The organism is Bradyrhizobium manausense, from assembly GCF_001440035.1.
Lineage (GTDB): Bacteria > Pseudomonadota > Alphaproteobacteria > Rhizobiales > Xanthobacteraceae > Bradyrhizobium > Bradyrhizobium manausense.
Genome location: NZ_LJYG01000085.1, coordinates 142,779 through 197,023 on the forward strand (window position 1 = coordinate 142,779; position 54,245 = coordinate 197,023).

The following is a 54,245-nucleotide window of genomic DNA, read 5'->3' on the forward strand; positions in this document are numbered from 1 at the left end:
GGCGCGCCGCCGCCGGTCATTTTCTCGAGACCCGCCAGGATGCCGTCCATCTTACCCGTGTTGCGCGCAAGGCCATCTGAGAACGTCTTGAAATTGGCGATGGTGTCCTTGAGTGGGCCGGAATTGTCCTCAAGCACGGAATCGACACGTCGCAGCGCCTCGCGCGCCGCCTGCGTCATGCTCTGGCCCGCGCCGGCCTCGGCGATCAAAGTCAGGGGTTCGCCGGGCTTCGCGGCGATCATGCCGCCCTCCAGCGTCACCACCGGCACGCCCGTCAGCCCCTGGAAATCGAGCCCGACCTTGGTGTCGGCGCGCACCGGCGTTGCCGAAGCGACCGAGATCGTCGCGTTGACGAAGCGCGGATTGTCGGGTGCAAGGCCAAGCTGGGTTACCTCACCGACGCGGATGCCGTTGAACAGGACGCCGGCGCCGACCAGAAGACCAGGCACCGGCCCCTGGAATTGCACATGATAGGTCGTGCGCGGCCCGATGCCACCGCTGTTGTTCAGCCAATAGACGAACCCGAATACCGCGAGGATCGCAGCCAGCACGAAGGTGCCGATCAGCACGTAGGGAGCGCGGGTTTCCATGTATCATCTCATCTGTGGTTGCAGCATCTGCGAGCGCTTGCCGTGGAAATAGGCCCGCACCCAGGGATGCTCGGATTGCAGCAGGTCGCGCATCGGCCCGATAGCCACGATCTTGCCGTCGGCAAGCGCGGCGACGCGGTCGCAGACCGTGGTAAGGCTCGCGAGATCATGGGTGACCATGAAGACAGTGAGCCCGAGGGTCTTTTGCAACGTCCGGATCAGCGCATCGAAATCGCCCGCGGCGATCGGGTCGAGGCCGGACGTCGGCTCGTCGAGGAAGAGGATCGGTGGATCGAGCGCGAGCGCGCGCGCCAGCGCCACGCGTTTGGTCATCCCGCCCGACAGTTCGGATGGATATTTGTCGCCATCCTGCGCGCGTAGCCCAACCATCTCGAGCTTGGCGATCGCGATCTCGTCCATCAGCTCCTGTGACAACACGAGATTTTCGCGAAGCGGAAATTGTACATTCTGCCTGACGGTCAGCGAAGAGAACAGCGCGCCCTGCTGGAACAGAATGCCCCATGTCGCTGCGCGGCTGCGATCATGGGGGGCACCAATCGTCTGCCCCATGACTTCGATGGTGCCGCTGCGACGCGGGATAAGACCGATGATGGTACGCATCAGCACCGACTTGCCGCCGCCAGATGCGCCCACCAGTCCAAGAATCTCGCCGCAGCGGACATCGAGCGATAGATGGTCGAGCACGGTCTGACGGCCGAAACCAACGACGAGGTCACGGACCCGGATCGCGAACTCTGCTTGCGGCTCGGGCATCGTCACATTCCGATCGACGCGAAGAAGATCGCGAACAGGCCGTCCAGCACGATCACCAGGAAGATCGACTTGACCACCGACGTGGTCGTCTGCCGTCCCAGCGACTCCGCGCTGCCCTTGACCCCCAATCCCTCGCTGCAGGCGACGATCCCGATGACCAGGGCCATGAACGGCGCTTTCAGGATCCCGACCTCGAAATGGGTGACGGAAATGGCTTCATGCAGCCGCGCGATGTAGATCGCAGGCCCCATGTCGCCGTAGAATTGCGCAACCAGACCGCCGCCATAGAGCGCGGCCATCGATCCAATGAAGGCGAGAATGGGCAGCGCGATGACGAGGGCAGCCACGCGCGGCAAGATCAGGACGTCGACGGGATCTAGCCCCATGGTGGAGAGCGCGTCGATCTCTTCGCGCATTTTCATCGAGCCAAGCTCGGCCGTATAGGCGCTTCCCGAACGTCCAGCGACCATGATGGCGACGATCAGCACGCCAAGCTCGCGTAAGACGAGGATGCCGACCATGTCGACGGTGTAGGACTCCGCACCGAACCTGCGGAAATGAAAGAATCCCTGCTGGGCAATGATGGCGCCGATCAGGAAGGTGATCAGTATGACGATTGGAATCGCCTGCAACCCGATCCGGTTGAGCTGATAGACCAGCGACGTCAGCCGCAGCGAGTGGGGCCGCCGCAAGACGCCGGCCACCGCCATGAACAGGGCGCCCAGCATTTGCAGAAAGATCGCAATATCTTCACGCGCACCGATCGTGGCCTTGCCGAGGTCGTTCAGCCTGAGCAGGACCGGGTTGGAGGCGCCCGCCGGCGGCGGCGTGTGACGATTGACCTGCCGCACCTCCTCCAGCAGGCCACTGAAATGATCGGCCACGCCCATGATCTCGGCTGGCCTGCCGGATGAGGCGGCTTTGCGCGACAACTTCTCCAGGATCCAGGCCCCGAGCGTATCGAGCGCGCTGATTCCCGACATGTCCAGCGACACGGCTCTTGATCGATCGACCTCTGCGTCGACCGAGCGGGACAAAGTCTCGAGCGTCGTCACATTCGCCGCGATCCAGGGCCCTTCCGGGCGCAATTTCAGCACATCGCCAGACGACGTCGCCAGCAACAGCGGTTCTGGGTTCACGCTTCCACCTCATCGGGACGATTTGGTCCCATTGAGCTGCTATTTCTAGGCCAGCATGTGGCGGCGGGTTTGACCTGTCTCAAGACTGCGACCACGCGCGCCGCTTGACGCAAATCAAGCACGGGCGCACCGGCGCGACTTAGGTTTTGCTCCATTCAATGGAGGCATCAAATCCATGTTCGACAGCGACAGGGTGAGCGAAGAACTGCGGACGTTGAAGGTGGACGTTCCCCGGCTGCTGAGCACGGCTGGCGAGGGGATGTTCGAGCGTTCGAAGGACCGTGCCGAGATTCTCGCCGATCAGATCAAGGCAGCGCTGGCCGAACTCGGCGAAACCGCGAGCGAAGAGCAAGAGCAGCTCCATGACCTCATCACGGGGCGTCCGGTCGCCTCGCTCGCGTCCGCCTTTGCGCTCGGCGTGGTGGTCGGCTTCATGCTGCGGAGGCACTAGGTGAATAGCGAGAATGTGATCAAGCATCTGCGCGCCTTGTGGCGCACCGACAGGATCATCGCGGATATCCGGCTGCGCCACCTGCTGGTCGGACTTGGCCTGCGGGCCTTCGCCGCGCTGATCGCCGCATTCGGTCTCTTGATGCTGGAGCTGTCCGCCTATTTCGCCCTGGTCCAGATCTGGAGCGCGATCACCGCGGCGGCGGTTCTCGGAGCGATCAATTTCGCCATCGCGGCGGTTCTGTTCATCGCCGCCGGGCGCCCGCCATCCGGCCGCGACATCGAGCTCGCCAATGAAATCCACGGCACATCGATCGAGGCGCTTCAGGTCGAAGCCCGAGCGTTTCAGGCCGAATTGACCGGCGCAGTCCATCATCCGCTGAGCACAATCGTGCCGGTGCTGGTGCCGCTCATTGCGATCATCGTCAGGAACATGCGGAAGACCACCAGAGAGAGCGCACCGGACGTAAGTTCCGAAGCGCGTTCGTAGCGAGCCGCCTCAGAGCTTCAGCCGGACGTCGCAGAGGTCAGGCTCGGTCGGATCCGGCTTGATCTCGAAGCCGAGTTGCCGGCACATCTCGAGCATCACGACGTTCTCCTTGAGCACGTCGCCCGAGATGGTCTTGAGGCCTTCCGATCTGGCATAGTCGATGATCATCTGCATCAGGGCCCAACCGAGGCCCCTGCCCTTGAGGTCGGAGCGCAGCAGGATCGCGTATTCGCCTCTCTCGTAGATCGAGTCCGAGTGCAACCGCACCACTCCGACCATCTCATTACTGTCGTCGAACGCAATGAACGCCATGGCCCGCGCATAGTCGAGCTGGGTCAGGCGCGCGATGAACTCGTGGGTGAACTCCTTCATCGGCGCGAAGAAGCGGAGGCGAAGATCGTGCGGGGTGACGTGACGCAGGAATTCGTGGATGGTCGGCTCGTCCTCGGGGCGCAGGGGACGCACCGAGATGCGCCAGCCATCCTTGAGCGTAAGGCGACGCTCCCATTGCGACGGATAGGCACGGACGGCGAAATTTGCAGGCCCGGAGCCCGCGAATTTCCGCTGCGGCCGCCCCACGGCCACGCGGGCGTCGACCGCCGTTACGCCGGTTTCGTCGGCGAGCAGCGGGTTGATATCGAGCTCACGGATCTCGGGAATGTCCGCCGCCATCTGCGCCAGCTTGACCAAGACCAAAGGGACGGCGTCCTGCTTGACGGCCGGCACGTCCCGGTAGGCACGTAGCAACCGTGACACGCGCGTACGCTCGATCAGATCACGGGCAAGCTGTAAATCGAGCGGCGGCAGCGCCAGAGCCTTGTCATTGATGATCTCAACCGCCGTCCCGCCGCGGCCGAACACGACAACGGTGCCGAACGTCGGATCATCAGCGAGACCCATGATCAGCTCTCGCGCCTTGGCCTTGACCACCATTGCCTGCACAATGATGCCATCGATGCGGGCTTCGGGCCGCAACCTCTTCGCCCGCGCGAGAATCTCGGCGGCAGCCGCGCGTACCGCGGCCGGCGTCGTCAGATTGAGCACGACACCGCCGACGTCGGACTTGTGCACGATGTCGCGCGACAGGATCTTGAGCACGACGGTGGCGCCCCGTGCGAATATCTCATCCGCGCAGGCGACCGCCTGCTCGACATCTTCGGCCGCGTAGGTCGGCACCATGGCGATATCATAACACCCAAGCAGATGCTTGATCTCGACAGGCTCCAGCCATTTGCGCCCGTCGGCGATGACCGCCGTGACGATCTGCTTCGCGGCCGCAACGTCGGGCACGAAAGTGTCGGGCATCGCCGGGGGAACCTGGCTCAGCTCGTCGACCACTTCGCGATGTCGGACCATGTGCATGAAGCCGCGCACGGCATCATCTTCAGTCGGATAGTTCGGAATGCCGGCGGCGGATAGCGTCGCGATGATCTCCTGATCAGCCCCGACCCAGGCCGCAAGCACAGGCTTGGCCCAACTGCGGTGCTTCTCGCGATATTTGCCGATGAGATCGGTCACAGTCGTCGCGATCTGGGCGGCCGATGCGATCGCAGTCTGCACATTGAGCACCAGGACCGCATCATTGCCGGGATCGTCGAGCAGCACCTCCAGCGCAGCAGCGTAACGCGGCGCGTCGGCGTCACCGACGATGTCGACGGGATTTGCGCCGGACCAGGTCGGCGGCAGCACCGCGTCGAGCCTCTGGCGCGCCTCCGGTGTCATGGGCGCGGGAATTCCGCCAAGGTCCGCGAGCCGATCGACCGCGAGGACGCCGATGCCACCACCATTGGTCAGAATCGCAAGGCGCTTTCCCGCCGGCGACCCGACCCGGCCCAGGGTCTCGGCACAATCGAACAACTCGCGCAGATCGGATACCCGAAGGACGCCGGCGCGGCGGAAGGCCGCATCATAGACCGCGTCGGCGCCAGCGAGCGCGCCTGTATGCGTGGCAGCCGCCTTCGCCCCCTGCGCCATGCGGCCAGACTTCACGACGACGACCGGCTTCACACGCGCCGCGGCGCGCGCCGCCGACATGAATTTCCGCGCGTCCTTGATGGCCTCGATGTAGAGCAGGATCGCCCGCGTCTTGTGGTCCATCGCGAAATAGTCGAGCAGATCCGCGATGTCGACGTCGATCTGATCGCCGATCGTAACGATGCCCGAGAAGCCCACGCCACGCTGCGCGGCCCAGTCCACCATGCCGGCTGCGATTGCGCCCGATTGGGAGATCAGCGCGAGGTTGCCTGCCGCCGGCATGTGCGCCGCGAAGGTCGCATTGAGGCTTGTGCCAGGCATCATGATGCCGAGGCAGTTGGGTCCGATCAGCCGCATGCCATATTTGCGGGCGGCGACGATGGTGGCGTCCTCGAGCGAACCCGGTCCCTGGCCGAGCCCCGCTGAAACGATCAGGGCCCCGGCCGCGCCAAGACGGCCGGCCTGATCGATGATGTCGGGAATCTCGCGTGCCGGCGCGGTGACGACGATGAGCTCAGGCACGAAGGACAGTTGCGCCAGGCTGGCTACGGCAGTCATGCCGTCGATCTCCGCATGGCGCGGGTTCACCAAGCCGAACAGCCCCTTGAACCCCGCCTTGCGAATGTTCTCCAGGATCGCACGTCCGACAGAGACCGGGCGGGAGCTTGCGCCGACCAGCGCGACCGACCGGGGCGACAACAGGTTTTTCAGGCGGTAAGTCGACATGATCACAATCGTCCGATCGGGCAAAGGGTCCGACAGAAGCTAGCCCGATAGGATATGAGTTGAAACGCACCTAGTGCGACATCATCACCCAGCATGGTGGCTGGCCGATGACGGTCTTGGTCACGCCACCCCAGACAGTCTCGTTCAGGCGCGAATGGTGATAGGCACCCATGACGATGGCGTCGACGGCATGAGATTGTGCCCAGCTCCCGAGCACCTTGCCGGTCGAACTCCCGTCGCCCTTCACCGTCGCGAAGGACGCATAAATCCCATGTTCCCTGAGATGGTGGACGAGACTATCGCCGGATTGCGCAATCGCTTCGTCCTGATCGTCTGCCACGGTGACAACGTGTACCACGGTTGCCGCTTGCAGGATCGGCAATGCGTCGCCGACAGCGCGTGCGGCGCGCGCCGAGTGGTCCCAGGCAATCATGACATTCTCGAATTCGGGCCGTAACGTCGCCGCGGGGTCTTCCGGACACAGCAGCAGCGGCCGCCCGGATTGGAACAGGAACGTTTCAATGAGATTTTCGGTTCGGCTGTCGTGCGGCCTCACGGGGATCAAAGCGAGATCGCTGAAGCGCGCATGTTCGGCCAAGGTCGATGCGATCTGGTCCGGCGGCACCCTGCCCGATCGGCTTTGAGCTCGAATGCCGACACGTGAGGCCGCGTTGGTGAAGGCGTTCAAGAGTTGCTGCAACTCGCCCGCCTTGCCCACATGATCGAGTTCGGCGGACTCCGGGTTATCGGGGAGCACCACCTTCGGCCGCACGAAGGCGTCTTCCTCGAGCGCGAGCCCGGTGATCCTGGCGCCGAGATCGGCGGCAAGGGCGACGCACTTCTCGATCGCGGCCAACGTGGGGGCGCGCGGCTCGCCAAAAAGCGGCAGAAAGACGTCTTTGATGGGCATCGGGATTCTCCTTGGCAACCAAAATAGGCTGGTTTTCGTTAGGCCTCTTGATTCTGGTCAAGGCGGGAACTCCGCCCGGTCGGGCAGCGGCAGACGTTGACCGAGGTCAAGGACGGGCCACTCCGTCATTCTATGGATATTCAATCGGAGCGGTTCGCCCCGGAGAGACTTATGCGTGCAATGGTGTTGCCGGCCCCAAGGGCGCGACTCCGAATGGAGGAGCGGCCTGACCCCGTCCCCGGTAATGGCCAGATCCGGGTGACGATCAGCGCTTGCGGGGTGTGCCGGACCGACCTGCACGTCGTCGACGCCGAGTTGCCTGGTATTCGTTATCCGATTGTGCCTGGGCATGAGATCATTGGCCGGGTCGACCTCGTCGGCCCCAATGTTACAACACATGCGCCTGGTGATCGGGTCGGCATTCCCTGGCTCGGCTCTACGTGCGGAATCTGTCGATTCTGCCGGGACGGCATGGAAAACCTCTGCGACACTCCGCTGTTCACCGGCTACACGCGCGACGGCGGCTACGCAACGCACACCATCGCCGACGCGCGCTACGCGTTTCCACTGGACGAAGGCAGCAATGATGTGGAGATCGCCCCTCTGCTGTGCGCTGGGCTGATCGGCTGGCGCTCGCTGGTGCTGGCTGGTCCTGCGGAGAAGCTCGGTCTCTATGGTTTTGGCGCGGCCGGCCATATCATCGCGCAAGTCGCGGTCTGGCAGAGACGATCTGTCTATGCATTCACGCGGCGCGGCGATGATGCCGCACAAACCCTCGCGCGACGTCTTGGTGCGGTCTGGGCGGGGGCGTCTGACGAGATGCCCGCCGAACCGCTCGACGCCGCGATCATTTACGCACCAGCCGGCGAACTCGTTCCCGCCGCGTTGCGCGCCGTTCGAAAAGGCGGACGCGTCGTGTGCGCCGGCATCCACATGACCGACATCCCGAGCTTCCCGTATGGTTTGCTCTGGGAGGAACGGCAGTTGGTCTCGGTTGCCAATCTGACCCGGCAAGATGGCCTGGATTTTCTCAGGATCGCACCGCAGGCCGGCGTGCGCACCGAGACGACGGCATTTCCGCTGGATCAAGCCAACGACGTCCTCAGCATGCTACGGAACGGCCAGATTCTGGGTGCGGCCGTCCTGACGCCCTGACGGTGCTTCGAATGCCTGCCTCGACGAAAGATCAAACAGCCATCCAGGAACGGATCTTCCAAGTGCTGGCTGGGCATCCAGGGGTGACGCGGATCGATACGCACGGCGCCTCGGTCTTTCTCGACGGCGATCGCGCGTTAAAGATCAAACGAGCCGTGCGATTTCCCTTCCTCGACTATTCGACGCTCGAGAAGCGCAAGGCGGCCTGCGAGGAGGAAATCCGGATCAACCGGCCATTGGCGCCGCAGATCTATCACGGGGTCATCGCGATCACCGAGGAGCCCGACGGTTCGGTGGCGGTCGACGGCCGTGGACGACCGATCGAGTATGCGGTCGACATGTCGCGCTTCGACGAAAACCGGACGCTGGACCATCTGGCCAAGGCCGGTCCGCTGGATGCAGACCTCTCCATGGCCGTCGCCGCGGCGATCGCAGCTTCGCACACCGCGACATCGCCCGCCAACCGGGAAGAGTGGGTCTCTTCCATCCCCGCGCTGATCGAGGGCAACAGCGACGGCCTGCGAAGCGACAACCATTTCGACGCGGCAGCGATCGAACAACTCGGCAAAGCTTCGCGCGAGGCATTTGTGCGCGTACGTCCCCTGCTCGAGGAACGCCATCGTCAGGGCTTCGTACGGCGCTGCCATGGCGATCTGCATCTCGCCAATATCGTGCTGATCGACCAGCGGCCCGTGCTGTTCGACGCCATCGAATTCGACGCGCGGATGGCAACAGTCGACGTGCTCTACGACCTGGCATTCACGCTGATGGACCTGCTCCGTCACGACCAGCCCGTTGCCGCCAACGCCGTCTTGAACGGGTATCTTGCCGCGACACCGCCCGGAAATCTGGACGCGCTTGCCGCCTTGCCGTTGTTCATGTCGATCCGGGCTGCAATCCGCGCCCAGGTAGCCGTGGCGCGGTTGAAGCTCCCGCATGCCAGCGAGCCCGATATCCTCGATGATGCTCGCCGCTATTTCGACCTTGCGCGTAAGCTGATCCAGCCTGCCGCTCCCCGCCTGATCGCGGTGGGCGGACTGTCTGGCACCGGCAAGTCAGTTCTAGCGCGCGCACTCGCGCCGACCATCGCGCCGCAGCCGGGGGCCGTCGTGTTGCGGAGCGACGTCATTCGCAAGCAGATGTTCGGGGTCGCCGAGACGGAGCGGCTGCCGCCATCTGCCTATACGCCCGAGCTTGCCGAACGGGTCTACGCAACACTGGCCGGGCACACCCGCCGCATAATGGCACAGGGCCATTCCGTGGTCGTCGACGGCGTATTTGCCCGCGACTTCGAAAGAGACGCTTTCGCCAAGCTAGCCCGGGATTGCCACGTGCCTTTCACCGGCCTTTTCCTGGTCGCCGACCTGGCGACACGGCAGGCCCGAATCGGTGGTCGCAGCAGTGATGCATCGGATGCCACGCAACAGGTTGCCGCGTTGCAAGAGCATTATAATATCGGCCACATCGGTTGGGCGACCATCGACGCGTCCGGAACGCAAGCGCAGACGCTCCAGAGCTGCCGGGACGCGATCGCTAAGGATAGCAAGGCAATCTGATTGGCGCGGGCTAGGATGGCGCGACCCACCAGGAGTTCGAAGGCGACCGCCGGTGCGAAGCCGGCGGCAAGCAATACGCTGCCCGGCCGCCTGAGCCCCGGCATGGCCTGCGACACAGCCTTCCGGATCATCGCGCGCCGTCACCTCGCAGCCGTCCTTGCCCAGCACGACGGCACCTGCCGTGGCGATCCGGACGCACTGCACGAGATCCGAATCGCGCTGACCCATTTGCGGACTGCAATTCGCTTCTTTTCGCCTATGGTCGACGATGCGTTGCGCCCCGAAGTCTGGGCCGAGTTGAAGTGGCTGAATAGTCAGCTCGGCATGGTGCGTGACCTCGACGTCGCCATTGAACGCATCACGTCCGAGGCCGGCGGCGAGCTCGCCGTCATCGCCGAACTCCAGCACTGGGAGGAGAAGCGCGCCGAAAGCCATCGTCTGCTGGCCCGTGCGCTGCAGTCGGCACGGTATCGTCGGCTGGTCGAACAGACCTCGAACTGGATCGAGAGCGGCCCCTGGTCGACGCGCCGTAGCAAAGTGGCCATCCGACTACGCCGCTGCCCGCTCGCCGACCACGCGACGGCACAGCTGACCGAATGGGAAAGGACGCTGCTCAGGAAGGCCAAAAGGCTGCACAAGCTTGATGTCGAGAAGCGGCACAAGCTGCGGATTCTCAACAAGCGGCTGACCTATTCGATCGAGTCGCTCGAGGATCTGTTCGCAGGCACGTCACAGACGAAGCAGAAGTCGATCCTCAAGCAATTGCGCAAGGCGCAAAAGTCCCTCGGACAGCTGAACGACGATGCGCGCGGCCAGACACTGGCCGCGTCGTTGAACGAGGCCGTTCCCGAAGCCGGCATCCGCTTTCTCGACCGCGACCGGGAGAAGAAACTGTTGCAGACTGCTTCGACCGCGTATCGCAAATTGAACAAGGCCAAGCCCTTCCGCTCCTCCGATCTGACGCCGGACGCGGAGCCTGAGGACTAGGTGCGGATGTAGTCGCCGGGAGCATCGGGCAGGCCGCTGAGATCGCCATATCCGATCCGCGGCGGATCACAGAGCGCGCCGGATCTCGCGACGAGCCAGCGGGTCCACTCCGGCCACCACGATCCCTCGACATGGGGCGCCAGCTTCAGCCATTCATCCGGGCCGACATAGGGCTCGTCTGCAGCCTTGGTCATCACCTGATAGCTGTGCCCGGGCTCGTCGGGCGGCGCGACGACGCCTGCGTTGTGGCCGCCACTAGTCAATAGAAAGGTCAGATCAGCATCGACCTGATAGTGGAGCTTGTGCACAGATCGCCACGGCGCCACGTGATCAGTGATCGTACCGACCGCGAACATCGGCGTATGAATGTCGGAGAGCGAGATGTTCCGGCCTTCCACAAGGTAACGTCCTTCGGCGAGATCATTGTCAAGGAACAGCTTGCGCAGATATTCCGAATGCATGCGATAGGGTAATCGCGTTGCGTCCGCATTCCAAGCCATCAGATCGCTCGGCGGCGCCGCGTCGCCCATCAGGTAGTCGCGCGACAGCCGCGACCAGATCAGGTCGTTGGAACGGAGCAGCGCGAACGCGGCGGCCATCTGTGCCGTATCCAGATAGCCTCGCTGCGACATCACGTCTTCAAGGAAGGCGACTTGGCTCTCATTGATGAAGAGCGTCAGCTCGCCGGCTTCGGTGAAGTCGGTCTGCGCCGCCAGAAGCGTGATGGTGCCCAGGCGATCATCGCCGTCGCGCGCCATTGCAGCGGCAGCAATGGACAGCAAAGTGCCGCCAAGACAATAACCGAGCGCATGGGCTTTCTGCCCGGGCAGGATTCGGCCAATCGCATCCAGCGCGGCCATCACTCCCAGCTTGCGGTAGTCGTCAAACGCAACATTCCGATCTCTGGCGTCCGGATTGCGCCAGGAGATTGCAAACACGGTAAAGCCCTGTTCGGTGAGAAATTTGACCAGCGAATTCTGCGGCGACAGATCGAGGATGTAGTATTTCATGATCCAGGCCGGCACGATCATGATCGGCTCAGGCCGCACTTTTGCCGTCGTCGGTTGATACTGGATCAATTCGATCAGCGCATTGCGGTAGACGACCTTGCCAGGCGACGCCGCAACCGTCTGCCCGACGACGAACTGGTGATTTGTAGCGGGCTTTGCTTCCAAGAGCATCCGCATGAGATCGCCGCACCAATTCTGCCAGCCAAAGACAAAATTCTCTCCGCCGCTTTGAAACGCCTTCTCCAACACCTCTGGGTTTGTTGCGGCGAAATTCGACGGCGCAAGCATGTCCAGCACCTGGCGCATCGAGAATTCGACGATGGCTTCGTTCGCATGCGAGACGCCTCGCACACCCGTCGTGGCATCGTGCCACCAGCGCTCGCCGAGCAAAAACGCCTGCGCAAGAAGATTGAAGGGCGGCGCTTCCCATTGCGGCTCCCCGAAACGACGGTCCCGCTTCTCTGGCCCGATCACCGACCAGGGTGCTAGCCCCGCTGCCGTCGCGTGCGTAGCTGCTTCCAGCAACCGGCTGCTATCACGAATGACATTGTTGGCGATCTCCATCCGTCGCTGCGGCGCCCACGCGAGATGAGAACTCCAATCGAGCCAGGCCAGCATCAAGGCGGTCGGCGAAAGCCCGCCCGTGAACCGCGCCAGCATCGCATGGAACATGCGGTCTAGAGGATAGCATTCCGATGCCGGCTCGGTGGTCGACGTCTCTCCGGTTGAATTGCTGCTTGTCGCAGACGAGGCGGCGCCAACCACCGGCTCGACCGATGACGCTGGCAACACCGGCTCTGCCGTCCGAGGAAGGATCTGTACGATGCTCATGGCCAAGGATTCTCGTGCGCTTCTACTCATTGCGCGGCAGGATATGGCCCCCCGCCCGGGAAACGTTGAGCTGCATCAATTGCAGAGATTGATCACAATCGCTCAACCAGGACGTACCGAGCTCACGTCTTGACATGCGTCAAACCATACCGCCGGGCACGATCTAGATTTCAGCTATCAAAATTTGACAAGCTAGCGGAGCATTCCATGCGCGCCCACCAGATCATGACCCGGTCGGTTATCTCGGTCACACCCGATACCAGCATCGTCGAAGCGGCCAACATCATGTTGAAGCGTCATGTCAGCGGCCTTACCGTAGTCGACGACGGTGGCAAGCTGGTCGGCGTGGTCTCGGAGGGCGACTTCATCCGCCGAAGCGAGATCGGTACCGGGCGCAAACGCGGACGCTGGTTGCAGTTCATCCTCGGGCCCGGCAAGTCGGCCAGTGACTTCGTCCACGAGCACGGCCGCAAGGTTTCCGAAGTGATGACCGCATCGCCCGTAACCATCACCGAGGATACTGCGCTCGCCGAGATCGTCGAGCTGATGGAACAGAACAACGTGAAGCGCCTGCCGGTGATCCGCGGCGACAAGGTCGTCGGTATCGTGTCGCGCGCCAACCTGCTGCAGGCAGTGGCTGGCCTCGCCCGCGAGGTGCCGGATCCGACTGCCGACGACGATCACATCCGCGGTCGCATCATCGATGCCATGGAGAAGAACGACTGGTGCCCGTTCGGGCTGAACGTCATCGTGCGCGATGGTATCGTTCACTTGAGCGGCGTCATCACCGAGGAGCGGGCGCGACAGGCAGCGGTCGTCGCCGCCGAGAACGTCGAGGGCGTCAAAAAGGTGCACGACCATCTCTGCTGGGTCGACACCATGTCAGGCGTGTATCTGAACTCGCCCGAGGATGACGATCTCGCCAAAGCAAGCTGAGTCGGGAACTTGCGCGCGAGATACTCAGCGGGGAATGACGGCGGTGGCCTCGATCTCGACGCGCGCCGCCTTCTCGACCAGACGCACGACCTGGACCAGCGCCATCGCTGGATAGTGCGCACCGAAGATTGCGCGATAGATCTTGCCGAGCTCCTTCAGATTTGTCAGGTATTCCTCCATGTCGACGACGTACCAGGTCAAGCGCACCAGATGCTCGGGCCGCGCACCGGCCTCGGCCAAAATCTCGGCAATGTTGGTCAGGGTCTGGCGCACCTGCGCTAGAAACCCGGCGGCGAGACGCTCCTGGGCATCCCAACCGATTACACCACCCGTGACCACAATGCGTCCCTCGACGGCCATGCCGTTGGCATAACCCTTCGGCATCGGCCAGCCGGAGGGATGGAGCACCTGCGCCCTGGGGCTGGCATCATCCTCGGCAGCAGTTGGTAGCACTGCAAGCTGCGGGCCTTTCGGCGTTGTCACGGACAATTCTTGATCCTTTATCTCATTCTGCCGCGACGCCCGAGGACGTAGCAGCCGCCTGCGCCAGTTGTCGCAAGGCGAAGCGCTTCAATTTGCCGGTCTCGGTCTTCGGCAGCTGTGTCACGAACTCGATCGCGCGCGGGTACTTGTACGGCGCGATCTCGCGTTTGACATGTTCCTGCAACTCGGCCGCGAGCTTTGCATCCGGCGTCACGCCGGGGGCGGCTATGACATAGGCCTTCACGATCATTCCGCGCGCCTCGTCCGGCGCACCGACGACCCCGCACTCGGCAACCGCAGGATGCGTGAGCAAGGCCGCTTCCACATCCGTGCCCGCGATATTATAACCGGCTGACACGATCATGTCGTCAGAGCGCGACTGGTACCAGAAGTAGCCGTCGGTATCCATCAAATAGGTGTCACCGGTGATGTTCCACCCGTTCTGGACGTATTTGCGTTGTCGCTCGTCGGCGAGATAACGGCAGCCGGTCGGCCCGCGCACGGCGAGCTTCCCTATCGTGCCTGGCGGCAACTCGTTGCCATCGTCATCGACGATCTTTGCCTCATAGCCGGGAACGGGCTTGCCGGTGGCGCCGGGACGAATCTCGTCCTCGGTCGCGCTGATGAAGATGTGAAGCAGCTCAGTCGAGCCGATGCCGTCCATCAGCTTGATGCCGGTCGCTTTCAGCCAGGCGTCGAATGTCGGCTTGGGCAACGTCTCGCCGGCGGAGACGCACTTTCGCAGTGAAGAGATGTCGCGGCCTGCAAGCTTGCCGATCATGGCGCGGTAAGCCGTCGGCGCCGTGAAGCAGACCGTGATCTTGTACTTTTCGATCGCCGAAAGGATGTCATCGGGCGTCGTCTTCTCCAGCACAACAAACGACGCGCCGATATGCATCGGGAACAGTACGCCACCGAAACCGAAGGTGAACGCAAGCGGCGCTGAGCCGACGAAGCGATCCCTCTGCTCGGCCCGCAAGATGTTGCGTGCATAGCCGTCACACACCGCCAGCATGTCGCGGTGGAAATGCATGGTGCCCTTAGGATCGCCGGTCGTGCCCGACGTAAAGGCTATCAGACAGATATCATCGGCTGCAGTATCAACCGCCGTGAACTCAGCGCTGGCATCCGCGATCAGCGCCTCTAGCGAGTCCGGGGCGCCATTACCCCAATAGACCACATGCTTGAGACCTGGTGCGACCAGCTTCGCCTTCTCCATCTCATCGGCAAGCTTTCCGTCACAGAGCGCGAGCGCGATCTCCGCCTTCTGAATCGGATAGGATAGCTCCTTGGCGCGCAGCAACGGCATTGTCGCCACGCAGATGCCGCCAGCCTTGATCACTGCGAGATAGGTCGCGACCATCATCGGACTGTTGGCGGAGCGCAGCAGCACGCGCCCGCCGGTGACGAGTCCGAGTTTGCCGACCAGCACATTGGCGATGCGGTTCACGAGCGTCTGCAACTCGCGATAGGTGTAGCTGACGGCGGGACTGATGACACAGGGCGCATCCCCGTGCCCCTGCTCGACCCAGCGATCGAGGAAATAGCTGACGCAGTTCAATCGCGCCGGATAGTGCAGCTCCGGACGCGTGAAGATGAACTCCGGCCAGAGCTCAGACGGCGGCAGATGCTGCCGCGCAAACCTATCGACATGGGCGGTTGTGGCGTCGCCGTCATGCGAGCCCGAGACTTGAACCTTGGCAGCGTTGGCCATCGCACGCTCCTTTGCGCATGGAAAGCACCCGGCAGTACCATCTGGAAAACATTTTATGCTTAAAACAATTTTGCGCAATAGCGGATTTTGGACATCCCTCCATTTTCGTGCGGCAATGCGAAATGGGCGGACGCGCCGGCCGGTGGACTTAAGGCTTGCGACGCACAGCAGATTTCTGCGCCGACGCCTTGGTCTTGGCCAGCAGCCGCATCAGCTCGCGCACATCCTTGGGCGTCAGGTCGGCAAAGAGATCGGCGATCCAGGTCTCGTGTTCCGAGGCCATCCTGCGAAACTCGGCACGACCAAGCTTGGTGAGGCGGATCACCTGGACGCGGCGGTCAGTCTCCGAGGTGCGGCGGTCGAGATGGCCGGATTCCACGAGGCGTTCGACCAGGCCAGTGACATTGCCATTGGACACCATCATGCGCTTTGAGACGTCCGACAGCGTCATGCCGTCGGGCGCCTTGTCGAGCTGCGCCATCAGATCGAAACGCGGAAGAGTGACGTCGAACCGCTGCCGCAGCCGGCCGCGGACCTCGCCCTCGATCAGGGTCGTGCAGGTGAGCAGACGCAACCACAGCCGGAGCTCTTCGGCATGGTCCTCCGGAGTCTCGACGGCCTTGGTCTCGGAATCGAGCATTTTGATGCAATCACCCACGGCCGGCATTGGCGCCGGCCCGGATTCCCCAACGTTTTGAGCTTCAAATAAATCGACGCCGGCCGCAAGCCCAAAGCTGCAACAATCGATCGCACACGAATTTCTTTAGGCTTCAAATAATTGGCGCGCCGTTTGCATGCGCCGCTGCCCGCACGATGGCGGCGCCTGAGCTTGGCTTGCCGCGAGCGCCGTCGTCGGCATAAGCTTGGCTCGGAGTACGCAGCTTGCAGCTGCAGGCGCAATCGTTACGGGGGATCAATCATGAAGTCGCAACTGAACTTGGCCGCAGCCGCTTTTCTTCTCGGCACTGCGATGAGCCCGGCGCTCGCGCAGGAGAAGATCAAGCTAGGCGTGATCGTGACCCTCTCCGGACCCGCCGCAGCCCTTGGTCAACAAGTTCGCGACGGCTTTGCGCTGGCGGTGAAGGATCTCGGCAGCAAGATGGGGGGCCGCGACGTCGAAGTGGTCGTGGTCGACGACGAACTCAAACCCGATGCGGCTGTGACCAAGGTGAAGGGCCTGCTTGAGCGCGACAAGGTCGACTTCGTGGTCGGACCGATCTTCTCTAACATCCTCCAGGCGATCCACCGACCGGTCACGGAATCCAAGACCTATCTGATCAGCCCCAATGCGGGTCCGTCGACCTTTGCAGGCAAAGACTGCAACCCGTTCTTCTATGTGACGTCCTATCAGAATGACCAGGTTCACGAGATCCTCGGCAAGGTCGCGCAGGATCGCGGCTACAAGCGGATGTATCTGATGGTGCCGAACTATCAGGCGGGCAAGGATTCGGTCGCCGGCTTCAAGCTCGACTACAAGGGCGAGATCGTCGAAGAATCCTACATGCCGCTCAACACGCTGGACTTCCAACCGGAGCTGTCCAAAATTGCGTCGCAGAAGCCTGATGCGCTCTTCACGTTCATGCCGGGCGGCCTCGGCGTCAACCTCGTCAAGCAGTACAAGCAGGCCGGACTCGCCGACAGCATCCCCGTGCTTTCGGCCTTCACAGTGGATGAATCCACCCTGCCGGCGCAGCAGGATGCGGCCGTCGGCATGTTCGGCGGCGCGAACTGGGCGCCCAATCTCGACAATCCCCAGAACAAAAAGTTCGTGGCCGCCTACGAGGCCGCCTATAACAGCGTGCCTGGTACCTATGCCATGCAGGGGTATGACGCTGCAATGCTGATCGACAGCGCGGTCAAGGGAGCAAAGGGCGACCTCTCCAACAAGGATGCCGTTGGGGCTGCCCTGAAGAAGGCAGACTTCACGTCGCTGCGCGGTTCGTTCAAGTTCAACACCAATGGCTATCCGATCCAGGATTTTTACCTGACCAAGGTGGCCAAGCGTCCGGACGGCAAGTTCCAGACCGAGATCGTCCAGAAGGTTTTCGAGAATTACGGGGACCGTTACGCCAAGGATTGCAAGCCGGCGAACTAATCGCCGCACGTCACGTCAAGGGAGGAATACGATGAAGAGCGAAATCACCGGCATCACGCGGGCTAACGAGGGTATCCAGGGCATTTCCTGGAACATCCTGGGCCAGACCTATGTGCCGAAGAGCAACAGCGAGAACAGCTTCTCCTGGCACGCGACGTTGCCACCGGGCACATTCGTGCCGCCGCACATCCATCCCGACCAGGACGAATATCTCTACATGCTGGAGGGCAAGCTCGACTTCGTGCTTGGCAATTCAGAGGCGCAAGCAACGCCCGGTGACCTGATCCGTCTCGGTATGGGCGTGCCGCACGGCATCTTCAACAAGTCGGACCAAACCGCAAAAGTACTGTTCTGGGTGTCGCCGACCAAAAAGCTGTTCGACCTGTTCTGGGGCCTTCACAACATGAAGGAGCAGAAGCCGGAGGACGTTGTCGCGATGGCCGCCGAGTACAACATCCATTTTCTGCCACCACCTCCCGGCGCCGGCTAGCAGCAACTTCAGGCACGCACCGCCGCGAGTCCCGGGACCGCGGCGAAGCCCGCCTTGGTGGCATAGCCACGCACGATCGCCTCGCGCTGGGAATAGCTCAGGACGTTGTCGATATTGTCAAAGCCGTCGGGCGCGAGCTGCTCGACGGCGTCGATGACGCCCTCGGGGCCGCCACGGCGATTGGAGCGAACAATGTCTGCCGTCATCGGCAGGCGTTTCTTCTCGTATTCCATCAACGCCTGGCGCGGATGCTCGGCGCGGATAAGCGCGTCGGCGAGGCAGCGCGCATCGAGGATCGCCTGCGAGGCGCCGTTGGAGCCGACCGGATACATGGGATGCGCAGCATCGCCGAGCAGTGTGACGCGCCCGGACGACCAATATGGCAATGGATCGCGGTCGCAGGTCGGGTATTCGTAGAATTCGGGCGTCGCCGAGATCAGGCTCTTCACGTCGATGTAGGGCACCGAGAAGCGCGCGACATGCGGCATCAGCTCCTCACGCCGGCCCGGCCTTGACCAGTCTTCCTTGCGTGGCGGCGGCGCATTGCCCTCACCCACTTTCACCAGTACCGCCCAATTGGTGAGGCGGCTCGCCGGGCTCGATCCCTCCGCGATCGGATAGACGACCACCTTGGCATTGAGGCCACCGGCTACAATCATCGATTTTCCGGTGAGGAACAGCGGCCAATCGCGCGCACCGCGCCAGAGCATCAGGCCGTTCCAGCAGGGCGGCCCTTCCTTTGGGAACAGCGTGTCGCGGACGCGCGAATGAATGCCGTCGGCGCCAATGAGGATATCGCCACGAGCGGTGCGGATGTGCGAGCCCGCACGATCGAAGAAGTAAGCCGTCACGCCGCCTTCGTCCTGCGTGAACGCGCCGAGCCGGCAACCGGTGTGAATTGCTTCCGGACCGAGCCGCTCCTCGACGGCGCGATGGATGACGCCCTGGAGGCGGCCGCGATGGATCGAGAATTGCGGCACGTCGTGTCCGGCATCGATGCCTCGGGCTTCGCGCCAGACCTCCTGGCCATGGCGGTTGAGGTAGTAGAGCTGGTCAGTACGGATCGCGACGTCGTCGAGCTTCTGCAGCAGACCAAGGCCGGCAAGCTCACGCATGGCATGCGGCAGCGTGTTGATGCCGACGCCGAGCTCGCGGATCGTATCGGATTGCTCGAAGATCTCACACCCCATGCCGCGAGCCCGCAACATCAAAGCCGTGGTGAGACCACCGATACCGCCACCGACGATAATCGCCTTCATCGCCCTCAACTCCACTCGATACACAGGCAACCGGGTTAGCGTCGCACGGCCGGTGACCCCGCTGCAAGCGGCTTTGTCGTCTCTGCCTCGACGCGGTCCGGGGTCTTGGGCTTAGCCTTAATTGCGGCCGAAACCGCCGCTCAGTCGCCCCTGAAGACCGGCTTGACCTTGTTGGCGAAAGCATGAAAAGCGCGCTCGAAATCGGCCGTCGTCATGCACAGGGCCTGGGCAACGGCCTCCGCTTCGATAGCCTCCTCGACCGACATCGCCCATTCCATCGCCAGCATGCGCTTGGTCATGGTGTTGCCGAAGGTCGGCCCTTCCGCGACCTGCTTGGCCAGCAGCTGCGCCTGGGCCAGCACCTGCTCAGGCGTGACAATGCGGCTGAAGAAGCCCCAGCGCTCGCCCTCTTCCGCGGTCATGAACCGGCCGGTGTACAGAAGCTCGGAGGCGCGGGACTGGCCGATGATCCGCGGCAGGATCGCGCAGGCGCCCATGTCACAGCCGGCAAGACCGACCTTGTTGAACAGGAACGCCACCTTGGCTCCGCTCGCAGCGAGCCGCATGTCCGACGCCATGGCAATGATCGCGCCGGCACCGGCGCAAATGCCTTCGACCGCGGCCACGATCGGCTGCGGGCAGGCCCGCATCGCCTTGACCAGATCACCTGTCATCCGTGTGAAGGCGGTCAGCCCCTTTGTATCCATCTTCACCAGCGGGCCGATGATCTCGAACACGTCGCCGCCAGACGAGAAATTACCGCCCGCGCCGGTGACGACGATGGATTTCACCGCGTCGTCAAACGCGCACGCACGAAAGAAATCCGTCAGCTCGCGATAACTCTCGAATGTCAGTGGATTCTTCCGCTCCGGACGGTTGAGCGTCACGGTGGCAACGCCCTCGACAACGGCCAGCAGGAAGTGTTGCGGCGAATAGCCCGCGAGCGGCACGGTGACGGGATTGGCTGGTCTGCTCATGCGATCTCCTTGGCTTCCTTGTTCCGCACCTACGCCACGACGCTAGATTTCGCCCCCAGCGACCGCGATCGCCTGCCCGGTGATCGCGCCGGCGTTCTCGCTGCACAACCAGAGCACGGCATTCGCCACTTCCTGCGGCGTGATCAGACGCCCCTGCGGATTGTGCTTCGCGAGCTCGGCGATCGCCTGCTCGCGGGTTCGCCCGGTCTTCTTCATGATGTTGTCGATGCTGCCGGCGACGAGATCCGTGTCGGTGAAGCCAGGGCAGACAGCATTCACGGTCACGCTGCTGCCGGCGATCTCCAGCGCAAGCGAGCGTACAAGACCGACCACAGCGTGCTTTGCCGCCGTGTACGCACTCACATATGCATAACCCTTGAGGCCGGCCGTCGATGCAATCGCCACGATGCGTCCATAGGGACGGTCCTTCATGTCGGGCAACACAGCGCTAATGGCATGGACAACGCCCATGAAATTGACATCCATCATACGCGCAAAAAGGGCACTGTCGGATTTCGCGAACGGCGCCGATTCGGCGCTGCCGGCATTCGCGATCAGGATATCGATCGGCTTTCGCGCGTTCGCCGCGGCGATGGCGACCCTCATCGCAGCTTCGTCCGAGACGTCTGCAACGGCGGAATGATGCGCGGCACCGGCTTTGATCGTTTCCTCGAGAGACGCAGCATTCCGGCCAAGCACGGTCACCGTGGCGCCGGCGCCGACAAGAGCCGCGGCAATCGCCCGGCCGATGCCGCGACCGCCTCCGGTCACCAGCGCGTGCGGCGAATGCGGCAATCCGGACATGCGCTTGCTCCCTCAAGATCTGCCAGTCGTTCCCCTCGATATATTTTAACCTTCAAGCTTTTGCAACGAAAGCGTCGATTGATGCTGCGCATGCCCTTACGCGGAAGAGCGGCCCGAAAATTGCTTTAAGTATAAAATTATTGCTTCCCATCCGCGACAGGCCTGTTAGCATCGCCGGGTCAATCCAAAGGATGTCGCGTGTCGCAGCCTTCGCCAATGATAACAAAGGACGGACGCTTCGCCTACGAAGCCGCGGGGGATCCGCGCGCAACTCCCCTGATTTTCCTGCATGGCATCGGCGGTGCGGCGCGGACCTGGCGGCAGCAGCTTGCGACATTCGGTGATCGTTTTCGCGTGATCGCGTGGGACATGCCGGGCTATGGCGGGTCGGCGCCGCTCGCCAGCGTCAGTATCGCTGCCCTGGCCGAAGCGCTCCAGCAATTCATCGAGCAGCTCGGTGTGACAAAGCCCATTCTGGTCGGCCATTCGATCGGCGGTATGATCGTCCAGAAATGGCTGGTCCAAACGCCAAAACTTGCGCGCGCGGTGGTTCTGGCACAGACAAGCCCGGCCTTCGGCAAGGCCGACGGCGATTGGCAAAAGTCGTTCATCGCGGCGCGGCTGGGCCCGCTTGATCGCGGCGAGACAATGAAATCGCTGGCACCTTCGTTGGTGAAGGAGCTCGTCGGTGACGATCCTGATCCCAGGGGAATGGAGCTTGCGCGCGAGTGCATGGGAAGCGTGCCGGAGGCGAGCTATCGCGCCATGATGTTGGCGTTAGTCGGCTTCGATCAACGCAGCACGCTCAAAGATATATGCGTTCCGACGCTGTTGCTTTCCGGTTCCAAAGACAACAACGCACCGGCGCCGATGATGGCGAAGATGGCGAGCTATATTCCTTCGGCCGAATACATCGAACTTGCTGGCGTCGGACATCTCGCCAATCTGGAGCGGCCTGACGCCTTCGATAGAATCCTTAGGGGCTTCGTCGATTCCGTTGCCGCCAAACACGGATGATTGCACCATGACCATGCAGGTCAGCAAGACGATCGGCGCGACCGACAAGGTCGCACTGGATGCACCGATCTTCGATCCCGTGGCGTTCCGGCTGAGCGACGAGCAGGCGAGCATAATTACGCGAGCGCGTGAGATCGGCCAGAGCGTGTTCGCCGGTCGTGCCGCGGCCTACGATCGCGAGGCGATCTTTCCGACCGAGAACTATCGCGACCTGCATCGCGCCGGCCTGCTCGGCATCGCCGTGGCCAAAAAGCATGGCGGGCTGGGCGCCAATTATCAAACCTACGCGCTGGCCGCTGCGGAGATCGGCCGTTATTGTGGCGCAACCGCCCTCACCTGGAACATGCATGTCTGCTCCACGCTGTGGTCGGGGCCTTTGGCCGATGATCTCGACATGGATGCAGAGACCCGCGCGGAGCACGAGCGCCGACGGGCGGTCCACTACAAACGCATCGTCGAAGACGGCGCGATCTATTCGCAACCCTTCTCGGAAGGCGGCGCGGCCGCCGCCGGCGGCGTTGCATTCGGCACGGAAGCGAAGCCTGTCGAGGGTGGCTGGATCGTCAACGGCAAGAAGATATTTGCATCGCTGTCAGGCCATGCTGACTATTACGGCGTGCTCTGCACCGAGATTGCGGAAGGCGAGAAGGCCTCGCGCCGCAACACACTCTATCTAGCGATCGACGCGGCGTCGGACGGCGTCTCCGTCGTCGGCGATTGGGATCCGCTGGGCATGCGCGGCACGGTCTCGCGCACGCTGCTATTCAAGGATGTGTTCGTGCCGGAGGATGCTGCGCTGATGCCGCGCGGCGTCTATTTCCAGGCGGCGATGCGCTGGCCGCACATGTTCCTGACGCTCTCGCCGACCTATATGGGCCTGGCCCAAGCCGCCTATGATTTCACCGTGCGCTACTTGCGCGGCGAGGTGCCGGGCATGCCGGCGGTTAAGCGGCGAATGTATCCGACCAAGCAGATCGCGGTGGCGCAAATGCAGATCAAGCTGGAACAGATCAAGGCGATCTGGTTCCAGGCCGTCACGGAGGCGCGCGCCAATCCCAGTAAGGAGCAGGTGCTGCGCGCCTATGCAGCGCAATATTCGGTGATGGAAGGCGCCAATGAGCTCGCAGCGCTCGCGATCCGCACCTGCGGCGGTCAGGCCATGCTGCGCTCCTTGCCGCTGGAGCGGATCTATCGCGACAGCCGGTGCGGCTCGCTGATGCTGCCCTGGACGGCCGAGCTCTGCCTCGACCGGATCGGCCGCGAGGCGCTGTACGAGACTGGCGAGACGGACGATTAACGGTGGATCTCTGCAGTCTGATCAATCGCAATGCGGCGTTCGCGCCAGACAAGACCGCCATTGCCTTCGAGGGGCAGCGGCTGGACTACGCGACGCTCGCCCGTCGAATAGAACGAACCGCAACAGCCCTGAAGCAGGAATTCAGTGTCGGGCGCGGCGACCGCGTCGCGATCCTGAGCCTGAATCGGCCGGACTATCTGGTCCTGCTCTACGCCTGTGCTCGTCTAGGCGCGATGCTGGTGCCGCTGAACTGGCGGTTGGCAGTCGCCGAGCAGCTGTTCATCCTGACCGATTCTGGCGCCAAAGTGCTGGTGCTCGAGCAGGCATTTGAAGGCGTTCTTCCCGAGGTCGCGCCCGGAACAGCCGTCGTCGGCTTCGATTTTACGCCGCCCCGCGGCAGGAGCTACGAAAGCTTGCTGGCTGCCAGCAAGGGAAGCGCACGTAATCCGCACACCGATCTCTCCTGCCCGCTGCTGATCGTCTACACGTCGGGCACGACGGGACGGCCGAAAGGCGCGGTGCTGCGTCAGGAGGCGCTGTTCTGGAACGGCGTCATGAGCCAGCACATGCACAACATGACATCGGACGATCATGTGCTGACGGTGCTGCCCTTCTTTCACGTCGGCGGCCTCAACATCCAGACGACGGCAGCGCTCCAGCTTGGTGCGACCGTTACGATCCACGCGCGCTTCACACCGGATACGGCGCTTGCGGCCATTGAACGGGAGCGGCCGACCCTGACGGTCATGGTGCCCACGATCCTCCAAGCCGTTAGTGAGCATCCCGCCTGGGCCACCACCGATCTCTCGTCGCTCAAAACCGTTGCCACCGGGTCGACCATCGTCCCGCCGCACCTGATCGAGCGCTTCGTCGCACGCGGTGTGCCGGTGCTGCAGGTTTACGGCTCGACGGAAACCTCTCCCATCGCAATCTATACGCGCCTCGGCGGCGACCTGTCTCGGACGGGATCGACCGGACTAGCTGGCCTGTGCTGCGAAGCGAAGGTGATCGATCAGGCCGGCAATGAGACGCCGGCCGGCACGCCCGGAGAGATTGCAGTACGCGGCCCCAACGTGTTCTTCGAATATTGGGGCAATGCCGAGGCCACGCGCGAGGCGCTGCGCGACGGCTGGTATCGCACCGGTGATGTCGGCCTGTGCGACGCCGACGGCTATTTCTGGGTCCGCGACCGCAAGAAGAACATGATCATTTCCGGCGGCGAGAACATCTATCCAGCCGAAGTCGAGCGCGTCCTGCTGGAACACCCCGATGTCAGCGAATGCGCCGTGATCGGCCGGCCGGACCCACGCTGGGACGAGGTGCCCATCGCTTATGTCATCCGACGATCCGGCTGCCGTCTCGAAGCAGACGAGCTGAAAGCGCACGTTCAGACACAGCTTGCCCGCTACAAGGTTCCCCGCGACATCATTTTCGTTGCCGATTTGCCGCGTACGGCGCTCGGCAAGGTTCAGCATTTTCTGCTGAAACAGCTTGATGCGCAGTCGCGCGCGCAAGGAGAAGCATCTTGAAGATCGCAGTTCTGGGTGGGGGAAACGGCTCTTTCGCGGCCGCGGGCGATTTTGCTCTGTCGGGGCATCAGGTCCGGCTCTGGCGTCGCGACGCAGCGCAGGTCGACGCACACCGTGCCGCGGGATCTCGCATCCTGGTGAAGGATCACAATGGCCGCCACGACGTGAAGTTGGCGCTGGTGACTACCGACATCGCCGAAGCCGTCAATAGCGTCGATCTGATCCTGTGTCCCGCCCCCGCATTCGCTCAGCCGGATATCGCCCGGCTCCTTGCGCCGCATCTGCGTGACGGCCAGGTGGTGTTCCTGCCACCCGGGACATTCGGCTCGATGATCTTCGCGCAAGCCGCACAGGAGGCTGGCAATCGCGCCAAAGCGAGCTTCGCCGAAACCGGCACACTGCCCTGGCTCACCCGCAAGCACGGACCATTCGAAGTCGCGATCACCATTCGCGCCAAGCGGCTGCCGGTCGGCGTATTCCCTCTCGATCGGGCCCCGCATGCGCTTGAGATCATCGGCCGCGCCTTCCCTGACGTGATCGAGCCATGCGGTGATGCGCTCTCCGGCGCGCTGATGAATGCGGGCTGCATCATTCATCCACCTTTGATTGTCATGAACGCGGGCCCGATCGAGCATTTCGAGCGTTGGGACATCCACAAGGAGGGCACCCAAGCCGCGATCCGGCGCGTGACTGACGCGCTCGACGCCGAGCGGATTGCCGTGCGCGAGGCGCTAGGATATCGCGCCCCGCATTTTCCCCTCGCTCATCACTACGCGCGGGAAGGCGAGATCTGGATGTATGGCCGCGGCTCGCATGACCGGCTGACTGATTCCGGCGACTGGCGCGAGCAGATCGTGCTGACCGATCACCGCTACATGCGCGAGGATTTGCGGCTGGGGCTCTCGCTGCTGGTGTCCGTCGCGGGGGTTGCGGCGGTCGCCACGCCGCTTGCCAAGGCATTCCTGGCTATCGGCGGCGCCATCTGCGGCGAGGATTTTACGCAAGGCGGCCGAACATTGCAGACCTTGGGGCTTGGCAAGCTGCACAGAAGTGAATTGCAGACGCTGCTTCGTGAAGGATTCTAGCCGATGAGCAGCCGCGCCAAGATTGCCTGTCTGGGAGCCGGTCGCATGGGACGCGGTATTGCCGTCGCGTTTGCCTATGCGGGCCACACGGTCACGATGATCGACATCAAGGCCCGCTCGGCAGAGGAGTTTGCCAGGCTGGAAGCTGACGCACTCGACGAGATCAGAAAGACGTTTGCCAGCCTGTCCAAGCTGGGACTGCTGACCGAGGCGGACGTTGATCCGCTGATCGCGCGGGTCTCGGTGGTACCGGCCAGCCGGAGCGGCCCTGCCCTTTCCGAGGCGGGAATCATTTTCGAAGGGGTTCCTGAGATCGTCGAGCTCAAGCGCGAAGTGCTGGGGGCGGCTTCAAAGCAGGTCGGCCCGGACACAATCATCGCATCGACGACGTCAACCATCCTCGTCGACGAACTGTCGGATGCCATCGTGAATCCACGCCGCTTCCTCAACGTGCACTGGCTAAATCCAGCCTATCTGATCCCGCTGGTAGAGGTATCGCCCGGCAAGACCACCGATCCCGCTATTGTAGACGAGGTCAAAACCTTGCTCGAAGGCATCGGCAAGGTGCCGGTGGTCTGTGCGGCGACGCCCGGCTTCATCGTTCCGCGCATCCAGGCGCTGGCCATGAACGAAGCCGCCCGAATGGTCGAGGAAGGCGTCGCGAGCGCCGAAGAAATCGACAAGGCGATCCGCTATGGTTTCGGCTTTCGCTATGCCGTGCTCGGGTTGCTCGAGTTCATCGACTGGGGCGGTGGCGATATTCTGTACTACGCCAGTCGATATCTCGAAGGCGCGCTCGGCAGCGACCGCTATCGCGCGCCAGAGGTCATTTCGCGCAACATGCGTGAAGGCCGGATCGGCCTGCGCACCGGTGCAGGCTTCCTCGATTATTCAGGGATGGACGTAGACGCATATCGCGCAAAACGGCTCCAGGCCATGGTCGACCTGCTCCGGCATTTCGACCTGGCTCGTCCGCCTGTGCTCGACCGCAACTAGCCGAAGACGTCCTGAAGGACACCCTCCAGAACGACCGCGACGCCATCGAGCTCGATGGTCGTTCCCATCATCGGCAAGTCGAAATGGCCTGCAGTGTAACGTCCGGCGAATTCGTTCGCGCCGGTCGAGAACAGGAAGTTGCCCGAGACGGCGCGGATCTCCGTGCCATTGGTGTCACGCTGGTCGTACATCGAGAGGGCCTCGTAGCGCGCAGCCGGATTCATGCCGAAGCCGACATGCGACACGGCATAGGCCTCCCGATCCCCCCAGGCGGCGAGATAGGCGCGCATCAGCGCGGCATCGGTGCCCTCGCCCTCCAGCTCGACGACGTAATCGTCCTTCAAGGTCATTTTGACCGGCGACGTCAAATAGCGCTTGAAGGTGAGGTTGATATCGCCGGGCGCCATGACCAGCGTGCCGTTGATCGTCCCGCTCTTCGGAAAGCTCACAACGATGCCGCCTGGCCAATGCGCCAGCGTACCCGGCTTGTCCGTCCACCCCCAGACGCCGACCGTGGAAGCGCCCACCATGTCCACATCGAGCGCCGTGCCGGCTTTAGAGGTGACCCGCATTCGCTTAGTTCCCCGCAGCATCTTTGCGGCCGCACGAACGCGCTTCTCGAGCGCGGGGTCCGGCACCATCCGCTCCAGCGCCTCGGGATGCTCGTTGGAGATCACCAGGATGCGCGCGCCGGCCTTCAGGATTTCCGGTGTTTCCACCGCGTGCATGAGGCCCTCTATTGTGCAGTCCACCACGAAGCCAGCCTGCTGGAGCGCGCTGATGACAGGACCCAACCGCTGGATCGCCTCGCTCGCCCCCGTCGAGCGAACCGGAACGACATTTCGATTGCGCGGCGTCGGCATCACGACATGAAAAGGCCGCGCGCCCATCCGCAACAGCGCCAGCTCCGCCAAATGCACGTTCAATGCCCGCGACTGAGTTTCCGAGAGGATCGCCGCGGTGTCGCCGGACTTGACGGCGCAACGCTCAAAGATCTCGCAAAATGCGTCGATCCATTTTGCCTCGATGCGATCAGCCAGCATGGTTCACTCCCGGTCTTCTGGTTTCTTTTTCGTCAGGTCACGCTTCGGGGAAGCCTCGCAAGAGATACGACCGTACCGCACCCAACAACGCGTTGAGGATCAACCCAAGCAATGAGATGGTGATCAGCGGCACGAACATGTCAACGGCCTGAAATGTTCGCGCTGCCGTGACAAGCGCATGGCCAAGCCCGTCCGTCGACGTGATCATCTCGGCCAGAAACACCACGATGCAGGAAATGACAAGGCCTATCCGGCATCCAGTCAGGATCGCCGGCATCGCCGCCGGCAAAACGACTTTGAACAGGATCTCATAGCGCGGCGTTCCTGCCGCCATGGCCGACCAGATAAGCTTTTGCTCCACCGTCGACGCCCCGTAATAGGTGGAAAGCAAGATCGGAAAGAGGGCGTCCGCAGTCACCAGCGTGATCTTCGATCCGTGACCGAAGCCAAGCAACAGTAGTAGCGCTGGATAGAGCGCGACCTTCGGCAATGGCGCAAGCACCCGCACGATCGGCCGAACCAAGGCGTTCATCGCGGGACTGGCAGCAGCTGCAATCCCAATGCTGACGCCGAGCACGACTGCAATAGCAAATCCGGCGAACAACCGGACCACGGTCGCCGCGATTTCCTGCTGAAAAGTCCAGGTCTCAAGCTGCTGGACCAGTCGGCCGAAGACCAAACCTGGCGGCGGCAGCAACACGGCGGGCGCGACGCCGAACGACACCAAACCTTGCCAGAGCGCGATCACGAGCACGATTGGTGCGACCCCCAAGAGGATGTTCGTTGAGAGGAAACGCGACATCATGAGAAGCTCAGCGGCAAGTCGAACTGAGGCTCGGACCAGCGCACAAGCCTTGCGCGGACGCGCTCGAAGACCGCATCAAGGCAGATGCCCATCGCGCCGACGATGATGATCATCGCATAGACCGTGTCGTATTGGCCCATATCGAGCGCGTTGAACAGGATATTGCCGGCGCCCGATTGGCGCGCGATCATCTCGCTGGTAATCATGGTAATCAGCGCAAGCACCAGGCCAGTGCGGCATCCAGTCAGAATCTCAGGCAGCGCTGCGGGCAGCACAATCCGGACCAAGCGCTGCAACGGCGAAAGTCCCATCGCCGCACCCGACCACAGCATCTTCTCTTCCACGGCCTTCGCCCCCTCAAAGCTGTGATAGATCACCGGCAGGCTGACGCCGAGAAAGATCACCAGGGTTTTGGTGATGTCACCGACACCGAGCCACAGCATGATGATCGGCATCAAGGCCGCTTTCGGCACCGGATAGATTACCATCAGCAGTGGATTAAAAAAGGCTGCGACGGCCCGGCTACGGCCCATCAACAGGCCTAGGGGCATCGAGACCAGTACCGCGATGCTGAACCCGATCGCCATGCGACGGAGCGAGGCCAGGATATTGATCAGGGATTCCCTGTCGCCGAGGATATCCGGGATTGCGCGGATCGCCTCGATCGCCGTTGGAAAGCTGTCGCTCTTCAGCACAAGCGAGGCAACCTGCCACACTGCCAGCAATCCGATGCAGGCCAGGGCCGGCGCAGCACGTTTGGCCATGGTAGTCGAGGAGATCACGAGGGCGAGCCGGCTTCGTCGCTTTCGTCGAACATGCGTTCGATGTCAACGACGTATTTCTGATAGCGCGGATCGAGCAACAGCTCGTTGCGGCGCCGCGGTCGTGGCAGGTCGATATCGATGACTTGCCGGATGCGGCCGGGAGACTTCGACATCATCACGACCTTATCCGAGAGAAAGACGGCTTCATCGACCGAGTGGGTGACAAACAGCACCGTCTTGCGGTCGCGCTCCCAGATATTGAGGAGATCATTCTGCAGGCGCGTACGCGTATGCGCATCAAGTGCACCGAACGGCTCGTCCATCAACAGGACTTCCGGATGATAGGCCAGCGTCCGGGCCAGCGCGACGCGCTGCTTCATACCGCCCGACAGCTCCTTCGGGTAAAAGTTCTCATAGCCCTTGAGGCCGACCATTTCGATCAGCGCGCGGCTCTGCGCTTCGGCTTCGTTGGTTCGCACGCCCTGCTGGCGCGGCCCATACATCACGTTGCCGAGAACGGTCTTCCACGGAAACAGCGCGAACTCCTGGAAGACCGGTCCACGATCCGGACCCGGGCCCGTGATTGCCTGTCCTTTCATCTTCGCCGCGCCGCTACTTGGGTTGACGAAACCACCGACGATGTAAAGCAGCGTCGACTTGCCACAGCCGGAGGGACCAAGGATGGAGACGAATGCACCTTCGTCAATCGTCAGGGAGATGTCCGATAGCGCCAAATGATCCTTGCGCGCCGAGGTCTGGAAAACCTGGGAGACGCGTTCGATCTCGATGATCGCACAAGCCGGTTGCTGTAACGTCACCGGTCTCACCCATTCGCTCAATCTTGAAGGCACTACCTTCATCCCGCCTCTCGCCTCACTCACGCGCGAACGTCACGCAGCCGATCTGCCGGATGGCCTTCACCAGCGGAACGAGCTTAGCAAGAAACTTGCCACTCAGTCGAACCACGGCCACTCCACCGGGCCCTCATGCGTGACTGCTCCGTCCGGGGCCTGACCGACCAGACGCGCATATTTTGCGAGCGCACCCGCGCGATGACGCGGCGGAGGTTGCTTCCAATCGCGTCGGCGTGCAGCGAGTTCCTGCTCATCGACTAGCAGGTCCATGCGGCGGCCAGCGGCATCAATCCGGATCTTGTCGCCGTCGCGGACCAGCGCCAGCGGGCCACCAACAAACGCTTCCGGCGAGACATACCCGATGCACATGCCGCGCGTGGCACCGGAAAACCGCCCATCCGTGATCAGGGCGACCTTCTCGCCCATGCCCTGGCCGTAGATCAGCGCAGTGACGCCGAGCATCTCACGCATGCCGGGACCGCCGACCGGCCCCTCGTTGCGGATCACCAGGACCTCGCCGGCCGTGTAACTGCGGTCGCGAACCGCTTCGACACAAGCTTCCTCATCCTCGAAGACACGCGCCGCGCCCTCGAAGAGCTGGCTCTTCAGACCTGCAACCTTGATGACGGCGCCATCGGGACAGAGATTGCCCTTGAGCACCGCAACGCCGCCGTCAGACATGATCGGCGCGCGGGCCGCGTAAACGACCTCCCCGTCGGGCGCATTGGCCGCGCCATTTTCTTCCGCGAGCCTACGTCCCGTGATCGTCAGGCAGCTGCCATCAATATGCCCGCTCTGGATCAATTCGCGGATTATCACGGCTGCACCACCGACGTCGTAAACATCCTTGGCGGTATGTTTGCCCCCTGGCCGCAAGTTTCCGATCAGGGGCGTCCTGGCAAAGACCTCGCCAACATCATCGATCGTGAAACGAATACCTGCCTCGTTCGCAATCGCCGGCAGATGCAGAGCGGCATTGGTCGATCCACCCGTCGCGGCGACGATCGCCGCGCCGTTCTCCAACGATTTCCGCGTCACGATGTCGCGCGGCAGCGGTCCACCCCGCTCCAGCATTTCCATGATCAGCCGCCCGGCGCGACGCGAGATCTGCGCCCGCTCGGCATAGACGCCGGGCACCATCGAAACGTTGGGGATAGTCAAGCCCATCGCCTCCGACACCATCCCCATGGTGTTCGCAGTAAACTGGCCAGCGCAGGCACCAATGGTCGGCAGGCACGCGCGCTCGATCCGTTCGAGCGTCGCGGCGTCGATCTCTCCAGTCATAAAGCTGCCGACGGCTTCGTAGGAGTCGAGCACCGTCAGCGTCCGCCCGTCCACGCGGCCCGGCAACGAGCTGCCGCCATAAATGAAGATGGAAGGCACATTGCAACGAACCATGCCCATCATCACGCCCGGAAGCGTCTTGTCGCATCCGCCATACCCGATCAGTGCATCATAGGCGAGACCGTGGACGACAGCCTCAATCGAGTCGGCGATCAGCTCGCGCGAAAACAAGGAGAACTTCATCCCCTCGTGATTCATGCTGATCCCGTCGGACACCGAGATGGTTGAGAATTCACGCGGCGTGCCGCCAGCCTCCTCGATCCCGGTCTTGGCGGCAGCCACTTGAAAGTCGTGGGTCATGTTGCAGGGCGTCTGCTCGCCCTTCATGCTGACAATGCCCACCATTGGCTTGGCGATGGCGGCATCATCCAGACCCATCGCGCGCATGAAGGCGCGATGCGGAGCGCGGTCGAGCCCGTCAGTGGTGATCCGTGATCGCAACTTCTTCATGCTTGCACTGTCTCGATGCACTGTCCCACACATGGCGGGACATTGCGACTTCGCTGATCCTGCAAACGACCTCTGGCCTATTGCAGCGGCGCGACGATGGTCGCGTGCTTGAACTGCGCGACATCCAGTTTTGGCAGCATTCCTGTGTCCGCATAAATGTCCAGCATCTTCTGAATTGCGGGGAAATTTGGCGCAGCGCCGGGATCGCGACCAAAATCATTGTCCTTGAGCAGGTAGGTCTCGAGCACCGGAATGGGCGCTTTCAGGACTTCATTGACGACCTTCAAGGTTTCTTCACGGTTCGCCAGTGCCTTCTTCATGCCTGAAGTGATATCGCGAACATAGGCCTTCACCAGGTCCGGATTCTTGTCGACGAAATCGGCGCGGCAGGCTTCCAAGATGTGCACGATGTTCGGCATGGCCTGCGACAGCGAGAACAGCTTTCTTGTGCCGCCCTTTGCCTCCGCACGTGCCGCAAACGGCTGGTTCATGTTGACCGCATCGACCCGGCCCTGGCGCAGCGCATCCTCGGAGACGGCAAAACCGACCTCGACCAGCTTGATGTCCTTGGCAGGATCAACCCCGTTCTGCTTCAAAAGCAGGTTGAACGGGCCTTGCGTGCCGCCGCCGATCACGGAAATGCCGACGGTCTTGCCCTTAAGGTCCGCAATCGTCTTGATCGGCGAGTCATCCATCACCGCCCAGTAGACCGAGAAGCCACCGGGCTTCTCGAAGACGTGCTGGGCCACGATGTAGGCCTTGAGGTTGCCGCCGACCACACCGTTGGCCAGCGACAGTGGCGCCTGCGTCGCACAATCGAGAGCGCCGGCCGCCAAAGCCTGCGTCATCGGTGCGGTGCCCTGAAACTGGGTCCACTCGATGTTGTAGGTCTTGCCGATATCCGGGAATTCGGCCGGTCTTCGCATCATCCAGTATTTGGATTCCTCGGCCGGGATGGTCCAGCCCACGCGGATCGTCTGCTGCGCCCATGAGGGGCTCGCGCCCGCGATCATGGCCGCCACAGTTCCTGCCGCCAGCATCCACCTCGAAACTGCCCGCATCGTGCCCACTCCGTTGCTCCGGCGCCGATGAGCGCCACCCAACCCGACCGATTCAAATGTTTCATGGTTCAAACAATCAGGCAAGCCATGCAAGCCGCCCCGGTTTCGCTGCGGAATGCGTCATGTATGGTTCGGCCAGGGTCGTGCGCCGCTGCGCTGCGGCAAGAGGAAGCAACCTATGGCTGATGCGAGCAAGACAAACCCGCAACGCGTCGAAAGGCTCGGCTATCTGGGCCTGGGACTGATGGGAACGCCAATGACCCGTCGGCTGCTCAAAGCCGGCTTTCACGTCAGCGTCTGGAACCGTTCGGAGGGCAAGGTAGCACCGCTTGTCGAGGCTGGCGCCAATCGCGCGAGCACGCCGTGTGAACTATTGGCGAACTCCGACATCCTCTTCATGTGCGTGACGGATGCCGCTGCTGTCGAAGAGATAATCTTCGGGCCGGAGGGCCTTGCCGGGGCTCCCGGCGCAGGCAAGCTCGTGGTCGATTTCTCGTCGATCCATCCTGACGCCGCTCGCGATCTTGCGGCGCGGTTGAAAGCTGCGAACGGCTCAAGCTGGATCGATGCGCCTGTGTCCGGCGGCACCAAGGGCGCCGAAGAGGGCACGCTTGCCATCATGGCGGGAGGAGAGGCTGAAGACATCGAGCGGGCAAGGCCCTATGTGCTGACCATGGCGCGCAGATTTACCCACATGGGTCCGACCGGCGCCGGCCAGACCACGAAACTCTGCAACCAGGTGATCGTCGGATGCGCGATGGCCGTGCTTGCGGAGGCAACGCGCCTTGCCTCGAACGCCGGGATTGACGCGAGCAGGCTTCCCGAAGCACTCGCGGGCGGCTTTGCGGATTCGATCCCGCTTCAACTCTTTGTGCCGCGCATGGTCCGGGGCATTCACTCGCCACCGCTCGGGCACATCGCGACGATGCTCAAGGACCTCGATACGGTCGCCGATGTCGCGCAGGCGACGTCGACGCCGGTGCCGATGGCGACGCTTGCCGGGCAGATCTTCAGGCTGGCCAAAGCGGCACGCGGTGCAGACGCGGACGCGCTCGAAATTTACAAGCTTTCGGCCATGGAACGTTGAACTAATCCGCGTCCCTGAATCGCACTACGGCTACTTCTTGTGCGCGTCATCGGCCAAGAATCGGCCGTAAGTCCCCCGCACGAACAGCAGAGGCTCTCGTGCGTTGTAAGCATAGGCCTCGACGGCACCGAGAAAGATCACGTGATCGCCGCCATAATAGCGGTTGACGGATCGGCACTGAAAACTCGCCACACTCTCGGCCAGCACGGGCGCATTGCCGAGACCCGGTGTCCAGTTCACGCCCGCGAACTTGTCTTCGGACGACTTGGCAAACTTGTTTGCGAGCGCTTGCTGCGAGATGCCCAGCACATGCACCGTGAAATGGCTGGCGTTCTGAAACACGGTCAGGCTCGACGAATAAACGCCGAGGCTCCAGAGGACCAAGGGGGGATTCAAGGAAACCGACGCGAACGAATTACAGGTGATGCCATACGGCTTTCCATCGGCAGCCGTTGCTGTGATGATCGTGACGCCCGTCCCGTAGGTGCCGAGCGCGTTGCGGAAATCACGCGGGTCGATCGGCGAGTTGTCGCTTGCGAACTCGTTGGCGGGATCGGCGGCGGCCGGATGCTTTGGCTGGTCATTCATCGGCCGGCCTCACAAGGTGAGATTCTCGGACGGCAGACCGAGCGCCACGCGTCCATAATTGGTTCCGGCCGCATCGAAATTGAATGCGAGGTGCGAATTGATCGCGTGAGCATCGCGGAATTGCCGCTGTAGCACGCCCGTCGTGAACAGGCCGCGCGCCCCGCTCGCTGCGAACAACATCGAGACTGCATCAGTACATAGATTGACCGAGAACGCACCGTCGCGTCGATATCTGGTCTTGGTGACCATATCGGGCGTGCGGTTGCGCCGTGCGTTCTCCATCGCCTCGATGCAGGCCGAGCGCATGATGAGGCGCGCGGCATCGATCTTGGCCGAAGCTTCCGCGATCTTGATTTGCGTGCTCTGGAAGTCGCTCAGCTTGGCGCGGTTGTACGTCGATATGCGGTGACGCGCGACCTCCGCATAATCGTCCAGGCACGCCTGTGCATTGCCGAGCGCGACGCCCGAGAGAACATAGGGAAACAGCGAGAAGACCGGAAGCGCGTATAGCGGATTGGGGTTCACCCTGCTGCCGGGCGTCGCGCCGCCCGCGAGATCACCCACCGCGACCGTCATATGATCGGGCACAAAGGCATCCCTGACCTCGACATCCGACGACCCTGTGCCGCGCAGTCCGGCTACATTCCAGGTATCGAGGATCTTGTAGTCAGCCCTGGGTAATAGAAAGATGCGGTATTCGATCCCGTCAGCCTCGTCGTCGGACGAAACGACGCTCGCAAGCATGTTCCATGCGCAGGAGCCGACGCCCGACGAAAACGGCCAGCTTCCGCGCAGCCGGTATCCGCCTTCGACCTTCCTGGCACGGCCGGCAGGGAAGATGAACGATGACGCGATCAGCACGTCCGGATCTCGGCCCCAGACCAGATCCTGCGCACGCTGCTCGAACATGCCGAGCATCCAGTGGTGACTCGCCAGATTAGCCAGATTCCAGGCGACCGATGCGTCGGCCTGCCCCAGCAACTCGGCACAATCGATCAGGGCAACATAATCGAGCTCGGCGCCGCCGATACGCTTCGGCTGAAGCATCCGGAACAGGCCGGCTTCATGCAGGTCGCGCTCGGTCTCCGGCGGCAGGTGCCGCAGCTCCTCGGTTCGAACCGCACGTTCCCGCAATTGCGGCACGAGCGCCCGCGCCTTGGCAATCATCGCCGCATAGGCTCGTTCGCCGGAGTCTGTCGCCACCGACTGACCCATGTTCGGCTCCTGACCAGGCACCATTCGCGTCCCTCGCTCTCATGCATTTATGAGGCTGGAACCCTGCCAAATCAAGCTGTTGCTGCCCTCAGTCCGATGTCGCGGTCTTACGCAGCCCGAATGCGCCTTTTTCGGCCAATGCCGCAATCCGCTTCGCGTCGTAACCAAGCGTCTCGCGCATGACGCCCTCGGTGTGCTCGCCCAGCAGCGGCGCCGCCACAGGATCAACTGCCGGCGTCAAGCTCATGCTGATGGGCGGCTCGATATTCGGCACCCACTGCGCGGTACGATGAGGGATCCGGCTCAGGCGCGCGCGTTCGCGCGCTTCGGGCGCATTGAACCCTTCCTCGACCGTTCGGAGATAGCCGACCGGAATATTGGCCAGCTTCATCTTCGCCATCCAGTTCTCGAGCGTGTCGCCTGCGAACACCTCGGCGATGGTCGCACGCAGGAGCTCCTTGTTCTCAGACCTTGCTTTGCGGGTCGCAAACTGCGGCGCGTTAATGAGATCCGGGCGGTTCAGCACCTCGACCACCAGCCGTCGATACAGCCGATCGTTGGCGCACGCCATGTAGAGCGGACCATCGGATGCCTCGTAGACACCAACAGTGGGAGACCCGGCCGGCGAATTGCCGAACCGCCCAGGATTCTCGCCGTTGATCAGATAGGCCATCCCATAGAAGCCCGTCATCCCCATGGCGACGTCGAACAGCGCGACCTCGACATGCTGCCCACGGCCGAGCCGGTCCCGCGCCAACAGCGCCAGCAGAATGGCATTGCAGGCTGACATCCCCGTCGCCATGTCGACAATCGGCGGCCCGGTACGAACCGCCGGGCCATCCGCGAACCCGTTGAGCGACATGAAGCCGCTCTCGGCTTGCGTGATAGGGTCAAAACCCGGGCGTGAGGCAAATGGTCCGGTGCGCCCGTAAGCGGAGATCGAGCAATAGACCAGCCGCGGGTTAAGCGGCGCGACAGCCTCGTAGTCGAGACCGAACTTCTTCATGACACCGCTGGAAAAATTCTCCACAACGACATCCGCTTTGCGGATCAGATCCAGCGCTATCTCGCGCGCCTCCGCCACGGCGAGATCGAGCACGATACCGGCCTTGTTGCGGTTCAGGCTGAGGTAGGCTGCGCTTTCGCCGCCGACCTCGGCATGCTCATAGGCGCGCGTGTCGTCGCCGCCATCGGGGTTCTCGATCTTGATGACGCGCGCCCCAAAATCGGCCAGTGTCTGTGTGCAGGCGGGGCCGGCAACCACGCGCGTGAAATCGACAACCAGCAGGCCATCAAGCGCGGTTGGTCCTCCCGCCCCCCGCGGCGGACGTTCCGGCAATTGAGGCTTGGTGGACATCCCGGGGCTCCCTTACATCGGCTTATGCTCGCCGATTTTCTGCACGCGAATTTAAAGCCCGGGAGAACCAACTCCGCAAGTGCTCCAGCCGCAAGGCTTCAATTCGTAAGAGGAACCCGGCAGAAGTAAAGCTCGAAATGAGGCGTTCCGCATCACGGGACATTCAGCGGAGCGACCTTCGCCAGTAGAGCGTATGCGACCAGGCCCAGCGAACTTCGGGTTCGAAAAGCCGATAACCCGCCTTATAAAGTTATTCGCCGAGATCAGATTGTCCGTTGTATCGGAGACGATGGCGTTCCATCCGACACGCCGCCGGTGCGCTTCGGCAGCGCGCATCAACCTGAGCTGAAGCCCTCTGCCCCAATGCCGCGGCAAGACACCGACCCTGGAGAAGTAGCCGAAATTGCGCGAAGGTGGACGGCACGATGACTGCGAAGGCGACCGCATCGTCGCCTCGATAAGCGAGCCACCACGCTCCGAGATCGAACTCCGGCATCGCCGCTGTGTCGAAGAACGTCAGCCCATGCAATTCAGTCAGGGTGTCGGCAACGTCATCATCGGACGCGTCGAACATACGAATTCGGTACATGGCAAGACTCATCGAATGGGATCAGCCGTGCGGCGGCGCCGCCGCCACGAGAAGCTCACTTGCCCGGCACGACCTTCACGCCGAGCCAGACAGCCCCCATCAGGCCGGTCGCAATCGCGGTAATGACAGCTTTGAAAGTATAGCTCTGGGCCTGCTCGACGCTTTTTCGCCACCGCCGCAGGTGCTGGAAGTCCGCCCTGATCTCCTTCCGGTCATCATCTTCGATACCAAAGGAAGCCAGCACCGACGCTACCGCCTTGAGCACGATCGCATCAATGCTGTCTTGCTGAAGCCTCTGCTGTTCGGCCAGCGTCTCGGCGACGATGGCCCTGATTTCGTCATCTACTACCTTCACCGCTTGATGATCCTTGCATTTTCAAAGCCGCGCTTGGCGAAATAGAAAGAGACGACGAGAAGCCCGCCGCAGATTGCTCCGCGCGGGCCCTGACCAACTCTTCCGATGATGCCACTATGCCAGGGTTTTGCCCGACGGGTCAAGCCAAATTTAGGTTAAACCGAAAACGGCTCCGGCGCATGACGGGGGGCTTGGTGCGCCAGAGCCGCCATTCCAGCCGGCCAATCGGCGGTATGCCGGCACGAACCAAGTCCGGCCCGGAACCAAAGGTTCCTAACTTCCGCCCCGATCCAACTTGTGCGCCACGTGGCCGGCCGTCGCACTTTCACATCGGGCTCGGACCAGCGGCGGGTCAGCCGGCCGCGAACGCGCTTCCGATCGCCCCGTGACCAACCCGACGTCACGCCTTGTTCAGTCCCGCGCCGCGATCGATCACCGCCGCTTCACCCCTGGGCGTGAGCTCGTAGGTGTCGCCGTCCTTCTGCACGTAGCCGTCGGCGATCAGCCGGAACAGCTGTTCGTGCCGGTCGTCGCTGAAGGCGATGGACTGGCCGATGTCGCAGAGCATGGCGATGTCAGCGTCTGTCAACATAGTCTCCTCCGGACCATACAAATTCCGTCGGCGCAGTCCGTTCCTCCCGAGACTGCAGCGGACGTCGATGGACAGCAAAAAACCCGCGGCGAATGGCTTCGCGCGGGCTGAACCGGAGATGTCGATGATGCCATAGTGCCAGTGTTTTGCCCGACGAGTCAAACGCACGATCGCCCCGCGCGCTGGCCGAAGCAAACGAAACGACGTCCCTCCTCCCAGCTCTCTAGGTGGTGTTCAAAAGTGTACTTTGGATCAGCCGTCGCACAAAATGAGTAAGTGGCTCAAAGGCTGCAAACAGCGCTTGAAATAGCGCGAAGATTTCTCGGCCGACCTATCAAATGATGAGGACTCCTTGCAGGACGGGTCGTACGGTTAACCGTCACCGCAAGGCCCCCTGGCAGATATCGGTGATGAGAACGCCCGATCGCGCTCCCGCCCTCCTCGAACATGGGAGCAGCGCCATGTTGAAGCGGCGTCGTTTCAAGCAGACCAAGACACTTCACCAGAGGCTTCAGGAGGAAGCCGCGCAATTGCGCGAGCAGGCGCGCGCGCTCGCGCCGGGACGTCGCCGCGAGATGCTGCTGCGCCGCGCGCGGCAGGACGAGATGGCGATTCAGATCGAGGCCTGGCTGTATTCGCCCGGCCTGAGGGCGCCGACCTGAGCGGCAATATCGCGCCTCTCTGGTCGGCGAAGACGGCGGCTTCTGTCTATGCCGCGCGCGACAGCAGCGCCGTCCGCTCGACCCGCGCCTCCAGCAAGGCGACCGAGGTCCGCAAGTTGTCGCGGCGCGCCCGCATATTCTGCGCCAGCATCGAATAAGTGGGGCTGCGAGGATCGGCATTGCCGGCATTGCGCTCCTCCTCGGCAATATCGCCGTCCAGCATCTGGATCCGCCAGTGCAGGTCGGAGATCAGAGCATGGAGCTGCAGGGACGCGGTCGCTTCAAAACGGGACGTTGACTGCATGTGATCGCCTCAATCTGAAACGGCCCGATGGCCGGGCCGGATTAAGACCTTTCATAGCAAGAGGGATGCCAGCTTTTGGAGGGGACCCGAAAGGTCAGGCTTGCCTCATTCCTCGGCCAGCTTCCGCTCGATATAGGCGTCAACCGTCTCGGCGAACGAGCGCTGCACGCCAACCGAAGTGACATGAAGCTCGAGCGCGTCCTGCTGGAGCACGCGCAGGCCGCGGCGGCGTGCGCTGACCGGAGCCATGGCGAGGTAATCGTCGATGGCATCGGTCGCCAGAGGGATACCTTTCGGATCTCCCCGCGCGATCAGCAAACGCAGAAAGCTCAGGCAATCGGCCAGACCCGGCATGGGTTCGCCTTCAGCCTTGCCGCGATTTCGGCTTGGGCTTGCTCACGGGCTGGGTATGAGTCCCGAACAGGGCCAGCAGCAACGCGACTTCTTCCTTCGAACCGATCTGGATCATGAGATGTCTCCTTATCGCTCGGTTGGTCGGGCCTATCAGCGATCGAGTTCAGGACGATCTGGTTTCAGGATTGTTTCAGGACGGTTTCGTCGTTAAAGCATGATCCGGACCCGAAGGGCCGCGTTCGCGCAAAGTGTGAAGGGGGTTTTCCCTCGCGACATCAGCGGACCGCGTTTGCGCGGAGATCATGCTCAAACAACGCGGCGATGTCCTGTCTTCAGCTGCCCGGCTGCCAGCCGACGATCGCACCGACCAGGCACAGCAGCGCGCCGCCGGCCGTGCCGACCATCTGCATCCAATAGCGGATCGGCATGGTGTCGCGGTAAAACTCCTGCCGCGACCATCTCGACCAATCCCACCAGTCGTCGCTGACGAACAGGATCTTGCGCTCGACATAGCCGTACCAGGCCTTGCGGACGCAGTAGATGCCGAGCCCGAACGCAGCAAGACGATAGAGCAGATCAAGAGCGGGGCTCATGCCAGCATCCGGCCAAAGATAACAGCCACCAAGGCAACATCTCTGCCTGTCTTGGTGTCGCCGGAGGCGATGCGGGTTCAATCGGGCGGCTGCCCCCGATCCAAGGATGAAGTCATTTCGCCCGCTCACTGGGAAGGCGGGTAGCTTGCCCGTAGCTGCTGCAGCCATGGCAAAAAGCTCCCGCCTTCGGAGTCTAAGGGAAGAACGGAGGGAACGTTGCCGCACCCAACGCTACTAGAGGCACCCGAAGGCGGGGCCGCAAAGGGCTTAAGTTTACCAACGGAGGACGACTGCAATATTTTAGTTTACCAACGGAGGACGACTGCAATATTTTCGCCGGCCTCCACCACAAACGATACCAAGCCTCATGGAAGAGCTCAAGATCGGACCGGTGCCGGACTCATCCGGATACTGGCAATTTAGCTTCACATCGGAACTGAGTAGTGAGATGCCGAGTTTTCCCGGCACTGGACGAGGAACAAACGACGCGAACCCCCGGAAGAGTGGTTGGCCCGGCTTCTGGAAAAGCCGGGGCCTCTTCATTTGGAAAGCAGTTTAGGAACGATCTCGCTACTACCAAGTTTTCCCGATGCCCTTCCCCAAAGGGTGACCCCAAGTCGGCCCCAGCTCCATCGCCCCCACTACGTGAGCTGGGGCCTTTTTTGGCACCCCGCAGAGGCGGGGAGTTTGAAAGCGCGCGAACTTGTGTTCGCCCTCTTCTCCCGCGTTTAGCCGATTGCCGGGTGATGTGGTCAGCCGCAAGCAGCTTTAGGGCGAGCGTAGGGGAATGCCTCAGGGCTGCAGCAGCGAGAGGAGCCTTTGGCGGTCTTGATCGCGCAGGCGCTGAGCTTCACGCAGCCGTTCCAGCTCCCTTTCAGCAGCCGAAGTATTCTCGCCTTCCTTTTTCAAGTCGAGCACCAGCCGCTCCTGTTCTGCAAGCTGTCGCTCTCCTGCCACCACGTCGCGCTCAACACGGCTCAACTCATCATAGATCGAGGTTCTGTCCATCGAAGTGCTCCTCGCTGCAGGATCAACCCCGATCCGGATTTCACCGTTCCCTTTCTTGTTGCCAAATTTCCCCGATGCTTTGCCGCCAAGTCGGAAGACGAAAAATCGGGTCCTTGGAACGCCGCGTCATGGTAATGATTGAGCAAAGAGCGAACTCTTCGGAGGAAGACAGCGATGCGTTCGATTTTGGCCTTGAGCGTCCTGCTGAGCCTGTGCGGCGTCGCGAACGCGGCAAGCGTGCATCACGGGCACCACCGGCACGCGGCGGTTCGTCCCCATCACCACATGTACCCGTCAGGCTTTGCCTATGCGCCGCGGCAATATTATCGGTCCGCCAACCCCTGTGACAGGCCAGAACCATATTACGGCGCTTGCCAGGGTTACGCGCCCGGCGAAAAGCAGCAATTTCTCGAGAGCGTGCTCAACCCTTATTAGCTGAGAGCCGCAAGTGAGAGTCTCGTAACGCCGCTTCTCTAACGACGACCTGGTCTCACTGGAACGAATCAATCTTTAATCGAATGCACCCTTGCGGATTCGGCGAGACGAAATCTCTTCGCGCCATGTTGGCACATGTCCGTTCTCGCGTGAGGGAGCCATGTACTACATCGCAGGCTTATTGCTTGGGCTGTCGGGACTGTTCTATTCGGCCGGCCATCACGAGCTCGGCTCGTTCGGGGCTTCTGTATGCCGCTATGGCGGCCTGTTCTGCGACAGCCCGGCAGTCGTCTTCACCGGCGCGGCGCTCTCCGCCGCCTGGGGCATGTTCGTCAGCATCAAGTAGGGATCGCCGGTCGCACCGCGAGCTCCTTGCGGACGGCGGCCGCCGAATTCCCTACCTTGTCGACGGCCTGTTGCAGCTCCGCCCTGGAGACGCCGAGCGCATGGCTCCAGTACTTGACCTCCCAGGCCTCGTGCATGTTGATCTTGCTGCGATCCGGCTGCTCGCGCTTCGTCAGGCGATCCATTGCGAAGTCCTCCTCGGAAAAGAAGAACGTCGCCACGCCCGCCACGTTCCGAAGCAGAGCTGGGTGAAAATTCGTACAGCCAATGTAATTCGGAAAATCAGCTCAGACGTCAGCCGCTGCAGGCCCGCCGCCACGAAACCAGCGACCGACTTGATAAATGTTAGTCGCGGGTGCGTCGGGCTCGCCGCACTTAACATTTGTTGGGTTTGCCTCTTTCGCTAACGCATCGTCCACAATGTTGAGAGGCGGGAGCGGCATGATTTAACCTTTGTTGTCAACAGCACGCCGGAGTCTATGCTTTTTGGCCGTCACGCGCTCAGTCGCGTGGGGGAATCGAGTGCCGTGACAAGCGACATGATCTGGGCGCCGCTGTTTCAGCGCCTGAAAACGACGACCGGCGCGGACGACAGGGATTTGGAAGCACTCGCGGCGCTGCCGTTCACGCTCCGCACCTTTCGGGAAAATCAGGCCGTGCTGCGCGACGGCGAACAGCCGAGCGAATGCTGCCTGATCGCCGACGGCTTCTGCTTCCGCTCCAAGACGATCGTGGACGGCAGGCGCCAGATCCTCTCGATCCACATTCCCGGCGACCTGCCGAACCTGCAGAACCTCCACTTCCCCACCGTCGACCACGACCTGATCGCGCTGTCCGATTGCACGCTGGCCTTCATCGCCCACAAGGCGCTGAACGACCTCATCAGCCAGCGATCCGGTGTCGGCGACATGTTCTGGCGCGACACGCTGGTGGATGCCGCGGTGTCGCGGGAATGGATCGTCAATGTCGGCCAGCGCTCGACTCACAACCGGCTCGCCCATCTGATCGTCGAGTTGCGCGAGCGGCTGCGCCTGATCGGCCGCGTGATCGACAATACATTCGAAATCCCGCTGACGCAGGAGCAGTTCGGCGAAGCCATGGGCGTGACGAGCGTGCACACCAACCGCATCCTGCGCGAACTACGAATCGACGGCGTGCTGGAGCTTCAGCGCGGCACGGTGCGGATCCTCAACGAGCACAAGCTACAGGAGCTCGCCCAGTTCGACGGCCGCTATCTGCAGATGTCGCCGTCGTCCTAGACCATGCTCCGGAGATAGTCGCGGACCGCCGCAAGCGAGCGTCATGCCCTGTTCTTGAAGCGGAGGTAGACCCGCCAGAACCGGTCCATGGAACTTTCCGACCATGATCGGGCTTAAACCTTGAATTCGCAATTTCCGGAAGGTGTGCCCTGTCGAACCGATCCCAACTTCAAGCCTCCGCGCGCGATAGCGCCGTCGCTCCGACAAAGGCGGCGCCGACGCTGCTGCAACGGCTCGGGCCGGGCCTGATCACGGGAGCGGCCGACGACGATCCGTCGGGCATCGCCACCTATTCCCAGGCCGGCGCGCAGTTCGGCTATGGTCTGCTCTGGACGGTGTTCCTGACCACGCCGTTCATGATCGCCATTCAGCTGGTCAGCGCGCAGATCGGTCGGGTCACCGGCAAGGGACTCGCGGCGAATGTAAAAGAGCTCGCTCCGCGCTGGATCGTGATGGCGCTTGTGGGGCTGCTCGTTGCCGCGAACACCTTCAACATCGCCGCCGACATCGCCGCGATGGCGGAGGCGCTCTCGCTGGTCATCGGCGGGCTCAATCACGAGCATGCGTTGATCTTCGCGGCCGGCTCGACCCTGCTCCAGGTCTTCCTGCCCTATCGCCGCTACTCCCCGGTGCTGAAATTCCTGACATTGACGCTGTTCGCCTATGTCGCGACCGCCTTCACGGTGGAGATTCCGTGGAGCAAAGCGCTGCTGTCGGCGGTATGGCCGAAGGCGAATGTCAGCGCCGATTATTTCATGATGGTGGTCGCAGTGCTCGGCACCACCATCAGCCCCTATCTGTTTTTCTGGCAGGCCTCCCAGGAGGTGGAGGAAATGAACCTCGGCATGCGCGACCGACCGCTCCGCGAGGAGACACGACGTGCCAGCGACCATCCCGAGCTCACGCGCATCAGGGTCGATACGACGCTCGGCATGCTGCTGTCGAACGGCATCGCCTTCTTCATCATCCTGACCACGGCCTCGGTGCTGAACGCCAACGGCGTCACCAACATCAACTCGGCGACGCAAGCGGCCGAAGCGCTGCGGCCGCTCGCCGGCGACTTCACCTTCGCGCTGTTCGCGCTCGGCATCATCGGCACGGGCCTGCTGGCAATTCCGGTGCTGGCTGGCTCGGCGGCTTATGGCGTGGCGGAAATCTTCGGCTGGCGCGCGACGCTGGAGGCAAGGCCGGAGAAGGCGGTCGGCTTCTATACCATCATCGCGGCCGCGACCATCATCGGCTTCGGGCTCGGCTTTACCGGGATCGACTCGATCCACATGCTGGTGTGGAGCGCCGTGCTCAACGGCATCGTCGCGGTCCCCATCATGGCGATGATGATGGTGATCGTCTCGAGCAGGGCGATCATGGGCCGCTTCAAGGCGAGAAGCTGGCTGGTCGTGCTGGGCTGGCTCGGCACCGCCCTGATGGCGCTGGCCGTCCTCGCCCTGCTCGCCTCGTCGCTGATAGGCTAGACCGGCGAGAGCGCCGCCGATATCTGCGAGGCGATGATGAAGGCCGCAATCACGGCCGGCACACTGATGAACCGCAAGAACTGGTCGACTGAAAGCATTGTTGTCTCCCCAAAGACAAAGCGCCCTCGCTCGTGCGCGCTACTCCACCCCTTGCGCGACGTGCTGATCGGCTGTGAGCAACCGATCGGAGATGGCGGCCCCACTCATCCTGAGGAGCGCCAGAACCGAAATCATGGCTAAGAGCTGCATGCGTCGCTTGATCGGGGCCGATTGCAGCCAAAAAAGTCAGGGCTTGGCGCATTTCGGGACCATCCCAAGAAACATCATTCCCACCGGATTCTACGGGCCTCCTGCCAGAAGGCTCAAACTTCGATGGCTGGGCAAGCATTTGCGGGCTTCACCGCACTCAGCCGTTAGCCTAACAATTGTGGCTGGGCCCGAGCTTGCGACCGGGACCACAAAACCAATAGCGCCCTTGCCGGGCGACAGGGAGCGACATGGCAAAATCATCAAAAGCAACAAGTCTCGAGATCCTTGCCTGTGATGCAGGCTGGAGAAACTATCACTTCGTCAAGGTGACGACGGAAGACGGCGTCGTCGGCTGGAGCGAGTTCGACGAGGGTTTTGGCTCGCCGGGCGTCGGTGCGGCGATCCAGCGCCTGTCGGCGCGCGTGATCGGCCAGAATGTCTTCGAGCATGAGCGTATCCATGCCGAGCTGTTTGCCGCCACCCGCCCTGCCGCCGGCGGCGTTGTGGCGCAGGCGCTGGGCGCGATCGAGAATGCGTTGCTTGATGCCAAGGCCAAGTGCCTGGGCGTGCCCTGCTATGAGCTTCTCGGCGGCAAGATCCGCGACCGCGTCAGGGTCTATTGGTCCCACTGCGCCACTTGGCGGATCAATCATCCCTCCTGGTACAAGCCGCCGATCGAAAATCTCGACGGCGTCAAGGCCATGGGGCGTGAGGTGCGCGAGAAGAAATTCACCGCGCTAAAGACCAACATCTTTTCCTATGATGACGGCAAACCCACGGGCTGGCGGCCCGGCTTCGGCTCGCCCTTTGCGCCCGAGATCAATGTCGACCGCAAGATCCTGCGCGACCTGCGCATGCATCTCGAGGCAATACGCGACGGCGCGGGCCCTGATGTCGACATCTTGCTCGACTGCAATTTCAACGCCAAGACTGAAGGCTATTTGAAGATCCTGCGGGAGATCGCCGATCTCGACATGTTCTGGATCGAGATCGACAGCTTTAATCCGGAGGCCCTCGGCTACATCCGCCGGCAGAGCCCGCATCCGATCTCATCCTGCGAAACGCTGCTCGGCCTGCGCGAATTCCTGCCCTATTTCCGCGAGCAGGCAATGGACGTCGCCATCATCGACACGCCCTGGAATGGTGTGTGGCAGTCGATGAAGATCGCCTCAGCGGCGGAAGCCTTCGAGGTCAACGTCGCGCCGCATAATTTCTACGGGCACCTCTGCTCGATGATGAACGCGCATTTCTGCGCGGCGGTGCCGAACCTGCGCATCATGGAGATCGACATCGACCGCCTCGCCTGGGATCGCGAACTGTTCACGCATGAACCGGACATCCAGAACGGCCATCTGATCATTCCTGATAGGCCCGGCTGGGGCACCGAGCCCAACGAGGAGGCGCTTCGCGCGCATCCGCCAAAGACGACAGGCGGGCTCCTCAGTTACGGCCGCAAGAGCTGACGGCTAGGTCATGATCCGGAAAAGTGTGAAGCGGTTTTCCGAAAAGATCATGCTCAAACAAAGAGCTAAAGCGCGATGACGATTCGTCCTAATCGCATCTCGCTTTAAGGTGTCACCGGATTGACGGTCGGGGATGTCTTCGGCCCCGGCCGTTCCGGTTCGACTGGCGATTTCGGTTCGGTCGGAAGCACCTTGGCGCCCGCCGCGCGGGCGGCTTCGCCTGTGGTCGCATACATCGCGACATAAGCCGGCTGGGTCTTGGCGCGACTCCACGGCCCGTGGTCAACGATCAGCATCGCAGCAATCGTCACAGCGGCCACGATCATCGCGATCACGCCGGGGTGCCGAAGTGCTATTGAGATGGAATTTGCGAAGCGAGCTGTGGCCATCGGAAAAACTGCTCTTTTTCTCTCGTGGATCAACGCAAAGCGGGCCTGACGAGTTCCGGTTTCGGATCGGCAAGTTCCGAGCCAATGCGAGGGGAACTCACAGGCAACTCTGCTCAACGCTTGACGTCGGGCCGCGCGTCGCCAACAAATTTGTCGCGGTTTGGCATTTTGATCGCTGCGAGCGACTTGGCATCGAGCGTGGCATCATCTCGCACCAATCCGTTCAAGCTCAGGATGTAGGCCGACACTGCGTACACGTCTTCATTGCTGAGCGATTGCGGCGCGTTCTGCGGCATCGCGCGACGAATATAGTCGAACAATGTTGGCGCATAAGGCCAGTAACTCCCGACCGTCCGGATCGGCCTTGGTGTCCCGATTGTGCCTTGTCCGCCAACGAGTCTGTCGCCAATAGCGCCCTCGCCCTTCTCGCCGTGGCACGAGGCGCATTGTTGAGCGAATATATCCCGTCCCTGGCTGACCGAACCGCGGCCTGCCGGCAGATTGCTGCCGTCACGTCCGACGTCGATATTCCAGCCGGCAATCTCCGCTGCGGTAGCCTGCCGCCCAATGCCATAGGTGCTTTGCGCCTGCGCGCTGCTCGCCCAGATCAAGAATACGAGAACAACGCCGCAGATCTCACGCCAGCGCATTGGTCACCTCCCCGTCGGCACTGATGCGCCAGGGCCAGATTGCATTGTTGTGGTAGAAATAGTTCTCGCCGCGTACTGCGAGCAGCTCGGCGAGCGTGGGCTGCACGTAGCCGGTCTCATCAACCGCACGGCTCTGGATCACCGCAGGCTTGCCGTCCCATTGCCAGGGCAAGCGGAAGCGCGTGAGCGCACGCGTCAGCACCGGCTCCTGCACCAGCGCATCCTGCCAACTCCTGCCGTCATCGACCGACACCTCGACCCGCTGGATCTTGCCGTGGCCGCTCCAGGCGATTCCGGTAATTTCGTGGAAACCTGTTGCGTTGAGGCGCTGACCACCCGAGGGACGGGTGATGATCGACTTCGCCTCCATGTAGAAAGAGAACTCACGCGCCGTGCCATCAGGCAGAAGATCGGTGTATTTCGAGGTCTCTTCGCGCGAGTAAGCTGGCTCCGCGGTCACGTGCAGGCGTCGCAGCCATTTCACATTCATATTGCCTTCGAAGCCGGGCAAAAGCAGCCGCAACGGATAACCCTGCTGCGGCCGGAGCCGCTCGCCGTTCTGGCTGTAGACGAGCATGGCGTCCTCGAGGCATTTCTCGATCGGGATGCTACGGGTCAGCGCGGCGGCGTCGGCGCCTTCGGCGATGATCCATTTGGCCTCCGGCTTCAGCCCGGCCTCCTGAAGCACCAGTTTCAGGCTCACGCCTGTCCATTCCGCGCAACTTAGCAGACCCACGAGGTCCGATGCGGTTTTGCCATAGGGCTTGGTGTAACCGGGATTGCCGGAGCATTCGAGAAAGTGGATGCGCGATTCCGACGGAAAACGCCTGAGATCATCCATGGTAAAGATCAGAGGGCGCTCGACGAGGCCGTGAAGCATCAAGCGATGTTGTGCCGGATCGATGGTCGGCACACCGCCGTGGTGGCGCTCGTAGAACAGCCCGTTCGGCGTGATGATGCCATCGAGATCCTGCAACGGCGTGCGGCCGGACGCGGAGATGTACTGTTTGAGGTTCTTCGAGATGTTCTTGACCACGCCCTTCTCGAACGGCGACGGCGCACCATAGGGCTGGCTCCCCATGGGATCGCCGGGCGCCTTCATCCAATCGGGCACGTTGGGCGGAAGGTTGTCCGTCTCCGCCGCCGTCGACGCACCAGCTCCAAGGACAACGCCGCCCGCCGCGGCGCCGCCACTTTGCAGGAAGCGTCGGCGTGTGGTCCCGATGGGTTTGTCGCTTGTGTGGATCTTGTTGCTCATGGCGGGCCCTCTGCTGAAGCTCGGCCCGCATGAAACCTGCCGCGAAGCGCGTTTGCAATTCGCGCGCATTTCAAAAGCAGGCGATCTCGATCAAGACTGGTCTAGTTTCACCGGCCGTGACAGCAGTTCCATTCCGTGCAGCGCACAAACGGTGCGTGCGTCACTCGCCCGGCGCGATTGCGTTGCTGGGCGTCGGCCGATCGGTGATCTGCTGGCCGAACAGGCTGCCAATCAGTTCGACCGCGGTGCGGGCGGTGCGCCCGCGCTCGTCCAGGAATGGGTTGAGCTCGACGATGTCGACCGATCCCACCACCCCGGAATCATGCAGCAACTCCATGATCAGATGCGCCTCGCGATAGGTCGCGCCTCCCGGCACCGTGGTGCCGACGCCGGGCGCGACGCAGGGATCGAGAAAATCGACATCGAAGCTGACATGCAGCACGCCGTTGTCCGCCTTGACGCGCTCGATCACGCGCCGGATCAGCACTGCAACGCCGAACTCGTCGATCTGACGCATGTCGACGACCCTGATCCGGCGGGCGCGCATCAGCTCCTTTTCGAGCTTGTCGATTGAACGCGCGCCGAACAGATCGAGCCTGCCAGGATCAATCGAGGCGCGTGCATCATCGCCCAGGAGGCCATCGAGGCCTGCCTCGCCGCACAGGAACGCGGCCGACATGCCGTGCATGTTGGCTGTAATCGTCGTCTCGGGCGTGTTGTAGTCGGCATGCGCGTCGAGCCAAAGCACGAACAGATCGCGTCCATGCTCCCGCCAATGGCGCGCCATGGCGTTGACCGATCCCATCGACAAGGTGTGATCGCCTCCCAGGAAGATTGGCAATGCGCCAGTTTGCGCGATTTCATAGCCGCGACGGCTGAGCACACGCGTCCAGCGCTGGATTTCGCGGTAATGATTGGCCTTTGCCGGCGGCCTGTCGGCGAGATCCCTGATCTCGGCCACCGAGAGATCGCCATAGTCGACGACTTCGAAATCCAGGCTTTCGAGCAGGGTTGCAAGGCCGGCGGTCCGCAGCGCGGCGGGGCCCATCAAGGTGCCGCGCTGCGAGGCGCCCATGTCGATGGGCGCGCCCAGCAACGCGATGCGCCGGGCTCGATCCGTGATGGTTCGATCGGTCACGGCAATCTCCTGAGGTCAGCAAGGCTGCACTAGCGTAACAGAGATTCGCATCCGGCGTTTCACGGGGGAGCCGGAACAAATTCCCGCGCGCGGCATTTTCCCACCAAGGCCGGTACCCGCCGTTCAAGACGGCGCCTGTCGCGGATAGCCAAAGGCCCTCGGGCCCGCTGTTCAAAACGAGCGCACGCGCGGATAGCCAAAGGTACCGGTCTCCGTCCTTCCGTCAGGTTCTGGAGGTCGCGAGCTTGAGCACGGACATACCGCAGCCCAATCCCCAGCCCGGCATGGCCGAGCGCGCCATCGATGCAGCGACCGACGTGTCGCACACCATCGGCGAGGTCGCAGGAGGCTTGCATGCCGCCGTCGATCGCCTCACTTACGCGATCGACGAAGCGCGAAAGCCGGGCCGGCCGCTTTCAACGGTGGCGGCGATCACGCGCGAGGCCCCCCTGGCCAGCCTGTTCGTCGCATTCCTCTTTGGCGTCGCAATCGCGCGCCGGCGCTGACGATCGGTTCAGGCGGCGCTGACGGCTTCGAGCTCGGCCGCCAAGAAGGTCTTTTCGAACGCGTCGGCAGACATCGGGCGACCGAAGAAATAGCCTTGCCCTTCTTCGCATCCCATACCGACCAGGAAGTCGGCCGTAGCGCGGTTCTCGATTCCTTCGGCAACAACCGTCAAGCCGAGCTGCTTGCTGAGGCCGATGGTCGAGCCGACAATGGCGGCATCGTCGGAATCGGCGAGCAGATCGATCACAAAAGAGCGGTCAATCTTGAGCCCGTCGAGGGGAAATTTCTTCAGGTAGCTCAGGCTTGCATAGCCCGTTCCGAAATCGTCGAACAGAATGCGTACGCCGAGTTGCTGGATGCGCTTGAACATGTCGAGCACCCGGACCTCGTCGTGCAACAGGACATCCTCGGTAACTTCGATCTCGAGCAGCGAGGGAGTAAGTCCCGTCGTTCTCAGCAGCTCCGCAACGGAATGCGCGAGATCGCCGGAGTGGAGCTGCGATGGCGAGAGGTTGATTGCGACGCGGACCGCATTTCCCGACAATTCCCACCCGCGCGCCTGCCGGACGGCGGTCTCCATCACCCAGCCCGCGATCCGCTCGGACAGCGCCGAGGTGTTGACCACCGGCATGAACTCGCCCGGCGAGACGTAGCCGCGCATCGGGTGACGCCAGCGGATCAACGCTTCGGCTCCGACCAGGCTGCCGTCGATCAGGCGGACCTGGGGTTGATAGAACAGCTCGAACTCGCCGCGATCCGCCGCAAGCGCCAGTTCGCTCTCCAGCGTCAGCCGGCTTTCCAGCTCCTGCCTGATCGCGCTTTCGAAGATCACATGGCCTCCGCGCCGCGTCAGCTTCGCCTTGGTGAGCGCAAGGTGGGCGTTGCTAAGGAGATCGTCCGCATTCTGTCCCCCGTCGGGATAGACGGCAACACCCATGCTGATCCTGACGCGGTGCTGGCGCGTACCCGTCGCGAGCGGCGCATCGAACGCGCGCACAATCCGCTCGGCGAACGCGGCCACAGGCTCGAAAACAGTGGCGCAATCCAGCGCAATCGCGAACTCGTCACCGCTGAGCCTTGCGACGAGCGCCTTGCCGTCGACTTCGGTCCGCAGGCGCTCGGCCACCGCCCGCAGCACGAGGTCGCCGGCTGCGTGTCCGAGCATGTCGTTGATCTGCTGGAAGCCATCGAGTCCGAGCACGAGCAATGCGACCTCGGAGGACCGCCGCTCCGCAGCAGCGATTAGACCGACGAGGCCGGCGTGCAGCGTGTTGCGGTTGGCAAGTCCGGTCAGCGCATCGTATTCGGCGAGATATCTGACACGTTCGGCCTCGCGCTTGCGCACCGAGATGTCGCGCAAGATCGCGCCATACTGGAAGCCGTCCGTTCCCTGCCAGCCCGAAAAGCTCGCCTCGACCGGAAAGGTTTCGCCGTTCTTGCGGCGTCCTTCGAACTCGACGACCACGGCGCCGCCGGGGACCAGCAACGCCTGCCGCGCCGCGTCTCGGATCGCGAAGCCCTTCGCACCGGCTTCCGCCGGAATCGCGCAAAGCGTTTCGAACGGGTGACCGATGATTTCGGTCGGCATATAGCCAAAGATCGCGCTTGCACCGGGATTCCAGACCGTGATCCGATGATGTTCATCGGTGCAGACCAGACCATCGCCGAGCGACATCGCGATGCGGTGGAACCGACTTTCGGCGATACGTCCCAAGAGGCTGCGGAAGTCGATCTCGTCCAGCGCGATGGCGGCCAGATAGGCGATGATCGCGATGTGGAAGAGCGAGGTGTCGATGATGAGCGGCCAACGCTGCTGCACCAGGACCGCAGTCAGTTCGATACTGGCGCCGGCTGCAACCAGGATGGCGACGCGGGCGCCGGGCGCAACACGGCGCCAGGAATACATCATCAGTAGACAGATCACGGCAAGGCCGACAATCATGCCGACATCGGACGTCCAGCGCAGCATACGGTTCTGAAGGACCGATTCTGCCGCCAATGCCTGGAGCACAGGTCCTGCGATGATGCGGCCGTTGGGAACGCTGAACCGGTCCCCCAATTCGAACGCGGTAGCACCGACGATGACCTTCTTGTCCCTGAGCTTATCGAGCGCCGCGGCGTCAGCCCGCAGCACGTCGACATAAGAAACAACCGGAATCGATCCTGCCCGAATGCTGAAGTCGATCAGGAAAGGCGGACGCCGGTCGACGTTCTGCCCGGCCAAGACGACCGCCATCGACGGCATCTGCGCATCGCCGAGTTTCTCTCCGACCGGGTAGCGGCGAACCAGTCCATCAGGTTCAACCGCGACATTGACGACGGCCGGCCATGACTGTCTGCTGAACGGCTTGAGGGGACGATTGATGTGAACCGCGCCGCCATTTGGCGTGGGCTGTTTGAAGGACGGCAGGATCGTCGAGCCTCCGACCTTCCGAAGCGCGGTGAGGAAGGCATCGTCGGAGGCTGGATCCGAGGGCGTACTGAAGTCGATGTCGAAGGCTATATCCTGTGCGCCGGCGGCCTCCAGCCTGTGCAGGAGGTCGGCGTGCAGGCTGCGCGGCCAGGGCCATACGCCGATCTGATCGATCGAGGGGGCATCGATGGCCACCACGACGACGCTACCGGTGGCGGAACGCGACTGCCAGGCGAAGCGCAGATCGGTGAGCGCGTTGCGCAGCGCGCCGTGCCATCCCGTGGACAGCACGACCGCCAGCGCGATCACGACAAGAATATGCGGCCGATAGCGTTTCACCCGATCCTCCCGCGCCCCCGCTCTCGCGG

At 62.5% G+C, this 54,245-nt stretch carries 53 protein-coding genes and 2 pseudogenes; 21 read left to right on the plus strand and 34 right to left on the minus strand.

Going from position 1 to position 54,245, the window contains the following annotated elements; all coding sequences use genetic code 11:
• The 3 genes and pseudogenes from AOQ71_RS48170 to AOQ71_RS19630 form a co-directional block, all read right to left on the minus strand.
• Positions 1-590: pseudogene (locus tag AOQ71_RS48170) on the minus strand (MlaD family protein); the annotation flags it as partial.
• Positions 591-593: 3 nt separating this feature from the next.
• Positions 594-1,364 (minus strand): ABC transporter ATP-binding protein, encoded by a 771-nt coding sequence (locus tag AOQ71_RS19625; RefSeq protein ID WP_057749517.1) that lies wholly within the window; start codon positions 1,362-1,364, stop codon positions 594-596.
• Positions 1,365-1,366: 2 nt separating this feature from the next.
• Positions 1,367-2,503 (minus strand): ABC transporter permease, encoded by a 1,137-nt coding sequence (locus tag AOQ71_RS19630; protein ID WP_057749520.1) that lies wholly within the window; start codon positions 2,501-2,503, stop codon positions 1,367-1,369.
• A 175-nt stretch (positions 2,504-2,678) separates the two neighbouring features.
• Between AOQ71_RS19630 and AOQ71_RS19635 the strand changes: the two genes are divergently transcribed.
• Both AOQ71_RS19635 and AOQ71_RS19640 read left to right on the plus strand, forming a co-directional pair.
• Positions 2,679-2,954: a hypothetical protein gene (locus AOQ71_RS19635; protein ID WP_057749523.1), complete on the plus strand. Its 276-nt coding sequence runs from the start codon at positions 2,679-2,681 to the stop codon at positions 2,952-2,954.
• Entirely contained in the window at positions 2,955-3,443 is a 489-nt protein-coding gene (locus AOQ71_RS19640) for a phage holin family protein (RefSeq protein ID WP_057749526.1), read from the plus strand.
• Positions 3,444-3,452: 9 nt separating this feature from the next.
• Here AOQ71_RS19640 and AOQ71_RS19645 read toward each other — a convergent pair whose 3' ends face one another.
• The gene (locus tag AOQ71_RS19645; protein WP_057749529.1) at positions 3,453-6,143 is read right to left on the minus strand and encodes a bifunctional acetate--CoA ligase family protein/GNAT family N-acetyltransferase; all 2,691 of its coding nucleotides are present in this window, start codon (positions 6,141-6,143) and stop codon (positions 3,453-3,455) included.
• 70 nt (positions 6,144-6,213) lie between these two features.
• Positions 6,214-7,053, minus strand: a complete 840-nt coding sequence (locus AOQ71_RS19650; RefSeq protein ID WP_057749532.1) for a universal stress protein — start codon at positions 7,051-7,053, stop codon at positions 6,214-6,216.
• A gap of 171 nt (positions 7,054-7,224) precedes the next feature.
• On the opposite strand from AOQ71_RS19650, the gene AOQ71_RS19655 reads away from it, so the two are divergent.
• From AOQ71_RS19655 to AOQ71_RS19665, 3 genes are read left to right on the plus strand one after another with little or no spacing between them, the layout of a single operon-like run.
• The gene (locus AOQ71_RS19655; protein ID WP_057749534.1) at positions 7,225-8,208 is read left to right on the plus strand and encodes a zinc-dependent alcohol dehydrogenase family protein; all 984 of its coding nucleotides are present in this window, start codon (positions 7,225-7,227) and stop codon (positions 8,206-8,208) included.
• An 11-nt stretch (positions 8,209-8,219) separates the two neighbouring features.
• Positions 8,220-9,764: a bifunctional aminoglycoside phosphotransferase/ATP-binding protein gene (locus AOQ71_RS19660; protein ID WP_057749538.1), complete on the plus strand. Its 1,545-nt coding sequence runs from the start codon at positions 8,220-8,222 to the stop codon at positions 9,762-9,764.
• A gap of 15 nt (positions 9,765-9,779) precedes the next feature.
• On the plus strand, positions 9,780-10,751 hold the full coding sequence (locus AOQ71_RS19665) for a CHAD domain-containing protein (RefSeq protein WP_057749541.1): 972 nt from the start codon (positions 9,780-9,782) through the stop codon (positions 10,749-10,751).
• On the opposite strand, the gene AOQ71_RS19670 is transcribed toward AOQ71_RS19665, so the two are convergent.
• Positions 10,748-12,592, minus strand: a complete 1,845-nt coding sequence (locus AOQ71_RS19670) for a PHA/PHB synthase family protein (RefSeq protein ID WP_057749544.1) — start codon at positions 12,590-12,592, stop codon at positions 10,748-10,750. The two genes, AOQ71_RS19665 and AOQ71_RS19670, sit on opposite strands and share 4 nt — an antisense overlap.
• 207 nt (positions 12,593-12,799) lie before the next feature.
• On the opposite strand from AOQ71_RS19670, the gene AOQ71_RS19675 reads away from it, so the two are divergent.
• Positions 12,800-13,528, plus strand: a complete 729-nt coding sequence (locus tag AOQ71_RS19675; RefSeq protein WP_057749547.1) for a CBS domain-containing protein — start codon at positions 12,800-12,802, stop codon at positions 13,526-13,528.
• 24 nt (positions 13,529-13,552) lie between these two features.
• Here AOQ71_RS19675 and AOQ71_RS19680 read toward each other — a convergent pair whose 3' ends face one another.
• The 3 genes from AOQ71_RS19680 to AOQ71_RS19690 form a co-directional block, all read right to left on the minus strand.
• Complete coding sequence (locus AOQ71_RS19680; protein ID WP_057749800.1) at positions 13,553-14,011, minus strand: RidA family protein; 459 nt, start codon at positions 14,009-14,011, stop codon at positions 13,553-13,555.
• Positions 14,012-14,033: 22 nt separating this feature from the next.
• Entirely contained in the window at positions 14,034-15,725 is a 1,692-nt protein-coding gene (locus AOQ71_RS19685; RefSeq protein WP_057749550.1) for a benzoate-CoA ligase family protein, read from the minus strand.
• 148 nt (positions 15,726-15,873) lie between these two features.
• A complete protein-coding gene (locus tag AOQ71_RS19690) occupies positions 15,874-16,392 on the minus strand; it encodes a MarR family winged helix-turn-helix transcriptional regulator (RefSeq protein WP_057749554.1) in 519 nt (172 codons plus the stop codon).
• A 252-nt stretch (positions 16,393-16,644) separates the two neighbouring features.
• Here AOQ71_RS19690 and AOQ71_RS19695 point away from each other — a divergent pair, with 252 nt between their 5' ends.
• A complete protein-coding gene (locus tag AOQ71_RS19695) occupies positions 16,645-17,820 on the plus strand; it encodes an ABC transporter substrate-binding protein (RefSeq protein WP_057749558.1) in 1,176 nt (391 codons plus the stop codon).
• Between the two features lie 31 nt (positions 17,821-17,851).
• Positions 17,852-18,310 (plus strand): cupin domain-containing protein, encoded by a 459-nt coding sequence (locus tag AOQ71_RS19700; RefSeq protein ID WP_057749561.1) that lies wholly within the window; start codon positions 17,852-17,854, stop codon positions 18,308-18,310.
• A gap of 8 nt (positions 18,311-18,318) precedes the next feature.
• Here the strand turns inward: AOQ71_RS19700 and AOQ71_RS19705 are convergent, their stop codons facing one another.
• From AOQ71_RS19705 to AOQ71_RS19715, 3 genes are all read right to left on the minus strand, one after another.
• Positions 18,319-19,569 carry a flavin-dependent oxidoreductase gene (locus AOQ71_RS19705; protein WP_057749564.1) on the minus strand — a complete coding sequence of 417 codons (1,251 nt, stop codon included), beginning with the start codon at positions 19,567-19,569 and terminating at the stop codon, positions 18,319-18,321.
• A gap of 140 nt (positions 19,570-19,709) precedes the next feature.
• Positions 19,710-20,546 carry an enoyl-CoA hydratase family protein gene (locus AOQ71_RS19710; protein ID WP_057749567.1) on the minus strand — a complete coding sequence of 279 codons (837 nt, stop codon included), beginning with the start codon at positions 20,544-20,546 and terminating at the stop codon, positions 19,710-19,712.
• Positions 20,547-20,588: 42 nt separating this feature from the next.
• Positions 20,589-21,350, minus strand: a complete 762-nt coding sequence (locus AOQ71_RS19715; protein ID WP_057749571.1) for an SDR family NAD(P)-dependent oxidoreductase — start codon at positions 21,348-21,350, stop codon at positions 20,589-20,591.
• A 198-nt stretch (positions 21,351-21,548) separates the two neighbouring features.
• On the opposite strand from AOQ71_RS19715, the gene AOQ71_RS19720 reads away from it, so the two are divergent.
• From AOQ71_RS19720 to AOQ71_RS19740, 5 genes are read left to right on the plus strand one after another with little or no spacing between them, the layout of a single operon-like run.
• On the plus strand, positions 21,549-22,367 hold the full coding sequence (locus AOQ71_RS19720) for an alpha/beta fold hydrolase (RefSeq protein ID WP_057749575.1): 819 nt from the start codon (positions 21,549-21,551) through the stop codon (positions 22,365-22,367).
• A 7-nt stretch (positions 22,368-22,374) separates the two neighbouring features.
• Positions 22,375-23,664: an acyl-CoA dehydrogenase family protein gene (locus tag AOQ71_RS19725; protein WP_057749578.1), complete on the plus strand. Its 1,290-nt coding sequence runs from the start codon at positions 22,375-22,377 to the stop codon at positions 23,662-23,664.
• A 2-nt stretch (positions 23,665-23,666) separates the two neighbouring features.
• Positions 23,667-25,193: a class I adenylate-forming enzyme family protein gene (locus AOQ71_RS19730; protein WP_057749581.1), complete on the plus strand. Its 1,527-nt coding sequence runs from the start codon at positions 23,667-23,669 to the stop codon at positions 25,191-25,193.
• Positions 25,190-26,278 (plus strand): NAD/NADP-dependent octopine/nopaline dehydrogenase family protein, encoded by a 1,089-nt coding sequence (locus tag AOQ71_RS19735; protein WP_057749584.1) that lies wholly within the window; start codon positions 25,190-25,192, stop codon positions 26,276-26,278. Before AOQ71_RS19730 ends, AOQ71_RS19735 begins: the two co-directional genes overlap by 4 nt.
• Before the next feature lie 3 nt (positions 26,279-26,281).
• Positions 26,282-27,274 (plus strand): 3-hydroxybutyryl-CoA dehydrogenase, encoded by a 993-nt coding sequence (locus tag AOQ71_RS19740; protein ID WP_057749587.1) that lies wholly within the window; start codon positions 26,282-26,284, stop codon positions 27,272-27,274.
• Here the strand turns inward: AOQ71_RS19740 and AOQ71_RS19745 are convergent.
• The 6 genes from AOQ71_RS19745 to AOQ71_RS19770 form a co-directional block, all read right to left on the minus strand.
• Positions 27,271-28,317 carry a 2,5-dihydroxypyridine 5,6-dioxygenase NicX family protein gene (locus AOQ71_RS19745; protein WP_057749590.1) on the minus strand — a complete coding sequence of 349 codons (1,047 nt, stop codon included), beginning with the start codon at positions 28,315-28,317 and terminating at the stop codon, positions 27,271-27,273. The genes AOQ71_RS19740 and AOQ71_RS19745 overlap by 4 nt on opposite strands.
• Before the next feature lie 37 nt (positions 28,318-28,354).
• Positions 28,355-29,122: an ABC transporter permease gene (locus AOQ71_RS19750; protein ID WP_057749593.1), complete on the minus strand. Its 768-nt coding sequence runs from the start codon at positions 29,120-29,122 to the stop codon at positions 28,355-28,357.
• Positions 29,119-29,886, minus strand: coding sequence for an ABC transporter permease (locus AOQ71_RS19755; protein WP_057749596.1), 768 nt, complete (start codon positions 29,884-29,886; stop codon positions 29,119-29,121). Before AOQ71_RS19755 ends, AOQ71_RS19750 begins: the two co-directional genes overlap by 4 nt.
• A gap of 14 nt (positions 29,887-29,900) precedes the next feature.
• Positions 29,901-30,746 carry an ABC transporter ATP-binding protein gene (locus tag AOQ71_RS19760; protein ID WP_057749599.1) on the minus strand — a complete coding sequence of 282 codons (846 nt, stop codon included), beginning with the start codon at positions 30,744-30,746 and terminating at the stop codon, positions 29,901-29,903.
• Between the two features lie 93 nt (positions 30,747-30,839).
• Entirely contained in the window at positions 30,840-32,534 is a 1,695-nt protein-coding gene (ilvD, locus tag AOQ71_RS19765; protein WP_057749601.1) for a dihydroxy-acid dehydratase, read from the minus strand.
• Positions 32,535-32,611: 77 nt separating this feature from the next.
• Positions 32,612-33,595, minus strand: a complete 984-nt coding sequence (locus AOQ71_RS19770) for an ABC transporter substrate-binding protein (RefSeq protein ID WP_057749606.1) — start codon at positions 33,593-33,595, stop codon at positions 32,612-32,614.
• A gap of 178 nt (positions 33,596-33,773) precedes the next feature.
• On the opposite strand from AOQ71_RS19770, the gene AOQ71_RS19775 reads away from it, so the two are divergent.
• Positions 33,774-34,682, plus strand: coding sequence for an NAD(P)-dependent oxidoreductase (locus tag AOQ71_RS19775; RefSeq protein ID WP_057749609.1), 909 nt, complete (start codon positions 33,774-33,776; stop codon positions 34,680-34,682).
• Positions 34,683-34,712: 30 nt separating this feature from the next.
• Here AOQ71_RS19775 and AOQ71_RS19780 read toward each other — a convergent pair whose 3' ends face one another.
• From AOQ71_RS19780 to AOQ71_RS19805, 6 genes and pseudogenes are all read right to left on the minus strand, one after another.
• Positions 34,713-35,270, minus strand: coding sequence for a flavin reductase family protein (locus AOQ71_RS19780; RefSeq protein ID WP_057749612.1), 558 nt, complete (start codon positions 35,268-35,270; stop codon positions 34,713-34,715).
• 9 nt (positions 35,271-35,279) lie between these two features.
• On the minus strand, positions 35,280-36,509 hold the full coding sequence (locus AOQ71_RS19785) for an acyl-CoA dehydrogenase family protein (RefSeq protein ID WP_057749615.1): 1,230 nt from the start codon (positions 36,507-36,509) through the stop codon (positions 35,280-35,282).
• A gap of 64 nt (positions 36,510-36,573) precedes the next feature.
• Positions 36,574-37,842 (minus strand): CaiB/BaiF CoA transferase family protein, encoded by a 1,269-nt coding sequence (locus AOQ71_RS19790; RefSeq protein WP_057749619.1) that lies wholly within the window; start codon positions 37,840-37,842, stop codon positions 36,574-36,576.
• A 163-nt stretch (positions 37,843-38,005) separates the two neighbouring features.
• Positions 38,006-38,431: pseudogene (locus AOQ71_RS19795) on the minus strand (GNAT family N-acetyltransferase).
• A 55-nt stretch (positions 38,432-38,486) separates the two neighbouring features.
• Positions 38,487-38,786 (minus strand): hypothetical protein, encoded by a 300-nt coding sequence (locus AOQ71_RS19800; protein ID WP_057749623.1) that lies wholly within the window; start codon positions 38,784-38,786, stop codon positions 38,487-38,489.
• Between the two features lie 400 nt (positions 38,787-39,186).
• The gene (locus tag AOQ71_RS19805) at positions 39,187-39,378 is read right to left on the minus strand and encodes a hypothetical protein (RefSeq protein ID WP_057749627.1); all 192 of its coding nucleotides are present in this window, start codon (positions 39,376-39,378) and stop codon (positions 39,187-39,189) included.
• 461 nt (positions 39,379-39,839) lie between these two features.
• Here AOQ71_RS19805 and AOQ71_RS19810 point away from each other — a divergent pair, with 461 nt between their 5' ends.
• Positions 39,840-40,040 (plus strand): hypothetical protein, encoded by a 201-nt coding sequence (locus AOQ71_RS19810; protein ID WP_057749630.1) that lies wholly within the window; start codon positions 39,840-39,842, stop codon positions 40,038-40,040.
• A 46-nt stretch (positions 40,041-40,086) separates the two neighbouring features.
• On the opposite strand, the gene AOQ71_RS19815 is transcribed toward AOQ71_RS19810, so the two are convergent.
• The 4 genes from AOQ71_RS19815 to AOQ71_RS19830 form a co-directional block, all read right to left on the minus strand.
• Positions 40,087-40,344: a hypothetical protein gene (locus tag AOQ71_RS19815; protein WP_057749636.1), complete on the minus strand. Its 258-nt coding sequence runs from the start codon at positions 40,342-40,344 to the stop codon at positions 40,087-40,089.
• A gap of 105 nt (positions 40,345-40,449) precedes the next feature.
• Complete coding sequence (locus AOQ71_RS19820; RefSeq protein ID WP_057749639.1) at positions 40,450-40,698, minus strand: hypothetical protein; 249 nt, start codon at positions 40,696-40,698, stop codon at positions 40,450-40,452.
• Between the two features lie 332 nt (positions 40,699-41,030).
• Positions 41,031-41,291 carry a hypothetical protein gene (locus tag AOQ71_RS19825; RefSeq protein WP_057749641.1) on the minus strand — a complete coding sequence of 87 codons (261 nt, stop codon included), beginning with the start codon at positions 41,289-41,291 and terminating at the stop codon, positions 41,031-41,033.
• 792 nt (positions 41,292-42,083) lie between these two features.
• Positions 42,084-42,299, minus strand: a complete 216-nt coding sequence (locus AOQ71_RS19830; protein ID WP_057749644.1) for a hypothetical protein — start codon at positions 42,297-42,299, stop codon at positions 42,084-42,086.
• A gap of 174 nt (positions 42,300-42,473) precedes the next feature.
• On the opposite strand from AOQ71_RS19830, the gene AOQ71_RS45220 reads away from it, so the two are divergent.
• Complete coding sequence (locus AOQ71_RS45220; RefSeq protein WP_157083587.1) at positions 42,474-42,734, plus strand: hypothetical protein; 261 nt, start codon at positions 42,474-42,476, stop codon at positions 42,732-42,734.
• Positions 42,735-42,894: 160 nt separating this feature from the next.
• Positions 42,895-43,080: a hypothetical protein gene (locus AOQ71_RS19835; protein WP_057749647.1), complete on the plus strand. Its 186-nt coding sequence runs from the start codon at positions 42,895-42,897 to the stop codon at positions 43,078-43,080.
• Here AOQ71_RS19835 and AOQ71_RS19840 read toward each other — a convergent pair.
• On the minus strand, positions 43,073-43,264 hold the full coding sequence (locus tag AOQ71_RS19840; protein ID WP_057749803.1) for a DUF3606 domain-containing protein: 192 nt from the start codon (positions 43,262-43,264) through the stop codon (positions 43,073-43,075). The two genes, AOQ71_RS19835 and AOQ71_RS19840, sit on opposite strands and share 8 nt — an antisense overlap.
• Positions 43,265-43,606: 342 nt before the next feature.
• Here AOQ71_RS19840 and AOQ71_RS19845 point away from each other — a divergent pair, with 342 nt between their 5' ends.
• From AOQ71_RS19845 to AOQ71_RS19855, 3 genes are all read left to right on the plus strand, one after another.
• On the plus strand, positions 43,607-44,338 hold the full coding sequence (locus AOQ71_RS19845; protein WP_057749806.1) for a Crp/Fnr family transcriptional regulator: 732 nt from the start codon (positions 43,607-43,609) through the stop codon (positions 44,336-44,338).
• 221 nt (positions 44,339-44,559) lie between these two features.
• A complete protein-coding gene (locus tag AOQ71_RS19850; RefSeq protein WP_157083588.1) occupies positions 44,560-45,810 on the plus strand; it encodes an NRAMP family divalent metal transporter in 1,251 nt (416 codons plus the stop codon).
• A gap of 497 nt (positions 45,811-46,307) precedes the next feature.
• Positions 46,308-47,522, plus strand: a complete 1,215-nt coding sequence (locus AOQ71_RS19855; RefSeq protein ID WP_057749653.1) for a mandelate racemase/muconate lactonizing enzyme family protein — start codon at positions 46,308-46,310, stop codon at positions 47,520-47,522.
• 104 nt (positions 47,523-47,626) lie between these two features.
• Here the strand turns inward: AOQ71_RS19855 and AOQ71_RS19860 are convergent, their stop codons facing one another.
• The 4 genes from AOQ71_RS19860 to rocF all read right to left on the minus strand — a co-directional run bounded on the left by AOQ71_RS19860 (position 47,627) and on the right by rocF (position 50,957).
• A complete protein-coding gene (locus tag AOQ71_RS19860) occupies positions 47,627-47,911 on the minus strand; it encodes a hypothetical protein (protein ID WP_057749656.1) in 285 nt (94 codons plus the stop codon).
• A gap of 113 nt (positions 47,912-48,024) precedes the next feature.
• On the minus strand, positions 48,025-48,561 hold the full coding sequence (locus AOQ71_RS19865) for a c-type cytochrome (protein WP_057749660.1): 537 nt from the start codon (positions 48,559-48,561) through the stop codon (positions 48,025-48,027).
• Entirely contained in the window at positions 48,548-49,819 is a 1,272-nt protein-coding gene (soxC, locus tag AOQ71_RS19870; RefSeq protein WP_057749662.1) for a sulfite dehydrogenase, read from the minus strand. The genes AOQ71_RS19865 and soxC overlap by 14 nt, the downstream gene beginning before the upstream one ends.
• A 160-nt stretch (positions 49,820-49,979) precedes the next feature.
• Positions 49,980-50,957: an arginase gene (gene rocF / locus AOQ71_RS19875; protein WP_057749665.1), complete on the minus strand. Its 978-nt coding sequence runs from the start codon at positions 50,955-50,957 to the stop codon at positions 49,980-49,982.
• A gap of 245 nt (positions 50,958-51,202) precedes the next feature.
• Between rocF and AOQ71_RS19880 the strand changes: the two genes are divergently transcribed.
• Complete coding sequence (locus tag AOQ71_RS19880) at positions 51,203-51,463, plus strand: hypothetical protein (protein ID WP_057749668.1); 261 nt, start codon at positions 51,203-51,205, stop codon at positions 51,461-51,463.
• An 8-nt stretch (positions 51,464-51,471) separates the two neighbouring features.
• On the opposite strand, the gene AOQ71_RS19885 is transcribed toward AOQ71_RS19880, so the two are convergent.
• A complete protein-coding gene (locus tag AOQ71_RS19885) occupies positions 51,472-54,216 on the minus strand; it encodes an EAL domain-containing protein (protein ID WP_057749671.1) in 2,745 nt (914 codons plus the stop codon).
• Between the last annotated feature and the right edge of the window lie 29 nt (positions 54,217-54,245).

Excerpts from the sequence above, each read along its gene's own strand:
- AOQ71_RS19625 (WP_057749517.1), bottom strand. The coding sequence starts at position 1,364 with ATGCCCGAGCCGCAAGCAGAGTTCGCGATCCGGGTCCGTGACCTCGTC.
- AOQ71_RS19635 (WP_057749523.1), top strand. The coding sequence starts at position 2,679 with ATGTTCGACAGCGACAGGGTGAGCGAAGAACTGCGGACGTTGAAGGTG.
- AOQ71_RS19645 (WP_057749529.1), bottom strand. The coding sequence starts at position 6,143 with ATGTCGACTTACCGCCTGAAAAACCTGTTGTCGCCCCGGTCGGTCGCG.
- AOQ71_RS19650 (WP_057749532.1), bottom strand. The coding sequence starts at position 7,053 with ATGCCCATCAAAGACGTCTTTCTGCCGCTTTTTGGCGAGCCGCGCGCC.
- AOQ71_RS19655 (WP_057749534.1), top strand. The coding sequence starts at position 7,225 with ATGCGTGCAATGGTGTTGCCGGCCCCAAGGGCGCGACTCCGAATGGAG.
- AOQ71_RS19660 (WP_057749538.1), top strand. The coding sequence starts at position 8,220 with ATGCCTGCCTCGACGAAAGATCAAACAGCCATCCAGGAACGGATCTTC.
- AOQ71_RS19665 (WP_057749541.1), top strand. The coding sequence starts at position 9,780 with ATGGCGCGACCCACCAGGAGTTCGAAGGCGACCGCCGGTGCGAAGCCG.
- AOQ71_RS19670 (WP_057749544.1), bottom strand. The coding sequence starts at position 12,592 with ATGAGCATCGTACAGATCCTTCCTCGGACGGCAGAGCCGGTGTTGCCA.
- AOQ71_RS19675 (WP_057749547.1), top strand. The coding sequence starts at position 12,800 with ATGCGCGCCCACCAGATCATGACCCGGTCGGTTATCTCGGTCACACCC.
- AOQ71_RS19685 (WP_057749550.1), bottom strand. The coding sequence starts at position 15,725 with ATGGCCAACGCTGCCAAGGTTCAAGTCTCGGGCTCGCATGACGGCGAC.
- AOQ71_RS19690 (WP_057749554.1), bottom strand. The coding sequence starts at position 16,392 with ATGCCGGCCGTGGGTGATTGCATCAAAATGCTCGATTCCGAGACCAAG.
- AOQ71_RS19695 (WP_057749558.1), top strand. The coding sequence starts at position 16,645 with ATGAAGTCGCAACTGAACTTGGCCGCAGCCGCTTTTCTTCTCGGCACT.
- AOQ71_RS19700 (WP_057749561.1), top strand. The coding sequence starts at position 17,852 with ATGAAGAGCGAAATCACCGGCATCACGCGGGCTAACGAGGGTATCCAG.
- AOQ71_RS19705 (WP_057749564.1), bottom strand. The coding sequence starts at position 19,569 with ATGAAGGCGATTATCGTCGGTGGCGGTATCGGTGGTCTCACCACGGCT.
- AOQ71_RS19710 (WP_057749567.1), bottom strand. The coding sequence starts at position 20,546 with ATGAGCAGACCAGCCAATCCCGTCACCGTGCCGCTCGCGGGCTATTCG.
- AOQ71_RS19715 (WP_057749571.1), bottom strand. The coding sequence starts at position 21,350 with ATGTCCGGATTGCCGCATTCGCCGCACGCGCTGGTGACCGGAGGCGGT.
- AOQ71_RS19725 (WP_057749578.1), top strand. The coding sequence starts at position 22,375 with ATGACCATGCAGGTCAGCAAGACGATCGGCGCGACCGACAAGGTCGCA.
- AOQ71_RS19740 (WP_057749587.1), top strand. The coding sequence starts at position 26,282 with ATGAGCAGCCGCGCCAAGATTGCCTGTCTGGGAGCCGGTCGCATGGGA.
- AOQ71_RS19745 (WP_057749590.1), bottom strand. The coding sequence starts at position 28,317 with ATGCTGGCTGATCGCATCGAGGCAAAATGGATCGACGCATTTTGCGAG.
- AOQ71_RS19750 (WP_057749593.1), bottom strand. The coding sequence starts at position 29,122 with ATGATGTCGCGTTTCCTCTCAACGAACATCCTCTTGGGGGTCGCACCA.
- AOQ71_RS19755 (WP_057749596.1), bottom strand. The coding sequence starts at position 29,886 with ATGGCCAAACGTGCTGCGCCGGCCCTGGCCTGCATCGGATTGCTGGCA.
- AOQ71_RS19760 (WP_057749599.1), bottom strand. The coding sequence starts at position 30,746 with ATGAAGGTAGTGCCTTCAAGATTGAGCGAATGGGTGAGACCGGTGACG.
- ilvD (WP_057749601.1), bottom strand. The coding sequence starts at position 32,534 with ATGAAGAAGTTGCGATCACGGATCACCACTGACGGGCTCGACCGCGCT.
- AOQ71_RS19770 (WP_057749606.1), bottom strand. The coding sequence starts at position 33,595 with ATGCGGGCAGTTTCGAGGTGGATGCTGGCGGCAGGAACTGTGGCGGCC.
- AOQ71_RS19775 (WP_057749609.1), top strand. The coding sequence starts at position 33,774 with ATGGCTGATGCGAGCAAGACAAACCCGCAACGCGTCGAAAGGCTCGGC.
- AOQ71_RS19780 (WP_057749612.1), bottom strand. The coding sequence starts at position 35,270 with ATGAATGACCAGCCAAAGCATCCGGCCGCCGCCGATCCCGCCAACGAG.
- AOQ71_RS19785 (WP_057749615.1), bottom strand. The coding sequence starts at position 36,509 with ATGGTGCCTGGTCAGGAGCCGAACATGGGTCAGTCGGTGGCGACAGAC.
- AOQ71_RS19790 (WP_057749619.1), bottom strand. The coding sequence starts at position 37,842 with ATGTCCACCAAGCCTCAATTGCCGGAACGTCCGCCGCGGGGGGCGGGA.
- AOQ71_RS19805 (WP_057749627.1), bottom strand. The coding sequence starts at position 39,378 with ATGTTGACAGACGCTGACATCGCCATGCTCTGCGACATCGGCCAGTCC.
- AOQ71_RS19810 (WP_057749630.1), top strand. The coding sequence starts at position 39,840 with ATGTTGAAGCGGCGTCGTTTCAAGCAGACCAAGACACTTCACCAGAGG.
- AOQ71_RS19815 (WP_057749636.1), bottom strand. The coding sequence starts at position 40,344 with ATGCAGTCAACGTCCCGTTTTGAAGCGACCGCGTCCCTGCAGCTCCAT.
- AOQ71_RS19820 (WP_057749639.1), bottom strand. The coding sequence starts at position 40,698 with ATGCCGGGTCTGGCCGATTGCCTGAGCTTTCTGCGTTTGCTGATCGCG.
- AOQ71_RS19825 (WP_057749641.1), bottom strand. The coding sequence starts at position 41,291 with ATGAGCCCCGCTCTTGATCTGCTCTATCGTCTTGCTGCGTTCGGGCTC.
- AOQ71_RS19830 (WP_057749644.1), bottom strand. The coding sequence starts at position 42,299 with ATGGACAGAACCTCGATCTATGATGAGTTGAGCCGTGTTGAGCGCGAC.
- AOQ71_RS45220 (WP_157083587.1), top strand. The coding sequence starts at position 42,474 with ATGCGTTCGATTTTGGCCTTGAGCGTCCTGCTGAGCCTGTGCGGCGTC.
- AOQ71_RS19835 (WP_057749647.1), top strand. The coding sequence starts at position 42,895 with ATGTACTACATCGCAGGCTTATTGCTTGGGCTGTCGGGACTGTTCTAT.
- AOQ71_RS19840 (WP_057749803.1), bottom strand. The coding sequence starts at position 43,264 with ATGGATCGCCTGACGAAGCGCGAGCAGCCGGATCGCAGCAAGATCAAC.
- AOQ71_RS19855 (WP_057749653.1), top strand. The coding sequence starts at position 46,308 with ATGGCAAAATCATCAAAAGCAACAAGTCTCGAGATCCTTGCCTGTGAT.
- AOQ71_RS19860 (WP_057749656.1), bottom strand. The coding sequence starts at position 47,911 with ATGGCCACAGCTCGCTTCGCAAATTCCATCTCAATAGCACTTCGGCAC.
- AOQ71_RS19865 (WP_057749660.1), bottom strand. The coding sequence starts at position 48,561 with ATGCGCTGGCGTGAGATCTGCGGCGTTGTTCTCGTATTCTTGATCTGG.
- soxC (WP_057749662.1), bottom strand. The coding sequence starts at position 49,819 with ATGAGCAACAAGATCCACACAAGCGACAAACCCATCGGGACCACACGC.